The following is a 57223-nucleotide window of genomic DNA, read 5'->3' on the forward strand; positions in this document are numbered from 1 at the left end:
CGACCACGGGCTCGGCGGGATCTGGGCCATGGCATGGCTCTATTCGGCGGGCATTCTGCTGATCGGCCGCCCGCTCCTCCTTTCTCAGGTGACTCAGGTGACTCAGGCGGCGCGGTCCTCGACGCGGTCACCAGGTGGCGCGCACCTGGCGGATGATCCGCCGGCGCAGCCGCACTCTGCGGCTGCCGTCCCGGTGCAGGGTCAGTCGGTCCAGCTCCCAGTGTCCGTACTCGGCATGGTCGGTGAGCAGACGCGTCGTCTCCGAGCGGGAGACCCCGCGCGGCACGTACACGTCGACAAATTCGTATTCCGGCATCGCATCTATTGTGCGGGCAACGGCCCGGTACGGATAGCGTCTGCTCTATGTCTGATGCTGCGCAGCCCACGGTTGCCGAGGTACGTGCCGCCGCCGAGGCGGTCAAAGCCGCGCTGGACCGTCACCTCGAGGCGGTCGAAGCCCGCACGGGAGAGGATGATCCGGCCGTTTACAGCGCCTTCAACGCGCTGGCAGCGGCCGCCGAGGTGTACGACGAGAGGCTCTACGACCGGTACGACGAGGTCACCCCCTTCGAGATCCCGGCGGCGGACGACTCGCTGCCGCCCTACGCGGGCCCCGATGAGCCCCATGCGCTGAGTGTGCTGATCCGCCGGGACTACGCGGTGGTGGAGCCGCAGCGGCTGCTGACCCAGGCGCAGCGGATCGTCGATCTCGACCCGGACGCGGACAGCGGCAGCGGCGTCGCCGCGGTCGTCGGCAGCAGCGTGCACGCCGCTCTCGGCGTGCTGTTCGGGGAGTACGAACCCGATGAGGTGGCCTCCCGGCACAAGGAGTTCGGCTTGGAGGAAGGCGACTCCACGCTCTGGGTCTCGGCGGTGGACGAGTTGCCCGAGCCGGGGGAGTGGCTGGACGCGCCCTTCGACCAGGCGGATCCGCAGCAGATCGTGTGCCGCTTCGATGTCAGTGCCGTCTTCGACGACGAAGAGTTGTTCGACGACGAGAGCGACGAGACCGATGACGGCGACGAAGCAGGCGGCGAACCGACGGACGAGCGGCACTGACCCGGTGCGGTGAACGGCGGCCGGGGCCTGCGCCCCGGCCGCCGCGGTCTCCGAAGCCACCGGCGCCGGTTGATGTCCTGCTATGCGGCCGTCGGCCGTAGCAGCGTCCGCAGCCGGCTGGTGCGCTCCTGTGCGGGAACTTCCGCCACCGCGCGGGGCAACGCATGGTCGACGCCGTGCACCACCGACAGATGCCGCTCGGCGCGGCTGAACGCGGTGTACACCCAGGGACGGCTCAGACCCCGCGCCGCATCGCCCGGCAGCACCACCACGACCGCCGGCCAGCGCAGCCCGGCCGCCTGGTGCGCGGTGAGCGCCCAGGCGTGCCGCACCGCCGACGCCACCCGGTCCTTCGGTACCAGGACGGGCGTGCCCGAACAGTCCAGCCGCAACCCTTCGGCGTCCGCCGATACGACCGTGCCGGGCAGCGTTCGGCCCGGTGCGGGGGCGTAGCCGACCCGGTCGCCGGGGTCGAAGCCGCCGAAGCGTCCCGGGCCCGGGTTGAGCCGTTCCTTGAGCGCCGCGTTGAGTGCGCGGGTGCCCGCCGCACCGCCATGGCCCGGGGTGATGACCTGGGTGTCGTCCGTCGGCACGCCGATGGCCCTGGGCACGGAGTCGGCGACCAGCTGGACGGTACGGTGCACCGCCTCCCCGGGGTCCCGCACCGGGACGATCACCACCTCCCGGCCGGGTGCTTCGACCTGGCTCAGCTCGCCGATGCCGATACCGGAGACCAGCTCACCGATCGGCCCCGGGTCGGGGGTGCGGGAGGCGACCTGGGGACACATGCGAGCAGCCAGTACGTCGGCGAACACCTGCCCGGCGCCCGCCGAACCGAGTACGCCGGGATCTCCGGCCAGGACGAGACGGCTGCCGTCGGCCAGCGATTCGACGAGGTTCGCGGCGCTCTCGACGTCCAGCTGCGGGGCGTCGAGGACGGCGAGCAGATCGAGGGCGAGCGCCCCCTCACCGTCCCTCCCGGGGCCCTCCGAACCGGCGAGCAGCCCGGCGACCGTGACGGCGGCCGAGGCGTCGTCCAGCGCGGCGGCCAGCCTGCGCCGGCCGTCGGGGGTGTGGGCCGCCGCGTAGGCGCGCAGGCCGAGGGCACGGGCCGCAACCACCAGCGCCACCGGCTCGGCGCGTGCCGCTTCACCGCCGGTGTGGGCGACCAGACCGTGGCCGGCCACCGAGCGGATGAGCTCGGCGGAGGAAGGGGATCCGGCCCCCGCGGCTGCGGACTCCCAGTCGAGCTCCTCGCCGGTGAGCGAACCGGCGTTGGCCAGCCGACCGAGTCCGTCGGCCAGGCTCTCCTCGGCGAGGGCATATCGGTCGAGGCCCAGCAGTACCCGTACCGGCTGTGCCGGCTCCGCTCCGTCCTCTGCATCGTCGGCCGTGGTGCCGCGTGCCGCAGGCTGATCCGGGGTGTCCTCCAGCGTGTCCTGGAAGACCAGCACCACGCCCTCGGCGATCGCGCTCTGCAGCGCTTCGTCGGGGTCCGGTACGGCGTGTTCGGCGAGCGCCGCACGCACCATGGCCGCGTCCAGCGCGGTGTGGCCTCGGAGGGCGGCCCGCTCCAGCAGCCAGCCGACCAGGGCAGCCGCGCGCCGTTCGTCGCCGGGGCCGCACTCCGGGCCGAGCAGCGCACGCGCAAAGCTGTCGGCCTGCTCGGGCGCGACGCCCGGCACGGCAAGCAGCTGCCACGGGTCCTCGCGCAGCGCATCGGCGGCCTGCTCACCGAGTGCTTCGGCGGCCCGCGCGGCCAGCGCCTCCGGCGCGCCGCCCCGGGCGAGTACGGCCCGCACGGCCGCCACGGCCTCCGGGCCGGCTGCCGTGACGGCGGCCCCCGGTGCCACCGCGCCGGTCGGTCGCACCGGGGCGGTGGGTGCGGGGCGGCGCGGCTCGGGCGCGGGAGGCGGGAAGTGCGCGGTGGGAGGCCGGTCACCGCTCTCCACCGCGCGGACCGCGGCAAGGAGATCGGCGGCCCGGCCGCTCAGCTTGGCGCCTGCGTCGATCGGCCCGTCCTTCTCGGCCTTGCGCTGCTCGATCCGGGCCGCCAGCTCACGCTGCGCCGCCAGCTCGGCCTCCGCCTCGGACACGGCGGCCGCCCCTGAGCCGTCGGCCTTGTCCTGGCTCTCTTCGGCGGGGCTCTCCTCGCCGCCGTCCTCGGAGCTCTCCATGACGTCATCACCCTCCGGCGTCTCGGAACCGGTCCCTGGCGGGGCTTCAATCCCGGTCGTGGCGCCGGCCCCGGTCGTGGCGCCGGTCACCGCGGTCTCGGCCTCGGTGCCTGTCTCGGTGCCGGCCTCGTTGCGGGGCTCGGCGGCGACGCGGTCCGTACTCACAGCTCGGTCCAGTCCTGGTCGGGATAACGGTGTACGGGCTCCGACACGTCGTCGAGCGCCCGGCAGATCTCGTCAGGAAGACTAAGCGTCTCCACTGACAACGCCGCCGCGAGCTGCTGCGCCGTGCGCGCGCCGACGATCGGCGCGACCACCCCCGGCCGGTCCCGGACCCAGGCGAGCGCCACTTCCAGGGGCGTGGTGGCCAGCCCGTCGGCCGCTATGGCGACCGCGTCGACGATGCGGCTCGCCGCCTCGTCGAGATAGGGCGCGACGAAGGGCGCCAGTTGCTCCGAGGCGCCACGCGAATCGGCGGGGGTCGCGTGCCGGTACTTGCCGGTGAGTACCCCGCGCCCCAGCGGGGACGAGGGCAGCAGCCCGACCCCCAGGTCCACGGCGGCCGGCAGCACCTCCCGTTCGACGCCGCGCTGCAGCAGCGAGTACTCCATCTGGGTGCTGGCCAGCCGGGTCCGTACCCCGGGCGCCGCCAGCTGCCAGGTCGCCGCCTTGGCCAGCTGCCAGCCGGAGAAGTTGGACAGACCCGCGTAACGCGCCCGGCCACTGGTGACCGCGATGTCGAGCGTCTGGAGCGTCTCGTCCAGCGGTGTCCGCGGATCGAAGGCGTGCACCTGCCACAGATCGACGTAGTCGGTCCCGAGCCGCTCCAGCGAGGCGTCCAGCGCGGCCAGCAGGTGGCCCCGTGAACCGTCGAAGCGGCGGTACGGGTCCGGCACGCTGCCCGCCTTGGTCGCGATGACCAGCTCGCGGCGCGGCACCAGCCGTTCGCAGAGCTGCCCGATGAGATATTCGGCGTCCCCGTCGCTGTACACGTCCGCTGTGTCGACGAGGGTGCCGCCCGCCTCCCAGAAGGTCTTCAGCAGGTCGGCGGCGTCCTGCTCATCGGTCCCCCTGCCCCAGGTGAGGGTGCCGAGCCCGATCCGGGATACGCGCAGGCCCGTACGGCCGAGATGCCTCTGCTCCATGGCCGCTGAGATTACTGGTCGCAGGCGCACACAGGGGGCGTCCGGGGGCAACGCGCCACTGACGGATCCCGCTCCCGCGCGCTAGAGTCCCCGGAACAGGACGTTACTGATCAGTAAGGGAGCGGTCATGCGGCTCGGAATCAACCTCGGCTACTGGGGCGCCGGGATGGACGGCGACAACCTCGCCGTCGCCCAGGAGGCGGACCGGCTCGGCTACGACGTCTGCTGGGCGGCCGAGGCCTACGGCTCCGACGGTCCCACCGTGCTGTCCTGGGTGGCCGCCAAGACCGAGAACATCGACGTGGGTTCCGCGATCTTCCAGATTCCGGCCCGCGCGCCCGCGATGACCGCGATGACGGCCGCCACCCTCGACTCGCTCTCCGGCGGCCGTTTCCGCCTGGGACTCGGCGTGTCCGGACCGCAGGTCTCGGAGGGCTGGTACGGGGTCAAGTTCGACAAGCCGCTGTCCCGCACCCGGGAGTACGTCGAGATCGTCCGCAAGGCGATGTCACGCGAGCGTCTCTCGTACGAGGGCGAGCACTGGACGCTTCCGCTGCCCGACGGGCCGGGCAAGCCGATCAAGCTCACCGTGCACCCGCAGCGCGAGCACATTCCGCTCTACGTCGCCGCCATCGGCCCCAAGAACCTGGAGCAGACCGGCGAGATCGCCGACGGGGCCCTGTTGATCTTCCCGTCCGCAGAACACCTCGAGGACACCGCTCTGCGCCACATCCGGGCGGGACGGGAGAAGGCGGGCAGGACGCTGGAGGGCTTCGACGTGTGCCCGACGGTGCCGCTGGCGCTCGGCGACGACAAGGACGTGAGCGCCCTCGCCGACACCTTCCGTCCCTACACCGCGCTCTACGTCGGCGGCATGGGCAGCCGCAAGCAGAACTTCTACAACCGCCTTGCGCAGCGCATGGGTTACGAAAAGGAAGCCGCCGAGATCCAGGACAGGTATCTGGCCGGCGACAAGCAGGGCGCGGCCGCCGCCGTGCCGCATCAGCTCATCGACAGGACCACGCTGCTCGGCTCGGTGGACCGCATCGCCGACCGGATGCAGGCCTATGCGGCCGTCGGGGTCACGACGCTGACGCTGGCTCCCGCGGGCTTCACCCTCGACGAGCGGCTAGCCGCGCTGCGGGCTGGAACGGACGCCCTGGAGCGGGCCGGTCTGGCCTAGAAGAGGATCAGGCGGGCCCGGGCACACGCCCGGACCCGCCTGATCGTGGTCTGCGGCCGTGGTGGGGGCTCGGGGGGTCATCCCCGCCACGGCCGTCGCCCTGAACAACGCCTCACCGGCACGTCGGTTACGCGCGGCGGCCGACCGGTCCGCGGCTCACCGGGCCGTCAGAGCCAGCCGCGCCGTTTGAACTGCCGGTAGAGGCCAAAGACGATCCCGGCCATCACCGCGATGACCACCGGATAGGACCAGGTCCAGGTCAACTCCGGCATGTGCTGGAAGTTCATCCCGTAGATGCCCGCCACCATGGTCGGCACGGCGGCCATGGCCGCCCAGGCGGAGATCTTGCGCATATCGTCGTTCTGCCGGACGCCCATCTGCGCGAGGTGCGCGGAGAGGATGTCGGACAACAGCCTGTCCAGACCCTCGACCTGCTCGTTGGCGCGCGTGAGGTGGTCGCTGACGTCCCGGAAGAACGGCCGGGAGCGTTCCTGCACGAAAGGCAGCCCGGACCCCGCCAGCCGCTCCATGGGGGCCGCCAGCGGCCCGGTCGCGCGACGGAACTCGAGGACCTGCCGTTTGAACGTGTAGATCCGCGAAGCGGTGTTCTTCGTGTCACCGCCACTGGGCGCGAAGACCTCGGTCTCCAGCTCTTCCAGGTCCGTCTGCAGTTCGGCGGCCACGTCCATGTAGTGGTCCACGACAGCATCGCTCACCGCGTACAGAATGGCTGTCGGACCGTGCTTGAGCACGTCCTGCTCCTCCTCGAGCCGCTCGCGCACGGCGGCCAGCGGCGCGCCCGCACCGTGCCGCACGGTCACCACGAACGAGTCCCCGATGAAGACCATCAACTCGTCGGTGGTCACGGTGTCGCTCCGCGGTTCGTACATCACCGGTTTCAGCACGATGAAGAGCGAATCGTCGTACACCTCGAGCTTCGGCCGCTGGTGGGCCCGGAGCGAATCCTCCACCGCCAGGGCGTGCAACCCGAACTCACTGCTGACCAGCTCGAATTCCTTCGCCGACGGTTCGTGCAGTCCGATCCACAGAAAGGCGTCCCCGTGGCCCCGCGCCTCGTCGAGCGCATCGGAGAAGTCCGAGGGTCCTTCGACGCGGCGTCCGTCGCGGTAAATGGCGCAGTCGACAATCACGGCGCGCATTCTTCCCTGATGACGTCCCGGGCGCACATCCAGGGGGCCTTCGACCGCGGTGTCCTACGCTGGCTGCCATGGCCACGTTGATCCTCGTACGACACGGACGCTCCACCGCCAACACCTCCGGGGTGCTCGCGGGCCGGACCCCGGGTGTCTCGCTCGACGAGCGGGGCGCAGCCCAGGCCGCCGCGCTGCCGGACCGGCTGGCCCGGATGGAACTCGCGGCGGCGGTCTCGAGTCCCCTGCAGCGCTGCCAGGAGACGCTGGCGCCGTTGCTGGCGGCCCGCCCCGACGTACCGCTGCACACCGACGACCGGATCAGTGAGTGCGACTACGGTGACTGGTCGGGCCGCAAGCTCGCCGAACTCGCGGACGAGCCGCTGATGACGGTGGTGCAGCAGCATCCCTCCTCGGCCGCCTTTCCCGGTGGCGAGTCGATGCGGGGGATGCAGGCCCGGGCGGTGGACGCGGTACGCGACTGGAACGCCCGGATCGAGGCCGAGCACGGTGAGGACGCGGTCTACGCGATGTGCTCGCACGGCGACATCATCAAGTCGATCGTCGCGGACGCCCTCGGTATGCACCTCGACCTCTTCCAGCGGATTCACGTGGACCCGTGTTCCCTGACGGTGATCCGCTACACCCGGCTCCGCCCCTTCCTCGTACGCCTCGGCGACACCGGCGAACTGACTTCGCCCGCGCCGCGCGAGAGCGCTTCGGGAACGGACGCGGCAGTCGGCGGTGGCGCGGGCGCACCGTGATCGATCGGCGCAGTAGGGTGGGCTGGCTGTAACCAGGACCACCCGCGATCCGGTTCACCCTCTACCGGTCCGTTCCACACCGGTCCATCCCGCAGTCGAACCCTTATGGAGATCAGGACGTGTCCCGTCAGGTGTACTTCTACGACCCGCCGGACCGCTTCGTTGCCGGTACGGTCGGGCTGCCTGGGCGTCGTACGTTCTTCCTGCAGGCCTCGTCCGGGCCACGGGTCACCAGCGTGGCTCTGGAGAAGACCCAGGTGGCCGCGCTGGCCGAGCGCATCGACGAACTGCTCGACGAGGTCGTGCGCAGGACCGGGGGCAACTCCCCGGTCCCGGCGGTCGCCCCGCCCGAGGCGGGCGACACCGCACCGCTGGAGGCCCCCGTCGACGAGGAGTTCCGCGTCGGCACCATGGCGCTGGCCTGGGACGGCGACGAACAGCGCATGATCATCGAGGCACAGGCCCTGGTCGAGTTGGAGGCCGAGAACGACGAGGACCTGGCGGAGGCCGAGGAACGGCTCCTCCAGGACGACGAGAACGGCCCGCCGATGCTCCGCGTGCGGCTGACCGGGGCCCAGGCCCGGGCGTTCGCCAAGCGAGCGCTCGACGTCGTCAACGCGGGGCGCCCGCCGTGCCCGCTCTGCAGCCTGCCGCTCGACCCGGAGGGACACGTATGTCCGCGCCAGAACGGATACCGCCGCGGAGCGTGACCGCCACCGAGCTCCTGACCAGGGGCGAGTTGACGGTGCGCGGCCGGGTGCGCGAGGCGTCGAACGCCGTGCTGTACTGCTCGGTCTCCTACGAGGGCGAGGAGGCGGCCTGCGTGTACAAACCGGTCGCCGGGGAGCGGCCGCTCTGGGATTTCCCCGACGGCACGCTGGCCCAGCGCGAGGTGGCCGCGTACGAGATCTCCGAGGCGATGGGCTGGAGTCTGATCCCGCCGACCGTGCTGCGTGACGGGCCGTACGGCGAGGGCATGTGCCAACTGTGGATCGAGTCCGATGCGGAGCCGTCGCTGCTGGCTCTCGTCGAGGAGGAGGAGCCCGGCGAGGGATGGAAGGCCATCACCTTCGCCGAGGTGGGGGAGGGGCGCACCGCGCTGCTGGTGCACGCGGACGACGCCCGGTTGCGCCGGCTGGCGGTGCTGGACGCGGTGATCAACAACGCCGACCGCAAGGGCGGACATCTGCTGCCGACCGGCGAGGGACGGCTGTACGGCATCGACCACGGGGTCACCTTCAACACCGACGGCAAGCTCCGCACCCTGCTGTGGGGCTGGGCCGGGGAGCCGCTGACGGCCGAGGCCGGCGAAGTGCTGGCCCGGCTCGCGGGCGACCTGGCGCCGGGCACCGTACTCGCCGCTCGTCTTGCCGAGCTCATCACGTCGGCCGAGCTGGAGGCGCTGCGGGCGCGGGTCGCGGCGCTGCGGACGAGCGGACGCCACCCGGAGCCGAGCGGGGAGTGGCCGGCCATCCCCTGGCCGCCGGTCTGATCGGCTTCCGGGAACCGGCCCCCCGCACAGGGGTCCCAGCCGCGCAAGACCGCCTGAATCAGCCAATGCCCCGTCCGGTTGGTCTCCGGAACTGACGTCCGGTTACGCTCATGACATGCATGCCTGGCCCGCTTCTGAGGTTCCCGCCCTGCCCGGTGAGGGCGCCGACCTCCAGATCCACGACACCGCGACCGGCGGTCGGATCACCCTGCACCCCGGTCCCGTCGCCCGCATCTATGTCTGCGGCATCACGCCGTACGACGCGACCCACATCGGTCACGCGGCGACCTACAACGCGTTCGACCTCGTGCAGCGCGTGTGGCTCGACACCAAGCGGCAGGTTCACTACGTCCAGAACGTCACCGATGTGGACGATCCACTCCTGGAGCGGGCGGTCCGCGACGGTGAGGACTGGACCGAGCTCGCGGAGCGCGAGACGGCCCTCTTCCGGGAGGACATGACCGCCCTGCGGATGCTCCCGCCGAAGCACTACATCGGCGCCGTCGAAGCGATACCCGGCATCGTGCCGCTCGTCGAGCGGCTCCGGGACTGCGGCGCGGCGTACGAGCTCGAGGGCGATGTGTACTTCTCCGTGGAGAGCGACGCGCACTTCGGTGAGGTCTCCCGTCTCGATGCCGAGACGATGCGGCTGCTCTCCGCCGAGCGGGGCGGCGACCCCGAGCGCCCCGGCAAGAAGAACCCGCTCGACCCGATGCTCTGGATGGCCGCCCGGGAGGGCGAGCCGAGCTGGGACGGCGGCACGCTGGGCCGCGGCAGGCCCGGCTGGCACATCGAGTGTGTGGCCATCGCGCTCGATCATCTCGGGATGGGCTTCGACGTGCAGGGCGGCGGATCCGACCTCGCCTTCCCGCACCACGAGATGGGCGCCTCGCACGCCCAGGCACTGACCGGCGAGTTTCCCTTCGCCCAGGTCTATGTGCACGCCGGAATGGTCGCCCTGGACGGCGAGAAGATGTCCAAGTCCAAGGGCAATCTGGTCTTCGTCTCGAAGCTGCGTCAGGACGGTGTCGACCCGGCCGCCATCCGGCTGGCGCTGCTCGCGCACCACTACCGTGCCGACTGGGAGTGGACGGATCAGGTGCTCCAGGACGCCGTCGAGCGGCTCGGGCGCTGGCGTGCGGCCGTCTCGCGTCCCGACGGGCCGTCCGCGGACGCGCTCGTCCAGGAGATCAGGGCCGCGCTCGCCGACGACCTCGACGCACCGGCCGCGCTCCGCGCCGTCGACCGGTGGGCCGCTCTCCAGCAGTCCGAAGGCGGTACCGAGGAAGGCGCGCCCGGCCTCGTGTCGCGGGCCGCCGACGCTCTGCTCGGGGTGGCGCTCTGACGGCGCGGTAGCGCGCCGTCGATACGGGACGGGGAGAGAGGCACCACCTTTCTCCCCGTCCCGTATCGACTTCCGGCTCACTCCTCGGAGGGTCTCTCCGGGCCGTCCTCGTCGTCCGGTGACCCCCCGGCATCGCCACCGCCGCCGGAATCGGCGTCGGGTCGCTGGGGTTTCGGCGGTCTGGCCCTGCCACCGGGCCCGCCGAGCCCGCCGGCGGTGTCCCGCCGGTAACTCCCGCTGTCGCCGCTCTCCGTGGCGTGCCCGCCGGTCTGCTGCCCACCCGGGCCCGGGCTCCCGTCACGCCGCCGCAGGTACCGCTCGAACTCCCGGGCGATGGCCTCGCCGGACGCCTCGGGGAGCTCCGCGGTGTCGCGTGCCTCCTCGAGCGTCTGGACGTACTCGGCCACTTCGCTGTCCTCGGAGGCCAGTTGGTCCACGCCCACCTGCCAGGCCCGTGCGTCCTCGGGCAGTTCGCCCAGCGGGATACGCAGGTCGAGCAGATCCTCCAGACGGTTCAGCAGCGCCAGCGTCGCTTTCGGATTGGGTGGCTGCGACACGTAGTGCGGCACCGCGGCCCACAGGCTCACCGCGGGGACGCCCGCATGGGTGCACGCCTCCTGAAGGATGCCGACGATGCCGGTCGGCCCCTCGTACCTGGTCTCCTCGAGATCCATGGTCCGCGCCAGGTCGGCGTCCGAGGTGACTCCGCTCACCGGGACGGGCCGGGTGTGCGGCGTGTCGCCGAGCAGCGCGCCCAGCACCACCACCATCTCGACGCCGAGCTCATGGGCGAAGCCGAGGATCTCGTTGCAGAACGACCGCCAGCGCATGGACGGCTCGATGCCGCGGACCAGCACGAGATCACGGGGCTTGTCGCCGCCGACCCGGACCACCGACAGCCGGGTGGTGGGCCAAGTGACCTTGCGTACCCCGGCCTCCAGGAACACCGTCGGCCGGTTGACCTGGAAGTCGTAGTAGTCCTCGGCGTCGAGCGCCGCGAACACCTCGCCCTTCCATTCCCGGTCCAAATGGGCGACCGCGGTGGAGGCAGCGTCGCCGGCGTCGTTCCAGCCCTCGAACGCCGCCACCATGACCGGGTCGATCAGCTCGGGAACCCCCTCGAGCTCGATCACCCAGTGCCTCCTTCCGAAGTTCTTCACGTACGTACCAACCTTACGGCTTCCGCGGGGCCCGGCCGCAGCCCCCGTGCAGCACCGATCGGCTCCCTCGACCCGCGCGGCAGTGCAGTCAGCCTGCCCCAACGGCGCCGAATCATCCGAGCTGTACAGATGATTTTCCGTCCCGGCTCTGGACGTTCGGCCGGCCGACGGTCTATACATCGGATGACCGCGTAAAGGTCCGATGTTCTTCGAGGAGTGTGCATGCGCCCGACCGTCACGGGGTTCGAGGTCCACGACATCCGGTTCCCCACCTCGGAACAACTGGACGGCTCGGACGCCATGAACCCGGACCCCGACTACTCCGCGGCCTACGTGGTGATCGACACCGACGCGCCGAGCGTCGCGGGCCACGGCTTCTGCTTCACCATCGGCCGGGGCAACGACGTCACCGCCGCCGCCATCGAGGCGCTGCGACCCTATGTGGTGGGCCGGCCCGCCCCGCTCGCCGCAGCGGAACTCGCCGAGTTGCACCGCGATCTCACCCACGACTCGCAGCTGCGCTGGCTCGGCCCCGAGAAGGGGGTGATGCACATGGCGGCGGGCGCGGTCGTCAACGCCGCCTGGGACCTCGCCGCGACCGCCGCAGGCCTGCCGGTATGGGAGTTCCTGGCCGGCATGTCACCCGAGGAGCTGGTCTCGCTCGTCGACTTCCGCTATCTCACGGACGCGCTCACCCCGGACGAGGCCCTCGCCATCCTGCGGGCCGCCGAACCCGGCCGCGCCGAACGGGCCGCGCTGCTCCGTGCCGACGGCTACCCGGCGTACACCACGTCTCCCGGCTGGCTCGGCTACTCGGACGAGAAGCTGGTCCGGCTGTCCCAGGAGGCCGTCGCCGCGGGGTTCGGCCAGATCAAACTCAAGGTCGGCGCCGACCTCGACGACGACGTCCGGCGCATGAAGCTCGCCCGGGCGGCCGTCGGGCCCGGCATCCGTATCGCGGTCGACGCCAACCAGCGCTGGGACATACCCGACGCGCTGCGCTGGATGGCTGCCCTTGCCCCCTACGAACCGCACTGGATCGAGGAGCCGACCAGCCCGGACGACATCCTCGGCCACGCGGCCGTGCGTGCCGGGCAGCCGGTGCCGGTGGCCACCGGGGAGCACGTCGCCAACCGTGTCGTCTTCAAGCAGCTGTTGCAGGCCGGCGCCGTCGACTTCGTGCAGATCGACGCGGCCCGGGTGGCCGGCGTCAACGAGAATCTGGCGATCCTGCTGCTCGCTGCCAAGTACGGCGTCCCGGTCTGCCCGCATGCCGGCGGGGTCGGCCTGTGCGAACTGGTCCAACACCTCGCGATGTTCGACTTCGTGGCGGTTTCGGGCAGTTGGGACGACCGGGTGATCGAATATGTCGACCATCTCCACGAACACTTCGTGGACCCCGCGGTGATCGCCGGGGGACGCTATACCGCGCCGAGCGCTCCCGGGTTCTCCGCCCGTATGCACCCCGGCTCGATCGCCGCACACCGCTACCCCGACGGGCCCGTCTGGCAGGCCCGCCGTACCACCGAGGAGGTCAACGCGTGACCGCTGTACGCGACTTCGAAGGTCTCGCCGCGCTTGTCACCGGAGGTGCCTCCGGCATCGGAGCGGCCATCGCCACCGAACTGTCCGCACGCGGCGCGCGGGTGGCCGTCATCGACCGCGAGACCGCAGGAGCGCCCGCGGGCATCCTCGCTCTGAAGGCCGACGTCACCGACGACGCCGCGATACGGGACGCGGTGGCCGCGGCCGCCGCCGAGTTCGGTGCGCTGCACACCGTGGTGTCCAACGCCGGGATCGGCGCGATCGGCACGGTGGCCGACAACCCGGACGAGGAGTGGCGGCGCGTCCTGGACATCAACGTCCTCGGCATGGTCCGCACCGCCCGGCACGCGCTGCCGCATCTGCGACGGGCCGCGAGCGAGCGGCCCGGCTGCGTGTCGGTCACCCACACCTGCTCCATCGCCGCGACCGCGGGACTCCCGCAGCGCGCCCTCTACAGCGCGAGCAAGGGCGCGGTCCTGTCGCTGACCCTGGCGATGGCCGCCGACCACGTCCGCGAAGGGATCCGGGTCAACTGCGTCAACCCGGGCACCGCCGACACCCCCTGGGTCGGACGCCTGCTGGGACAGGCCGACGACCCGGCGGCCGAGCGTGCGGCCCTCAACGCCCGCCAGCCCACCGGACGACTGGTCACCGCGGAAGAGGTGGCGGCGGCCGTCGTCTACCTCGCGAGTCCCGCAGCGGCCGCCGTCACCGGGACGGCGCTCGCGGTCGACGGCGGCATGCAGGGCCTGCGGCTGCGCCCGGCCGCCGACTGAAATCCGTACGGCCGTACCCGGCCGGCAACAGCATGAAGCGCCACTCGAACAAGGACGGGAAACCAATGAGAGTGCGTACGACGAGTGCGGCGGCCTGTGCCGTACTGCTGGCGGTGGCCGCCCTCGCGGGCTGCAACCGCGACACGGGCAGCGGATCGGGGGACCAGAAGGTCGGCATCGACCTGCCGCGCAGCGACAGCGACTTCTGGAACTCCTACCAGCAGTACATCAAGAAGGGCGTGGACGCCGGGGAGGTCAAGGCACTGCCGCTGACCAACTCGCAGAACGACATCGGCAAGCTCGTCGCCGACGTCCAGACGTTCAGCGACCAGGGCGCGAAGGCCGTCGTCATGGCCCCGCAGGACACCGGCGCCATCGCCTCGACGCTGCAGAACCTGAACAAGAAGAAGATACCGGTCATCAGCGTCGACACCCGGCCCGACAAGGGCCAGGTGTACATGGTGGTGCGGGCGGACAATCGGGCGTACGGCGAGAAGGCCTGCCAGTACCTCGGCGAGCAGCTGAAGGGCCAGGGCAAGGTCGTCGAGTTCCAGGGCGATCTGTCCTCGATCAACGGGCGTGACCGCTCGGAGGCGTTCAAGGCCTGCATGACCAAGAGCTTCCCGAAGATCAAGGTCTTCGAGCTGGCCACCGACTGGAAGGGTGACGTCGCATCGGCCAAGCTGCAGTCCACGCTGGCCGCCCACCCGGACATCAACGGCATCTACATGCAGGCGGGCGGCGTCTTCCTGCAGCCCACCCTGGCGCTGCTCGAGCAGAAGAAGCTGCTGAAGCCGGCCGGTACCAAGGGCCACATCACCATCATCTCCAACGACGGAATCCCCGAGGAGTTCGACGCCATCAAGGCCGGGAAGATCGACGCGACGATTTCCCAGCCCGCCGATCTGTACGCCAAGTACGCGCTGTACTACGCGAAGGCGGCGCTCGACGGCAAGACGTTCCAGCCCGGCGCCACCGATCACGATTCCACCATCATCAAGATCCCGAACGGCTTCGAGGACCAGCTCCCCGCGCCGCTCGTCACCAAGGCGAACGTCAACGATCCGAAGCTGTGGGCCAACCAGCTGGAGAAGAAGAACTAGCCATGCCGGACGCACCTGCTGTTCCTGACGCATCCGCCGAACCCGGCGCACCGGCCGTTCACGCGGAGGGCATCGTCAAGCGCTTCGGTCCGACCGTCGCGCTCGACGATGTCCGCCTCACGGTCGAGCCCGGCGAGTCGCACGCCCTCGTCGGGCGCAACGGCGCGGGCAAGTCGACGCTGGTCGGTGTCATCACCGGACTGCACAGACCCGACGCGGGCCGGGTCGCTTTCAGCGGCCGGCCGGCGCCCGCTTTCGGAGACACCACGGCCTGGCAGTCGAGGGTCGCCTGCGTCTACCAGAAATCCATGGTCGTTCCCGACCTCACGGTCGCCGAGAACCTCTTCCTCAACAACTTCGACCCGGTCGGCTCGGGCGGCCGCTGGATCGGCTGGAGCCGGCTGCGCAAACGGGCCGAGGCACTGCTCGCCGAGTACGGGGTGGACGTCGATCCCCGTATGCGGGCGAAGGACCTCACCGTGGAGCAGGTGCAGTTCGTGGAGATTGCCCGCGCGCTCTCCTTCGGCGCCCGGCTGATCATCCTGGACGAGCCGACCGCCCAGCTCGACGCGCGTGGCATCCAGAGCCTGTTCACCAAGCTCCGTGCACTGCAGAGCCAGGGCGTGGCCTTCCTCTTCATCTCGCACCATCTCCAGGAGGTGTACGAACTCTGCTCCGCGGTCACCGTCTACCGGGACGCCCACCATGTGCTCACCGCTCCGGTCGCCGAGCTGGGCAAGGCCGACCTGGTGTCGGCCATGACCGGTGACTCGAGCACCGGCGCCTCGTCCTGGCACGCGGTCGCCGACCGGGCCCGCGGCACCGGCGGCGTACCCGGTGCGGCCGAGCCCCTGCTGCGTACCCGGGGGCTCGCGCTGGAGGGGGAGTTCGAGCCGCTGGACCTCGAGGTCCGGTCCGGCGAGGTGCTCGGCGTCGCCGGGGCGGCGGCCAGCGGGAACACCGCACTGGGCGAGACCCTCGTCGGCATGCGGAAGGCGACCGGCGGACGGGTGGAGGTGCGGGGCCGCGGCGTTCGCGCGGGCAGCGTTCCGCACGCGCTCGGCGCCGGTATCGGCTACATCCCCGAGGACCGCCACCGCCAGGGACTCGTTCCGGAGCGCAGCATCGCCGAGAACGCCACGTTGACCGTCGCCGACCAGCTCGGGCCCTGGGGGACCGTACTGCCCTCCCGGACCAGGGAGTTCGCCCGGTCCATGATCGCGTCGCTGGACATCAAGACCACCGGCCCCGACCAGCGGGTCACCGGTCTTTCCGGCGGCAACCAGCAGAAGGTCGTGGTCGCCCGGGCGCTCGCCCGAAAGCCCAGCACGCTGGTGGCGGTACGGCCGACGGCCGGGGTGGACGTCAAATCCAAGGACTCCCTCCTGGGCGTGGTGCGCCGGGTCGCCGACGAGGGCAATGCCGCGGTGATCATCTCCGATGAACTCGACGACCTGCGGGTGTGCGACCGGGTGGTCGTGCTCTTCCACGGGCGGGTGGTCGCCGCATACGACAGCGGGTGGGCGGACGGGGAACTGGTCGCCGCCATGGAAGGTGTGGGGGAACGGGCATGACCGACACGATCGGGCCGCTGACGGCCGACGGGACGACGGCACAGGCCGGTCCGCTGCGGGGCAGGCTGGCGTTGATCCGCTGGAGCGACTTCTCGCTCGTGCCGGTGATCCTGGTGCTGATGGTGATCGGGTTCATCGTCTCGCCGGTGTTTCTCACCTCGGACAACCTGATCAGCGTCATCCAGCAGTCCTCCGAGCTGAGTCTGCTCGTGCTGGGTCAGGCGCTGATCCTGATCTGCGGGCGGATGGACCTGTCCCTCGAGTCGACGATCGGCATCGCACCGGTCATCGCGATGTGGCTGGTGCTGCCCTCGCACGGCGGCCGCTTCGACGGCCTGGGGCTGTTGCCGGCCTGGATGGCGATCCCGGCCTGCCTGCTGGTCGGCATCCTCATCGGCGCCGTCAACGGCTTTCTGATGCTCAAGCTGCGGGTCAACGGCTTCATCGCCACGCTGGGCATGCTGACGATGCTGCGGGGACTCCAGATCGGCATCACCGAGGGCAAGTCGATCATCGAGGTGCCGTCCTCCTTCAGCTACCTGGGCAGGGCCTCCTGGCTGGGCGCCCCGGCCGCCGTCTGGATCTGCCTGGCACTCTTCGCCATCGGCGGCGCGGCGCTGGCCTGGCTGCGTCACGGACGCGCGCTGTACGCGATCGGCGGCAACCCGGAGGCGGCGCGGGCGGCCGGTATCAGGGTGGACCGGATCACCTGGATCGTGCTGGCCGTCGGCGGGCTGCTGGCCGCGTTCGCCGGGGTGCTCTACACCGGGCACTACGGTTCAGTGGCCGCCAACCAGGGCAACGGCTGGATCTTCCAGGTCTTCGCCGCCGCCGTGATCGGCGGTATCAGCCTGAAGGGCGGCCGCGGCACCCTCTTCGGCGCACTCACCGGCGTACTCACCCTTCAGCTGGTCGTCAATGTGATGACCCTCGGCGGTGTTCCGGCGCTGTGGAACCAGTTCCTCAACGGCGCGATCATCATCGTCGCGCTGGTCATCTCGCGCTTCGCCAGCGGCGAGAAGCAGGACTGAGCAGCACGCTGATGCGGCAGCCCGTCACAGCGTCGTCCGCAGCCACTGCTCGACGCTCGCGATGTGCACCGTCGCCCAGGACCGGGCCGCCTCGGCGTCCCGGTCCCCGAGCGCGGTCAGGATGGCGCGGTGCTCGTGCAGCGTGCGGCTGACCGCGTCCTCCTGGGTCAGCCCGCGCCACACCCGCGCCCGGGTGGTCGGTCCCGAGAGGCTGTCGAGCAGCGAGCAGAGCACCGAATTGCCCGAACTCTGCACAATGCCCCGGTGGAACTCCAGGTCGCAGGCGACCAGTTCCTCCACCGACGGCTGCTCGCCCAGGGCGTCCAGCTGGGCCGTCAGCGTGTCCAGCTCCTCCTTGCCGATCCGGTGCGCGGCCATCGCGGTCGCCGCCGGTTCCAGAATGCGCCGGACCGCCAGGAATTCCAGCACCGTGTCGTCGCGGTGGAAGTCCACCACGAAGCTCATCGCCTCCAGCAGCAGTTGCGGGTCGAGGCTGGTCACATAGGTGCCGTCGCCCTGCCGTACGTCGAGGATCCGGATCAGCGACAGCGCCCGCACCGCCTCCCGCAGCGAATTGCGGGACAGCCCGAGATCGGCTGCCAGCTCACTCTCCTTGGGCAGCCGGTCCCCCGGTCCGAGCGCACCGGAGACGATCATTTCCTTGATCTTCTCGATGGCCTCATCGGTCACAGCCATGGGAACCTCGCCTCAACAGACATCCGATGTATCTGCTCCGATTATGGGGCCTGGGAGGGGGCTCGTGCACAGGGGTCCGTGGATCCGCCGGTTATTTGAGGGCTAAGGTTTCCTCGTACGGACCGTGGGAGCGGCGACAGCGAGGGTGTGGCGGATGACGGGGAAGAAGGCGGCGGGAGCTCAGCAGGATGCCGTCGCGTCGATCATCGAGGACTGGGCGAGAGAGCGTCCCGATCTCGATACCTCGCCGCTGGAGGTGCTGGCCCGGCTGCACCGCACCTTTCTGCACTACAGCACCCGGCTCACCGGGGCGATCGACCGGCACGGACTCTCGGTCGCCGGCTTCGACGTGCTGACCGCGCTGCGCCGGGCCGGTGCGCCGTACCGGCTCACCGCGGGGCAGCTCGCCGACTCCGGCCTGGTCTCGTCGGCCGGAGTGACGCTGCGGATGGACCGGCTGGAGAAGGACGGCCTGATCGTCCGCGAACGGGACGCCGGCGACCGGCGGGTGGTGTACTCGCGGCTCACCGACGCCGGACTCGCCAAGGTGGACGAGGTGTTCGCCGAGCATCTCGACAACGAGCGCCGGATGCTCGGCGGCCTCACCCCCGCCGAATCGCGCCAGATCGCGCGCCTGCTCTCCAAGCTCGAACGGTCCATCACGGACTCCGACTGACCGGATGCGGCCAGCAGAACGCTCAGGCCGCCGGCCCGGCGGCCGGTGCGGCGGCCTGAGCTTCGGCCTCCGCGCGGTACATCCGGCGCAGCCGGACCACGCCCAGGTCGTGCTGGTACAGATTCTCCCGCTGATCGGCGTCCGCGGGCATCGCCTCCAGCATGACCCGGTCCTGCTCCAGCACCTCCCAGTGGCGCTTCTCGATCAGCGTCCGGTAGAGGAAGCGCCAGCTGTCCCGCTGCCAGCCCTGGACTTTGCGGTAACGCCAGAAGAAGACCCCCGTACGGTTCTCGTCCACCGGGCAGACCATGCCGACGATGCCGAACGGGCCGCCGGGGCCGGCCGACGGCGGGTACGGGATGGAGAGGTCCACCCAGTCGACACCGGTGCGGCACAGCTCCACCCAGTCGAAGTTGACACCCCGCTGGTCGGTCTTCTCGAAGAAGTAGCCGCGGCCGGTCTCCCGGATACGGAACTTGGCGGTGGTGTCCCCGTCGTACATGGTGTGCGAGTCGTGGTGCAGGAACGCGCCGTGCATGGGGTCGAGCAGATTCTCCACCGCGTAGCGCCAGGGACCGTTCCACTCGGCGTAGCAGAGGATCGCGTCCGTGTCCGGATCGGTGAGCGGCTCGGGCAGTGTCAGCTCGGCCGGGTCGGGGTGCTGCTCGTCGCCGAAGTACGCGAGGATCGCCCCGCCCACCTCCCGTACGGGCAGGCTGCGCACCAGCTTCTTGCCCTCCAGGTTGCAGCCGGGCAGGCCGGGGACGGCGGAGACGGTGCCGTCCGGTTCGACCTCGACGCCGTGATACCAGCAGGCGACCCGGTCGCCGAGGTGCTTGCCCAGCGAGAGGGGCGCGCCGCGGTGCGGGCAGCGGTCGGCGAGCATGCTGAGGGTGGAGTCCGAGCGGCGGAAGAGCAGCCACTGCTCACCGAGCACGGTGACCTTGCGCATGGCGCCCGGTGCCACGAAGTGCGAGGGCACGACGGGGTGCCACTGGTTGCGCAGCCCGGTCGCGTAGATGTGGTCAGCGGTCAGAGTGGTCATGTCACGCTCCCAGGCGGTGGATCTCGGTACGGAAGGACTCCTCGGTCCACGGGGTGCCGTCGGGGGAGCGCACCTGTCGTGCGTTCAGTCCCCTGACGACGTCGGCCAGTCCGTGGCCGTCCTTGGTGAAGACCTCTTCGAGCGTCGATGCGAGCTGGTACTCGTAGGGGGTCGGCTCATGCGTACGTGACTGATGCACGTCCAGGTAGGGCCAGTCGGTGGTCACGGTGCCTCCAGTTGGTTCACGGACAGCTGGTTCACAGATCGAGGACGAGACGGCCGGACGCACAGCGCGAGACGCAGATCATCATGGTCGCGTTGGAGCTGTGTTCGGCCTCGCTGAGGACGTAGTCGCGGTGGTCGGGTACGCCGTCGAGCACCCGGGTCTCGCAGGTGCCGCAGATGCCGTCCCGGCAGGAGCTGCCGACACCGATGCCCGCGGCCTCGACGGCAGCCAGGACAGAAGTGCCGCCGTCGACGGTGACGGTCACTCCGGAGGCGCGGCACTCGACTTCGAAGGCCGCGTCGTCGCCGGTGTGCTCGGTGACCGGGGCCGCGAACCGCTCCACCCGCAGCAGCTCGGCCGGGCAGGCCGCCTCCACGGCGGCGAGCAGCGGCTCGGGCCCGCAGCAGTACACCAGGGTGCCGGGCGCCGCATCGGCCAGCGCCTGCGCGAGGTCGATGTGACCCAGCTCGTCCTGCGGGTGGAACGTCACCTCACCGCCGGTGAGCGCGGCCAGCTCGGACCCGAAGGCCATCGAGGCGCGGGTCCGGCCGCCGTGCACCAGGGTGTAGGGCGTGCCGCGCCGGTCGGCCTCCCGGGCCATCGCCAGGATCGGGGTGATCCCGATTCCGCCGGCAATGAAGACGTAGCGCGCGGCGTCCACCAGGGCGAAGTGGTTCCGGGGTCCCACGACGGTGACCGTCCGGCCCGGCCGCAGCTCGGTGTGCACGTAGCGTGAGCCGCCCCGGGACGACGGCTCGTTGAGTACCGCGATCCGGTACCGGCTCACGTCCTGCGGATCTCCGCACAGGGAGTACTGCCGGGTCCGTCCGCCCACCTCCACATCGAGATGGGCACCCGGCTCCCAGCCGGGCAGCGGCTTGCCGTCCGGGTGGACCAGCTCGACCGAGAGGACCCCTTCGGCCTCCCAGGTCATGGTGCGTACAAGAAGTTCGAGCCTGAGCTCTCGGGGCGCGTCCATGGCGGCCTCCCTACGCGGTGGGGATCTTGACGGGTGGGGTGAACGGGCTCTTCATCGGGCCGAGCTCCGCGAGGTCGACCTCGACCAGCACGGGCCCGCCGGAGGCGATGGCGTGGTCCAGGACGGGCTGTGCGTGCTCCGGCGCCGCGATCCGCGCGTACGGCAGACCGCAGGCACCCGCCAGCTGCTCGAAGTCGGGAGTGGCGAGGTCCACCCCGGAGCGGCGATCGCTGTGGCGGTCCTGCATGTTGCGGAGCACGCCGTAGCCCCCGTCGTTGAAGACGATGAGGGTCAGCGCGGGCCGCTCCTGGGCGAGTGTGAGGAGTTCGCCGAGGTGCACCGCGAGGCCGCCGTCGCCGGCGATCACCACGGTCGGCGCACCGGGGCGGGCGATGGCGGCTCCGATGCCCATGCCGAGGCCCTGCCCGATGCCGCCACCACGCGGGAAGACGTTGTCCTTCGCGTCGTACATCTCCAGCAGCCGGTTGCCCCAACTGCTCGACGCGATGGTCACATCGCGGGCCACCACCGCCGCGCGGGGCAGCGCCGCCCGGATCGCCTCGCAGATCGCCGCCTGCGGTCCGATGGCCTCGCGCTGATCGGCCCGCACCGCCTCGCGTACCGAGGTGACCCGCCCGGTCCAGCCCGGCTCGGCCGCCACGGCGTGCGGCAGCAGGGCGTCCAGCACGTCGGGTGCGTGGCCGTGCAGGGCGTGCCGCGCCGGATAGACCCGGCCCGGCGCGGCGGCGTCGATGTCGATCTGGATGTGGGCCTCGGGGAGGGCCAGAGCGTAGTCGGCCGTCTCGTTGGAGCGGAAGTGCGTGCCGATCGTCAGCAGGACGTCCGCTTCGGCCAGCAGGGCGCGCCCCGCCTCGGTGGTGGCGAAGTTCCCGATGACCTGCGGGTGGTCCTCGGGTACCGCGCCGCGCCCGGAATTCGACGTCAGCAGGCCACCGCCGGTTGCCGCGAGCAGAGCGCTCAGCTGCTGACCGGAGCCGGTCGCTCCACCGCCCGCCCAGATCAGCGGGCGCCGGGCTGAGGCCAGCAGCGCGGCCGCGCCGGCCAGCTCACCGGCGTCGGGCACCGGGTGCACGGGCCGTGTCGCCCGGGCGCCGGTGTCGGTCTGCGCCGCGTACTGCAGGTCGACGGGCCACTCCACGCTGCCGGGGCCGCCCGGCGCGGCGAGTGCCGCCTGTGCGGCCTCGCGCAGGATTCGCCCGGCGTCCTCGGTGGAGGTCACCGTCGCGGCGTACTTCGACACCGCACGCAGCATGGCGAGCTGGTCCTTGGTCTCATGGATGAAACCGCGCCCGCTGCCGAGGAACGCGCTCTCGATCTGCCCCGTGACATGCAGCACGGCGGTGCCCGAGCTGAGGGACTCGACCAGCGAGCCTGCCGCGTTGCCCGCGCCGGTACCCGTCGAAGTGAGCGCACAGCCGAGGGAGCCGCGAGCCCGTCCGTAGGCGTCCGCGGCGTTGACCGCGGTGGCCTCGTGGCGTACGGGTACGAACCGCAACTCCCGGTCGACGGCCTCGACCAGCGGCAGATTGTGCACGCTGACGATGCCGAACACGGTGTCGATGCCGAGTTCGCGCAGGACGGCGACGAGGAGATCGCCTCCGGTGGTGTATCGCATGGTGGGTCTCCTCAGAGAATGGAGCGGCCGACGCCGCCGCAGACGTCGATGCTGGTGCCGGTGATGTACGAGGCGCGGGGTGAGAGCAGGGCGACCACCGCGTAGGCGACCTCCTCGGCGCGGCCGAGCCTGCCGAGCGCGACCCCACGGTCGGCCGCGAGTGCCGCCTGCCACTGCTCGTAGGACAACGCACTGCCGGACGCGGCATGGCGGCGGGTCCACTGCCCGGTGTCGACGAGCCCCAGGCAGACCGAGTTGACGCGGATCCCGTCCCCGGCCAGTTCCTGGGACAGCGACTTGGAGAGGTTCAGAATCCCGGCGCGTGCCGCGCTGGTGGTGATCAGCCGGGGTTCCGGCTGCTTGGCGAGAACGGCGTTGACGTTGACGACGGACGCGACCGGAGACGCGCGGAGGTGATCGAGTCCCGCGTGCAGCGGGTTGAGTACGCCGGCGAACTTCAGCTCCAGTTCGTCCCGCCAGTCCTCGGCGTTCGACTCGGCGAAGTTCTTCATCCGCGACTGCCCGGCGTTGTTGACGAGTCCGTCCAGAGCGCCGAAGTGCTCGGCGGTCCTGGCCGTGAAGCGACGCACCGCGTCGGCGTCCCGGACGTCGCAGACGCCGGTCAGCAGCCGGTCGGGGCCGGCGCCCAGGCCGGCGGCCGCCCGGGCGAGCCGGTCCGCGTCCCGGCCGCAGGTGGCGACCCGGGCGCCTTCTTCGATGAGGGCGCGGACCGTGGCCAGGCCGACGCCCGAGCTGCCGCCGGTGACCAGTACGGTGCGGTCGGCGAGGCCGAGATCCATATCGGTTGCTCCGTGGTTCAGTTCATGGTGAAGCCGCCGTTGACGGCGATCACCTGTCCGGTGAGATAACGGGACTCATCGCTCAGCAGGAACGCGACGAGACCCAGAAGGTCGTCGGGCTGCTGGGGGCGCGAGATGGCCCGGTTGCTGCGGTACAGCTCATGCCGCTCGGCGGGTACGGACTCGGTCGCCTCTCCTTCGGTGATCCCGGGTGCCACCGCGTTCACGGTGATGCCCCGGTCGCCGAGTTCACGGGCCATGGCCCGGGTGAGGGCGATCACGGCGCCCTTCGACGTCACGTAGTGGGCGAGCCGCACCGAGCCGTAGAGGGCGGCGTCCGAGGCGACATGGACGATGCGTCCGCCGCCGCCGTGGGCCAGCAGCTGGGGCAGCAGCGCCCGGGAGACGAGCCAGGGCGAGCGGGCGTTCACCACCATGAGGCGGTCCCACTCGGCCACCGTGATGTCCTGGAACTCCTTGCCGCCCACGCCGTTGGCGAGTGCCGCGTTGTTCACGAGTCCGTGCAGCGGACCGAGCTCCGCGACCCGCGCCGCCAGGGTGTCGACCGAGCCGGGGTCGGCCACGTCACAGCCCACGAAGTGGGCGTCGATGCCCTCCTGGCGCAGCTCGCCGACGGCCGACTCGCCGCGCGTCCGGTCCACTTCGGCGACCACCACCCGGAATCCGTCGGCGCCCGCCCGGCGGGCCATGGCCAGTCCCAGGCCACGGCCGGCGCCGGTGATGACGACAGTGCGCATCAGTCGCGGGTCACGCCGTGCATCGGCGAGTGCTCGGGGTAGGTCGGGACCTGCGGCTTCCGGGTGCCGATCACCACGCAGAACAGCGCGTCGGTGTCGCCCTCGTTCTTCAGCGAACGGGCCACCCCGGCCGGCACCACGATCATGTCGCGGTAGCCGAGGGTGCGGTACTCCGACTCGTTGTCACCGCGGTGGATGCCGACGCGGACCTTCCCCTCCAGGACGAAGAACGCCTCCTCGACATCGTGGTGGGTGTGCTCGGGGCCCTCGGCCCCGGGCGGCAGCAGCATGTTGGAGAAGGTGAAGCCACCGGACGGCAGGATCCGGTTGTCGCCGTCGTGGTTGCCGGTGGCGCCGGAGCCGACGTAGCGGATCTGGGCGCGGCGGTACTGGTCACCGGCCTTCGTCTGGAAGGCGAGGGTGTCCCAGTCGGGCTCCCGGGAGTCCTTCGTCGCGATCAGTGCGTCGGTGTACCGGGCGAGGTCCCCGCCGTTGTCGTACTCGGTGGTGCTGACAGGCATGACGTGCTCCTTCTGTTGCGGAAGTTACTCAGGGATCTGAGCGGTGATACGGAGGTGGGAGAGCACCCAGGCGTTGAAGGCCCCGGGCTGCTCCTGGTTGGCCAGGTGACCGGCGTTCCTGACGACCACGTAGGCGGACTTGTGGAGGGATCCCGCGATGGTCTGGCTCGCCTCGATGCCGGTGACCGTGTCCTGGTCGCCGCAGAGCACGAGCGCGGGGGCGGTGACATCGGCGAGCTCCGCCCGGAGATCGGCCGATGCCATCGCCTCGGCCGCCCAGCCGTAACCGGGCAGTCTGACGGCGCCGGCCATGGTGTCGACGACGCGCTGGACCAGTTCGGCCGGTGCCCCGGGGGAGACCAGCCGGTGACCGCGCCGTTCGGCGAAAGCACGGGGGCCGGACTCGGCCAGTTCCGCAGCCCGTTGCCGCATGGCCGCGGCCTTCGCCGGATCCGTTCCGGAACCCGGGCTGGAGTCGGCGATGATCAGTGAGTCGACGAGCTCCGGGTGGCGGGCGGCGAGGCGCAGGGCGATCACGCCACCCCAGGACACGCCCAGCACATGCGCCCGGCCCCCGCGCTCCTCGATGAGCGCCGCGGCGGCGTCCGCGTAGTCGTCCAGGGTCAACGGACCCGCCGGGTCGGCGGACCGGGCGTAACCCGGTGCGTCCCAGGCGAGAACCCGGACGTAGGCCGACAGTTCGGCGAACTGCGGGGCGAACGCGGCGGACGACGAGCCGATGCCGTGCAGGCAGAGCAGCAGGGGTCCGTCCGTGCCCGCCTGCTCCACATGCACTGCGGCGGTCACAGAATCTGCCCCGGCCGGCCGGCGATGGCCCCGAGGCTGCGCAGCACCGCGTGCGGCACGACCTGGCTGGTGGCCGGATTCGACGGGTCGGGCCGATGGGCGACCTCGAAGCGGTAGCTGCCGTGCGGTCCGGCCGCTTCGATCAGATGGCGGGTGCGGTGCGCATCCGGGTCGGCGACCACCCTGACCCGTACCGCGTCCAGGTCCCCGATCGCCAGGGCCACCGAGGCGGCCACATTGGTCGACTTGGGGAACTTCACCGGGACGTCGCGCGCGGTGCCCGACATGACCTCGACCGGCCCGGTCGCCGACCGCAGCCTGGCCAGCAGCGCCTCGTCCATCCAGGGCTGCTCCAGGGTGGCGGGCAGCTTGGTGGTGGTGAGCCGTACGTCGGTCAGCGTCCCGAGACCGCGGACGGCCTGCAGCAGGTCCAGCCCGCCGACGGCGCCCGAGGTGAAGTACACCCGGCCGGGCCCCGCGCCGAGCAGCCGCTTGGCCAGGTCCTCGTCGGTGAGGGCTCCGGTCGAGGCGATCAGCAGGTCGGTGCCGGAGGTCAGAATGCGCTCGGCCCACTCCCGGACCACCCCCTGGCCGGCCGCTTCGACGATCAGGTCGCAGCGCTCCAGCGCCTCCTCGAAGGTCAGCTGCGGGGCCGGGGCCTCGCCGATCGACCGGTTGTCCACGATGCAGACCAACTCGGCGCCGTCGACGGCGCCTTCGGCCAGCGCGCCGCCCACCACCCGGCCGATCGCTCCCCAGCCGACGAGTCCCACCTTGCGGGTCATGCCACAACCTCCTGTGATGCGTGCGAAACGGGGGTGTCGACGGGAGCCGGTCCGGGGACGGCCGCCGGGCTGCCCGAGCCACCGCCGAGCGGCCCCGGATCGGGAGCGCCCGCCATGTGACTGCGGATCTCCGCGGACGGCGGCCCGGCCGTACCCCACAGGTCGGAAAGCTCCGGCACCCGCCGCCACACCCGCGCTATCCAGGCGTCCTCGACGATCTGGGCGACCTCGGACGTGTACTCGCACACCAGCCCCGAGGGGTCGGTGAAGTACGAGAAGGTGTTGTCACCGGGGCCGTGCCGGCCGGGGCCCCACTGCGGGGTGATGCCGTGATGACGCAGCCGGCCGAGGCCCCGCATGAAGTGGTCGACCGAAGTCATCTCGTAGGCCACGTGGTTCAGAGAGGTCCACTCGGCCTGGTTGAAGGCGATGCAGTGGTGATCGGAGTTGCAGCGCAGGAACGCCATCTGGTGCTCCGACCAGTCGGAGACCCGCAGGCCCAGCACATCGCAGTAGAAGGCGACGGCGGAGTCGATGTCCGTGGTGTTCAGCACGGCGTGCGTGACACCGACCGGCACCGAACCGTCCCGCCCACGGGGCGCGACCGCTTCGGTCTGCGCACTGATCTCGATCAGCCGGTGCTCGGGGTCGGCGAAACGCAGCCCGTAACCGCCACCCACCTGGTGCAGCGGCCCCGGTCCCGCGACCGGCGTGATGCCCCGGGCCAGCAGCCGCCGGGCGGCCTCGTCGACCTCGGCCGGCGTCGCGACGGCGAAGGAGATCCTGCCGAGACCGGTGCGCTCCGCGCGGGTCAGCTGCAGGACGTGGTGCTCGGTGCCGGTGCCGCGCAGCCAGCGTGCACCGGGCTCGGACTCCACACTCTCCAGGCCCCAGACCTCCTGGTAGAAGTCGGTGGCCTCGGCGAAGGCGGGGGTGAACAGCTCGACGCAGCGAAGGGAACGCAGCCGGGCGATGGGTGGTCGGTTCACGGGTACTTCTCCAGACGGGTCAGTTGGCCCAGGGCAGCGGGGCGTCCGATGTGCCCCAGTACAGGGACTTCTGGCGCTGGTAGGCGCGCATGCCGTCGCGGCCCTTCTCCCGGCCGAGTCCACTGTCCTTGAGGCCGCCGAACGGCGTGGCGATGCTGAACTGCTTGTAGGTGTTGATCCAGACGGTGCCCGCGTCGACGCGGCGCGCGATCCGCCAGGCGGCCCGGTGGTCACGCGTCCAGATGCCGCAGGCCAGCCCGTAGACCGAGTCGTTGGCCATCCGGACGAGGTCCTCCTCGTCGTCGAAGGGCAGGGCGACGAGGACCGGGCCGAATATCTCCTCCTGGCAGGTGCGGGACGCGTTGTCGAGGCCGTCCAGGACGGTCGGCAGGTAGTAGGCACCGTCGCGGTAGGCCTCGCCCTCGGGAGCCGATCCTCCGCACAGCACCCGTGCCCCCTCGCTACGCGCCAGGTCGACGTATCCGGCGACGGTGTCCCGGTGCCGGTGGTGCACCAGCGGTGCCACCTGGGTGTCGGGTGACGTACCGGGGCCGACCCGCAGCTTCCGTACCCGAGCGACGAGTTCGCCGACGAAGGCGTCGTAACGCTCACGGGCCACGAAGAGCCGTGAACCCGCGATGCAGGACTGGCCGCTGGACGAGAAGACGCCGAACATCACTCCGGCCAGGGCCTGTTCGATGTCCGCGTCGGCGAGCACGATCGTGGGCGATTTGCCGCCGAGTTCCAGCGACACCGGCATCGTCTTGTCCGCGGCGGCGTGCGCGATGGTGCGCCCGGTGGCGGTGCCGCCGGTGAAGGTCACCTTGCCGACGCACGGGTGGCGCACGATGGCGTCGCCCACCACGCTGCCGCGTCCGGGCAGCACCGAGAGCAGTCCGGGGGGCAGGCCCAGTTCCGCCAGCGCGCGGGTGACCAGCCGGCCCAGCGCCAGCGACACCAGCGGGGTCCACTCGGCCGGTTTGAGCAGTACCGCGTTGCCGGCGGCGAGCGCGGGGGCCAGCTTCTGAGCGTCGCTGGCCACCGGCGAGTTCCACGGGTTGATCGCACCGACCACGCCCACCGGCTCGAAGACGCTCATGGTGAGGTAGTCGCCGCGCGAGGGGGTGATCGACTCCTCGGCGGTCTCCAGCGCGGCCGCCGTGTAGCGGAAGGTGCCCGCCGCACTGGCCACCAGGGCACGGGTCTCGGTGAGCGCCTTGCCGGTGTCGGCGGTCTGGAGCGCGGCCAGCTGTTCTGCCGTCTCCTCGATCAGATCGGCGATCCGGTGCAGCAGCCGGGCGCGCCGGTGCGGGAGCAGGGAGCGCCAGCCGGGGTCGGCAGCCGCGCGGGCCGCGCCTTCGGCCGCTTCGGCGACCTCCTCGACGGTGACCGCGTGCACGGTGGCGATGGCCAGACCGGTCGCCGGGTCGACGGTCTCGACCGGGGCACCGGCGCCACGCCGCCAACTGCCCGCGACAAGTGCTTCGTCGGGCACATCCGCGGCAGGGAACGAGAGCATGCGAGACCTCCTGACTGAGCCGGGACGAATGGATACCTGAGTAGGTGCTTGAAATCTAAGGGCTTAACTATTTGGGCGCAAGCCCCCAAGGTTTGATGATTTCCCTGCGGAGACCCTTGACGGGCTCGGGTGAGTAAGGGATACAACTTAAGCGCTAAGAAACTTTGTCCTAACGCGCTTCATTGTCCGGGTGTCGTCAGACCCCTGCGGGACATCGCGTACCCCCACGCCATCGCCTCGCCACACAGTTGCGGAGTCGGAGGACCCTGCATGACGATCGACGTTTCCCCGGACCCTGCCGTCCGGGCGGCTGTGGCCGCCCGCTTCGAACGGCTTCCGCTGTGCCGCTGGCATGTCACCGTCCGCCTCATCGTGGGCGCCGTCACCTTCTTCGAAGCCTTCGACCAGCTTCTGATCGCCTACGCCCTGCCCGATCTGCGCCACGAGTGGCACCTGACCACGTCGGCCAGCACGCTGCTGCTCACCGTCGGCTCGGTCGGCATGCTGGTCGGCGCGCTGCTCTCGGGCCGGCTGGCCGACCGGATCGGCCGGGTGAAGGTCATCGCACTGTGCGTCGCGCTGTCGAGCCTGGCCAATCTGGTGCTGGCCGTCACCTCATCGCCCGACTCCTTCATGGCGGTGCGCTTCGTCCAGGGGCTCGCCATCGGCGGCGAGGTCCCGGTGGCCGCCACCTTCATCGCGGAGATCACCCGCAGTCACCAGCGTGGCCGCTTCGTCCTGCTGTACGAACTGGTCTTTCCCGCCGGACTCACCGTGGGCGCACTCGTCGCCGCCTGGGTGGTGCCGCTGCTCGGCTGGCGCTGGATGTACGTCATCGCCGCCGTGCCCGGCGTGCTCTGCGTCCTGGTACAGCGCGCGGTACCCGAATCGCCGCGCTGGCTGGCCGAACACGGCAGGACCGAGGAGGCGGCCCGCGTGATGTCGGAGATCGAGGCCGCGGTCGAGCGGGTCACCGGCAAACCGCTGCCACCGGTCCCCGCCGCCCTGGCCGCTGACCCCGGCCCCCTGCCGGGGACCGCGCCCGGGCAGGCCACCAGCGGTCTGCGGGGCCTGTTCAGCGGCCGCTACCGCCGCCGCACCCTGGTGGTCGGCGCCCTCTGGTTCACCGGCTACTTCGTCAACTACGGCATCACCTCGTGGCTGCCGACCATCTACCGCAACCGCTACGACCTGTCGCTCTCCGACGCACTGCTCTACTCGACCGTGACGTCCTGCGCCGGGCTCATCGGCTGTCTGGCGGTGGCGCTGACCGTGGACCGCGCCGGACGCAGGCGCGTCATCACCCTCTCTCTCGCCGGGTCCGCGGTGATGCTGCTGGTGCTCGCCTGCCTCGGGGCGCACACACCGGTACAGGTGCTGGTGTGGACGTCCCTCGCCGCGGTCTTCCTCTTCGGCTCCAACATCTGCCTCTACCTCTACACGCCGGAACTCTTCCCGACCCGGATGCGGGCCCTGGGCAGCAGCGTCGGCGGCGCGCTGAACCGCCTCGGGGTCATCCTCGGCCCGATCGTGGTCGGCATGGTGTACGCGGGCGGCCGTGTCTCGCCGGTGTTCGTGGTGCTCGGCGCGGTGGCCGTGGTCGGCGCGGTCGTCGCGGCGATCGGCGCGGACGAGACGGCCGGCCGACGGCTCGAAGAGGTCTCGCCCTGACCGGAACCGGTGCCGGACGCAGGTGCGGGGCGGCTCCCCTGGGGAAGCCGCCCCGCACCTGCGTCGCGCTCGTACGGTCTCAGCGGCTGCCGAGCACGTCCTCGACTCCGGCCCTTACCTCGTCCGTCGCCAGTCCGCGGATGGTCAGCGTGGTACGGCGGCGCAGCACGTCGTCCGCCGTCTCGGCCCACTCGTGGTCCCGGGCGTAGACGACCTGCGCCCAGATCTCCGGGGCGTCCGGGTGGATCCGGGCCGCCAGCGCCGGGTCCGCCGCGGCGAGCCGGGCGATGTCGAAGGAGAGCGAGCCGTAGTGCGTGGCCAGATGGCGTGCGGTGTCCGCGGCCATCCGCGGACCCGGCGTGCCACCGTCGACCAGGAGCCGGTGCGCGACCGCGTTCGGGTTGGCGATACCGGGCAGCGGCTGCTTCTTCGGCAGGTGCGAGAGCGGCTCCATGTCCTCGCCGAGCGGGTGGCCGGGCAACTCGGCGAGCTTGCTCATCACGGTCCGGCCGATGTGCCGGAAGGTCGTCCACTTGCCGCCGGCCACCGACAGCATCCCGCCGCGTCCCTCGGTGACGACCGTCTCCCGCTTGGCCTTCGAGGTGTCACCCGGGCCGCCGGGCAGCACCCGCAGACCCGCGAACGAGTAGGTGATCAGGTCACGCGACAACTGCTGGTCGCGGACCGAGAAGGCGGCCTCGTCCAGGATCTGGGCGATGTCCTTCTCGGTGACCCGTACGTCCGCCGGGTCACCCTCGTACTCCTCGTCGGTCGTACCGAGCAGCAGCTGGTCCTCCCAGGGGAGGGCGAAGGTGATCCGGTACTTGTCGATCGGCGTGGCCAGCGCGGCCCGCCAGGGCGAAGTGCGCTTGAGCACCAGGTGCGCGCCCTTGGACAGACGGATGGACGGCGCCGCTTCCGGGTCCTCCAGCTTGCGCAGGTGATCCACCCACGGCCCGGTCGCATTGAGCACCAGCCGGGCGCTGACCCCGAACTCAGCTCCGTCCAGGCCGTCCGCCAGCTCCGCACCGGTCACCCTGCCGTGCGTGAAGCGCAGCCCGGTCACCTTCGCGTGGTTGAGCACCGTGGCGCCGGACTCGACGGCCGCGCGCACCGTCATCAGAGCCATCCGCGCGTCGTTCATCTGGTCGTCGCCGTAGACGGCGACGGCCTTCAGGTTGTCGGTACGCAGCTCGGGTACGTCCTGGCGGGCCCGGGACGGCGATATGACATGGCCGACGCCGTCTCCGAAGGCGGAGAGCGCCGAGTAGGCGAAGACGCCGGCGCCGAGCTTGGCGGCGCCGTGCGGGCCGCCCTTGTACACCGGCAGGTAGAAGGTCAAGGGATTGGCCAGGTGCGGCGCGACGTCCCGGGAGACCGCACGGCGCTCGAAGTGGTTCTCGGCGACCAGCTTCACCGCGCCCGTCTGGAGGTAACGCAGGCCGCCGTGGAGCAGCTTGGAGGAAGCGGACGAAGTGGCGCCGGCGAAGTCGCCGGCGTCCACCAGGGCCACCCGCAGCCCGGACTGCGCGGCATGCCAGGCGGTGGAGATGCCCAGGATGCCGCCGCCGATCACCAGGAGGTCGTACGTCGCCGTGGAGAGCTGCTCCCGAGTCTCGGCGCGGCTCACTGCCTTGAAGGACGACACCTCGGAAGGCGAGGCGGTGGAGCCGGAGGCCGGGTGCGTCCCGATGGCCGGGACGCTCTGCAGGGTGGTCATGTGTGTTACTCCTCGTCGTCGAGCCAGCTCATGGTCCGCTGGACGGCCTTGAGCCAGTTCTTGTACTCGCGGTCGCGGATGTCCGCGTCCATGTGCGGTGTCCACTCGGCGGCCCGGCGCCAGTTGGCGCGCAACGCGTCGGTGTCCGGCCAGAAGCCGACGGCGAGTCCGGCGGCGTAGGCGGCGCCGAGGCAGGTCGTCTCGGCCACCATGGGCCGCACCACCGGTGCGTCCAGGAAGTCGGAGAGGGTCTGCATCAGCAGGTTGTTGGAGGTCATTCCGCCGTCGACCTTGAGCGCGGTCAGTTCGACACCGGAGTCCTTGGTCATCGCGTCACTGATCTCGCGGGTCTGCCAGGCCGTCGCCTCGAGCACGGCCCGGGCGATGTGCGCCTTGGTGACGTAGCGCGTCAGGCCGGCGATCACGCCGCGCGCGTCCGGCCGCCAGTAGGGGGCGAACAGACCGGAGAAGGCCGGCACGAAGTACGCGCCGCCGTTGTCCTCGACGGAGGACGCCAGGGTCTCCACCTCGGCCGCGCTGTTGATGATCCCCATCTGGTCGCGCAGCCACTGGACGAGCGAGCCGGTGACGGCGATCGACCCTTCCAGGGCGTACACCGGCTTCTGGTCGCCGATCCGGTAACCGACCGTGGTGAGCAGGCCGTTGTACGAATTGACGGGGGTGTCGCCGGTGTTCATCAGCATGAAGGTGCCGGTGCCGTAGGTGGACTTGGCCTCACCCTCGGAGAAACAGGTCTGGCCGAACAGCGCCGCCTGCTGGTCACCGAGCGCGGAGGCGACCGGCACACCGGCCAGGCGGCCGCCCGCGGCCGTGCCGTACACCTCGGCGGAGGAGCGGATCTCCGGCAGCACGGCGGCCGGAATACCGATGGAGGCGAGGATCTTCTCGTCCCACTCCATCCGGTGCAGGTTCATCAGCAGCGTGCGGGAGGCGTTGGTGACGTCGGTGACATGGACACCGCCGTTCACGCCGCCGGTGAGGTTCCAGATGACCCAGGAGTCCATGGTGCCGAAGAGGATGTCACCGGCCTCGGCGCGCTCGCGCAGGCCGTCGACGTTGTCCAGCAGCCAGCGAATCTTCGGGCCGGCGAAATACGAGGCCAGCGGCAGGCCGGTCTCCCGGCGGAAGCGGTCCTGCCCGACGTTGCGGCCCAGCTCGCGGCAGAGGGCGTCGGTGCGGGTGTCCTGCCAGACGAGGGCGTTGTGGACGGGCTCACCGGTGTTCTTGTCCCAGAGCAGAGTGGTCTCGCGCTGGTTGGTGATGCCGATCGCCTTGACGTCGTCGGCGGTGATACCGGCCTTCTCGACGGCGCCGTCCACGACCTCCTGGACGTTGGTCCAGATCTCGGCCGCGTCGTGCTCGACCCACCCCGGCTTCGGGAAGATCTGCTCGTGTTCCTTCTGGTCGACCGCGACGATCCGGCCGTCCTTGTCGAAGACGATGCAGCGGCTGGACGTGGTGCCCTGGTCGATGGCCGCGATGAACGGCCCGGTGATGTGAGCGTCAGTGGTCACGGTGTGCTCCGAATTCCGAGGGGGAGTGGTCGTCGGTACCGGGTACTCGGCGGGGGCTCATGCGAAGGCGAGATTGTAGAGCCCACCTGCCAGCGCGCCCCCGACCAGCGGGCCGGCGATCGGTATCCACGCGTAGCTCCAGTCCGAGCCGCCCTTGTTGGGCAGCGGCAGCAGGGCGTGGACGATGCGCGGGCCGAGGTCGCGCACCGGGTTGATGGCGTAACCGGTCGGCCCACCGAGGGACAGGCCGATCGAGACGACGACCAGTGCGGTGATCAGCGCGCCGACGGCGCCCAGGCCGTCGCCCTCGTTGTTCAGGCCCTGCGTGAGGATCGCCAGGACCAGCACGAAAGTGCCGATGATCTCGGTGGTCAGGTTCTGTACGACGTTACGGATCTCCGGCGCGGTGAAGAACACCCCACCGACCGGACCCGGGTTCGAGGTCCGCTTCTGCTTGACGAGACCCGGATTGGCCGAATGCTGCTCGACTATTTCCGGGTCGGTCAGGTGAGCCTGGAAGTGGCCGTAGTACGCGGCCCAGACCAGCACCGCGCCGATCATCGCGCCGAACAGCTCGGAGACGAGGTACAGCGGCACGTCGCTCCACTTGGTCCCGCCCTCGATGGCGAGACCGATGGTGACGGCCGGATTGAGCTGCGCGCCGGAGACGCCGCCCGCGATGTAGGCGGCGGTCAGCACGGCGAACCCCCAGCCGAACGTGATGGCGAGCCATCCCGCGTCCTTGGCCTTGGAGTACTTGAGTGTGATGGCGGCGCACACACCGCCGCCGAGCAGTACGAGCATGGCGGTGCCGATGGTCTCGCCGATGAAGATGTCGGAGCTGGACACCCGCGACTCCTTTGTCCTTCGTCCAGGGGAAGCCGGACACCGGTTTCCTCCGGTTGTCCGCGCCCTCAGGTGAGGGCGTAACCGGCCCTTGGGCGCTGTCACACCCTAACGCTAAATTCCGGTAGGTGTTCGACAATGCCGACCGATGAACGGCAGTTTTGTCTCACGGTCAAGGAACGTCAAGGGTCTGTGGCGGGAATCTCGGTTACGGTTCGCAACAGCCGGGGCCAGAGGTCGGCCGGCGGCGAGCGGGTCAGAAGCGGCTTGCGCCCAGGTCGCGCGAGACGGAACGGGCACAGTCCCGTACCGCGGCGACCAACTCGGTGCGCAGCTCGCCGTCCCGGCAGACCCGCTCGACCGCCCCGGTGACGGCGACGGCACCGACCGGCATCCTGCGCCGGTCGTGGATGGGGGCGGCCACCGAGGCCACGCCCTCCCAGGTCTCCTCGACATCCGCGGCCCAGCCGCGCGCCCTGGTCAGGTCGAGCACCGACTCGAACGCCTCGGGTTCACAGACGGTGCGCGCGGTGAAGGTCTTGCGCTCGGTCTCCAGCACCTCGCTGTGCGCCACCGGATCGAACGCCGAGAGCACTTTGCCCAGGGCGCTGGAATGCAGCGGCTGCATGGCGCCGACCTCCAGCACCTGGCGGCTGTCGTCCGGCCGGAAGACGTGGTGGACGATCAGTACGCCGTGCTGGTGCAGGACGCCCAGATAGACGCTCTCACCACTGGAGCGGGCCAGGTCGTCGGTCCAGACGAGCGCGCGGGCCCGCAGCTCGTGCACGTCGAGGTAGCTGTTGCCCAGCCGCAGCAGCTCGGCCCCCAGCTGATAGCGGCCGGAAGCCGGATCCTGTTCGACGAAACCCTCGTGCTGCAGGGTGCGGAGGATGCCGTGGGCGGTGCCCTTGGCCAGGTCGAGCGAGGAGGCGATGTCGGAAAGACCGAGCCGGCGCTCGCCGCCCGCGAGCAGCCGCAGCATCGCGGCCGCCCGTTCCAGGGACTGAATGTTCTTAGCCATCGCCGGCCACCCTCCACGCTGTTCGACAATGCTGAACACTATCGGCCGATGCCGACCAGTGTCACCCGGAGTGTCGACCGCGGACACCCGGAGGGACTTCTCTGCCCGGGTCTCCGGCCCCGTCCGCCCCGTGGGACGCCGCGCCGCCAGGACGCTGTCCCCGTTACCCTGGCCGGGTGCGCCATCCTGCCGGACGGTGCAAAGCCGACAGCCGTCGCATCCCAGGGAGTACATTCCATGGCCTCGTCGCCGACCCCTTCCCCTGACAGCCGGACCAGGGCGGACGCCCTCCGTGAGGCGCTCGCCAGCCGTGTGGTGGTGGCCGACGGCGCCATGGGCACCATGCTCCAGGCGCAGGATCCCACCCTCGATGACTTCCAGAACCTCGAGGGCTGCAACGAGATCCTCAATGTGACCAGGCCGGACATCGTCCGCTCGGTCCATCAGGAGTACTTCGCGGTCGGCGTCGACTGCGTGGAGACGAACACCTTCGGCGCGAATCTCGCGGCCCTGGGGGAGTACGACATTCCCGAGCGGGTCTTCGAGCTCTCCGAGTCCGGCGCGCGGATCGCCCGGGAGGTGGCCGACGAGTTCACCGCGTCGACCGGACAGCAGCGCTGGGTGCTGGGCTCGATGGGCCCGGGCACCAAGCTGCCGACGCTGGGGCACGCCCCGTTCGACAAGCTACGGGACGCCTACCAGCAGAACGCCGAAGGAATGATCGCGGGCGGTGCCGACGCGCTGCTCGTCGAGACCACCCAGGACCTGCTGCAGACCAAGGCGTCCGTCATCGGCGCCCGCCGTGCCCTGGAGGCCACCGGCGTGAACCTTCCGGTGATCTGCTCGGTCACCGTGGAGACCACCGGCACCATGCTGCTCGGCTCGGAGATCGGCGCCGCGCTCACCGCCCTCGAGCCGCTGGGCATCGACATGATCGGTCTGAACTGCGCGACCGGTCCCGCCGAGATGAGTGAGCATCTGCGCTATCTCGCCCGGCACTCCCGGATCCCGATCTCCTGCATGCCCAATGCGGGCCTTCCGGTGCTGGGCAAGGACGGCGCTCACTACCCGCTCTCGCCGGAGCAGCTGGCGGACGCCCAGGAGACCTTCGTCCGCGAGTACGGCCTGTCTCTGGTGGGCGGCTGCTGCGGTACGACGCCCGAGCACCTGCGCCAGGTGGTCGAGCGGGTCCGGGGCGCCGCCCCCACCGTGCGCGAGCCGCGCCCCGAGCCGGGCGCCGCGTCGCTCTACCAGACGGTGCCGTTCCGCCAGGACACCTCGTATCTGGCGATCGGCGAGCGGACCAACGCCAACGGATCCAAGAAGTTCCGCGAGGCCATGCTGGAAGGCCGGTGGGACGACTGCGTGGAGATGGCCCGCGACCAGATCCGCGAGGGCGCACACCTGCTCGACCTCTGCGTCGACTACGTCGGCCGGGACGGGGTGGCCGACATGGCGGAACTGGCCGGCCGCTTCGCGACCGCCTCCACCCTGCCGATCGTGCTGGACTCCACCGAACTGCCCGTACTGCGGGCCGGTCTGGAGAAGCTCGGCGGCCGGGCCGTCCTCAACTCGGTCAACTACGAGGACGGCGACGGACCCGAGTCGCGCTTCGTCAAGGTGACCCGGCTGGCGGTCGAGCACGGCGCCGCGCTGATCGCGCTGACCATCGACGAGCAGGGCCAGGCCCGTACCGTCGAGCACAAGGTCGCCATCGCCGAGCGTCTCATCGAGGACCTCACCGGCAACTGGGGCATCCACGAGTCGGACATCCTGATCGACACCCTGACCTTCACCATCTGCACCGGGCAGGAGGAGTCGCGGGGTGACGGAGCCGCCACCATCGGCGCCATCCGGGAGCTCAAGAAGCGCCACCCCGACGTGCAGACCACGCTGGGCCTCTCCAACATCTCCTTCGGGCTCAACCCGGCCGCCCGCGTCGTGCTCAACTCCGTCTTCCTCGACGAGTGCGTCAAGGCCGGTCTCGACTCGGCGATCGTGCACGCCAGCAAGATCCTGCCGATCGCCCGCCTGGAGGAGGAGCAGGTCAAGGTCGCCCTCGACCTGATCTACGACCGCCGTGCCGAGGGCTACGACCCGCTGCAGCGGCTCATGGAGCTCTTCGAGGGCGTGAACATGAAGTCGATGAAGGAGGGCAGGGCCGAGGAGCTGCTCGCTCTTCCGCTCGACGAGCGCCTCCAGCGCCGGATCATCGACGGCGAGCGGAACGGCCTCGAGGCCGATCTCGACGAGGCGTTGCAGACCACGCCCGCACTCGACATCGTCAACGAGACCTTGCTGGCCGGGATGAAGGTCGTCGGCGAGCTGTTCGGCTCCGGCCAGATGCAGCTGCCGTTCGTGCTCCAGTCCGCCGAGGTGATGAAGACCGCGGTGGCCTATCTGGAACCGCACATGGAGAAGACCGACGACGACGGCAAGGGCACCATCGTGCTGGCCACCGTCCGCGGCGACGTCCACGACATCGGCAAGAACCTGGTCGACATCATCCTGTCCAACAACGGCTACAACGTGGTCAATCTGGGCATCAAGCAGCCCGTCTCGGCGATCCTGGAAGCGGCCGAGGAACACCGGGCCGACGTCATCGGGATGTCCGGCCTGCTGGTGAAGTCGACCGTCATCATGAAGGAGAACCTGGAGGAGCTCAACCAGCGCAAGCTGGCCGCCGACTTCCCGGTGATCCTCGGCGGCGCCGCACTGACCCGGGCGTACGTCGAGCAGGACCTGCACGAGATCTACGAGGGCGAAGTCCGCTACGCCCGCGACGCGTTCGAGGGCCTGCGGCTGATGGACGCGCTGATCGCGGTCAAGCGCGGTGTGCCGGGGGCCGTGCTGCCCGAGCTCAAGCAGCGGCGGGTACCCACCCGGGCCACCGCCGCGGTGCTCGAGGCCGACGAGCCCGAGGGTTCCGTGCGCTCGGACGTCGCCACCGACAACCCGGTCCCCGAGCCGCCGTTCTGGGGGAGCCGGGTCATCAAGGGCATCCCGCTGAAGGAGTACGCGTCCTGGCTGGACGAGGGCGCACTCTTCAAGGGCCAGTGGGGCCTCAAGGAAGCACGCAGGGGTGACGGGCCCAGCTACGAGGAGCTGGTGGAGTCCGAGGGCCGACCGCGGCTGCGCGGCTGGCTGGACCAGCTGCACACGAAGAACATGCTGGAAGCGGCCGTCGTGCACGGCTACTACCCCTGCGTGTCCAAGGGTGACGACCTGATCATCCTCAACGATGACGGCAGCGAGCGGACCCGCTTCACCTTCCCCCGCCAGCGCCGCGGCCGCAGGCTCTGCCTGGCCGACTTCTTCCGCCCCGAGGACTCCGGCGAGACGGACGTGGTCGGCTTCCAGATCGTCACCGTGGGCTCGAAGATCGGCGAGACCACGGCCGAACTGTTCGCGGCCAACGCCTACCGCGACTACCTCGAACTGCACGGCCTGTCCGTGCAGCTGGCGGAGGCTCTGGCCGAGTACTGGCACGCCCGGGTGCGCGCCGAACTGGGCTACGCGGGCGAGGACCCCTCGGACGTGGCGGACATGTTCGCGCTGAAGTACCGCGGCGCGCGCTTCTCGCTCGGCTACGGCGCCTGCCCCGATCTGGAGGACCGGGCGAAGATCGCCGAGCTGCTCGAACCGGAGCGGATCGGGGTGCACCTCTCCGAGGAGTTCCAGCTCCACCCCGAGCAGTCCACCGACGCGATCGTCATCCATCACCCGGAGGCGAAGTACTTCAACGCGCGGTAATCCGCCCGAACGTCGTACACTGGTCGGTCCAGTGCAGGCCGGTCGCTCCCCCCAGCTGGGTGGGCGGCCGGCCTTCTCGTCCCTCCAGGAGGTGTGCCCGGATGACCAGTACGGTCCCTGCGCTCAGTACTCGTATGGCCGAAGGCTCCGCCCTGCAGGCCGTCCTTCTCGACATGGACGGCACGCTGGTGGACACCGAGGGATTCTGGTGGGACGCCGAGGTGGAAGCCTTCGCGAGCCTGGGCCATCGGCTCGACGAACGCTGGCGCGACGTCGTGGTGGGCGGCCCGATGACCCGCAGTGCGGGCTACCTCATCGAGGCGACCGGCGCGGACATCACGCTGCCGGAGCTGACCGTGCTGCTCAACGACCGGTTCGAGGCCCGGATCGCGCGCGGAGTGCCGCTGATGCCCGGGGCCCTCCGGCTGCTCACCGAACTGGCCGCCCATCAGGTGCCCACCGCCCTGGTCTCCGCCTCGCACCGGCGCATCATCGACCGCGTACTGGCATCGCTCGGCCCGGAGAACTTCGCGTTGACGGTGGCCGGCGACGAAGTCGCGCGTACCAAACCGCACCCCGAGCCGTATCTGGTCGCCGCGGCGGGGCTGGGAGCGGACCCGACGCGCTGTGCGGTCGTCGAGGACACCGCGACCGGTGTGGCGGCCGCAGAGGCCGCCGGCTGCCATGTGGTGGCGGTGCCGTCCGTGGCACCGATCGCGCCGGTGGACGGCCGGGTGGTCGTCGCATCACTCGAACAAGTCGATCTCGGCTTTCTCCGGAAGCTGGTCAACGGAATGCGCTGATGCGTATACCGAGCGTGTTTCTTTGACGGTGGAGTGAACTACCCTCCGTCAATTGTGTCCGTTTCGTGAGCGCGGCGAGTGCGAATTATGCTCCACGAAAGTCGACGCAGCGTGACCTTTATCACCTGACGGGGCGTCGACATGGGCGGATCTGCGTGCTGGGCGGGGCGTTCCGATGGCGGGAGACGCACCATGTGTCCCGTTTGGTGAGGCAGTGTGCGAATCTCCGCCGTGCTCGGATATCAACGCTCTGCTATCCGTGAAGATGCTGTGTATGGGCCTGAAGTCGCCGCCGGTCCAGCTTTCCTGACGTTCCGCACTAATCTCATCCGAGAACTTCGCCGCACACTTCCGGTTCCCCGGCGCCAACCATGCCGCCGTGGACTGCGGACCGATCGCTCCGTACCCGGCCGATCGCGCCGCCCCGGTGGGGGAGATCCCCTGCTCGTCAGTGCTTGCGGAGGGGCGGCAGCGGCGGAGTTTCCGTACACCGCTGTAACCCAGTGCCGGATGAGGAGAACGTCCAGAATGAACCGCAAGACCTTGGTACTGCCGGCCGTGGTGGGCCTGCTGGCTCCGGTACTCGCCGCTTGTGGCGCTACGGACAGCGGCAACAGCGGCGGCAAGGCCATCGTCGTGGGTGTGACGGACACCTTCGTGTCCGGCAAGGATGCTCCGGCCCCCTTCGACCCTGCGTACACCTATGACTCCGGTGCCTGGAACATCCTGCGCCCCGCCCTGCAGTCGCTGCTGCAGATTCCCCGCGGCGGCGGCCAGCCGGTGCCGGACGCCGCCACCGACTGCCGGTTCACCGACACCGAGAACGAGAGCTACCGCTGCAAGCTGCGCAGCGGGCTCGAGTTCTCCAACGGCGACAAGCTGACGGCCTCCGATGTGAAGTACTCCCTGGACCGCGTCTCCCGCATCCACGACAGCAACGGCCCGGCCGGTCTGTTCGACAACATCGACACCATCGAGACGGTGAGCGGCACCGAACTGGTCTTCCATCTCAAGACGCCGGATGCCACCTTCCCGTACAAGCTGGCAACCCCGGCCGCGGGCATCGTGGAGAAGGGAACCTACGCACCGAACCGGCTGCGCAAGGGCTTCGCGGTGGACGGCTCCGGCCCGTACACCCTGAAGACGGTCGTCAAGAACGACCGCCTCGAGAAGGCGGTATTCACCAAGAACCCCCGCTACAAGGGGGTGTTGCAGCTGCAGAACGACAAGGTCGAGATCCGTTCGTTCACCGATGCCGCCGCGATGGGCAAGGCGCTGAAGTCCGGCGAGATCGACATGATGACCCGCACCCTGTCGCCGTCGCAGATCAAGGAACTCTCCGCCGGTTCGACGCAGAACATCAATTTCATCGAGAGCCCCGGCCTGGGAATCCGCTACCTCGGCTTCAACACCGATGACCCCTCGGTGAAGAACAAGGCGGTCCGCCAGGCGATGTCCGCGCTCGTCGACCGCGGTCAGATCGCGAGCGAGGTGTACGGCGCCACGGCCGAGCCGCTCTACTCGCTGATCCCCTCCGGTATGGCCGGACACACCAACTCGTTCTTCGACAAGTACGGCAACCCCAGCAAGACCGAGGCGGCCAAGATCCTGCACAACGCCGGGATCAACGACAAGGTGCGGTTGACCCTGCACTACACGAACGACCACTACGGACCCGAGACGGCAAAGGAATTCGCACTGCTCAAGCAGCAGCTGAACGCCTCCGGGTTGTTCGACGTCAAGATCCAGGGCACCCCGTGGGCGACGTTCCGTCCCGCCGAGCTGCACGGTGACTACGCGGTCTACGGTCTTGGCTGGTTCCCGGACTTCCCCGACTCGGACAACTTCATCGCGCCGTTCCTCGGCAAGGGCAACTTCCTCAACACCCCCTACGCGAACAACGCCATCCGCACCAAGTACATCCCCGATTCCCGGCGTGCCGCGGACCGTACGGCGGCAACCGCACCCTTCCAGAAGATCCAGGACATCGTGGCCGATGATGTCCCTGTACTGCCGCTCTGGCAGGGTAAGCAGTATGTCGCCGCGCGTGATGACCTGACCGGTGCGGAATGGGCTCTCAGCAGCTCGTCCGCCCTGCAGATCTGGGAGCTGGGCCGGGGCGTCAGCTGATATTGGCCACGGATTATGTGAGGCACCTGCGTGAAGATACGTCGTAACCAGTCGCTGCCGGTCCTGCTCGTCGGAGGACTGACCGCCGGGCTGCTCAGTGGCTGCGGCACGCAGGGCGACGCCGGAGGCACCGGAAAGCCGGTGGTCATGGGGATGTCCGACGAGATCCAGGCCACCGACCCGGCATCCGGATACGACCCCGGATCATGGCTGCTGTTCAACAACGTCTTCCAGTCCCTGATGAGCTTCCCCAAGGGCAGTTCGACCCCGCAGCCCGAGGCGGCCAAGGAGTGCGGCTTCGAGGCCGGGGGATCGACGACGTACCGCTGCACGCTGCGCAGCGGGCTCACGTTCAGCAACGGCGACAGTCTCACCTCACGGGATGTCAAGTTCTCCTTCGACCGGGTGCTGAAGATCAATGACGAGCTGGGGCCTGGGCCGCTGCTCTCCTCGATCAAGACGGTGGACGCGCCGGACGCCAGGACGGTCGTCTTCCATCTGAAGTTCCCCGACGCCACCTTTCCCAGCAAGATCGCCTCGGGCGCCGGCTCCATCGTGGATCACCGGCAGTACAAGATGGACAAACTGCGCACGGACGGCAAGGCGGTCGGCTCCGGCGTCTACAAGCTGGACTCGTACGACAAGAAGCAGGCGGTCTTCTCGGTCAACACCCGCTACCGGGGCACCGCGAAGGTCCAGAACTCCGGCATGACCATGAAGCTCTTCCACAACGACCAGAAGGCGCTGGGAGCGGCGCTCAAGAGGGGCGACATCGACCTCGCCTACCGCGGTCTGACGGCCAAGGACATCGAGACCATCCAGGACTCGGTCAGCGGCGACAACGGGATCGACGTCATCGAGGGCTCCAGCGCCGAAGTGCAGCACCTGGTCTTCAACATGAAGGACCCGGTCGTCGGCAAGCTCCCGGTGCGCAAGGCGATCGCCTACCTCGTCAACCGCAACGCGCTGGTCACCAACGTCTACCGGTCCACGGCCGAGCCGCTGTACTCCATCGTGCCCGCCGGGATCGCGGCCCACCGCACCGCGTTCTTCGACATGTACGGCGACAGCCCCAAGCCCGCCAAGGCCGCTCAGGTGCTGCGCGCCGCCGGCATCACCGGCAAGGTGAAGCTGACCCTCTGGTCCACGCCCAGTCGTTACGGGCCCGCCACCGACGAGGAGTTCAAGGCCATCGCCGGGCAGCTCAATGCCAGCGGGCTCTTCGACGCCACGGTGAAGTCCGTGCCCTACGGGCAGTACGAGAAGGGGATCGCGGCCGGGAAGTACGGCGTCTATGTGAAGGGCTGGGTCCCCGACTACCCGGACCCCGACAACTTCACCGCGCCGTTCTTCGGCAAGGGCAACGTGCTGGACAACAACTACGACAACAAGACGATCATCGACCATCTCATCCCGGCCGAGTCCTCAGCGACCGACCGGACCACCACGGCCGATGACTTCAGCGAGCTGCAGGACATCGTGGCGACCGACCTGCCGATCATTCCGCTGTGGCAGGGCAAGCAGTACGCGGTGGCACACGACGACATCACGGGGCTCGAGTGGACGCTCGACGCTTCGACGGTCTTCCGCTTCTGGGAGATCAGCAAACACTGAGCCGACCCGGCGCGCCCTCGCCCCTCCGCCCCTACGGCTGGGCGCCGGGGCGCACCAGGCCGCTCTCGTACGCGTACACCGCGGCCTGCACACGGTCGCGCAGCCCCAGCTTCGTCAGCACATGGCCGACATGCGTCTTGACGGTGGTCTCGCTGACGAAGAGGTCGGCCGCGATCTCCGCGTTGGAGAGTCCCCGGGCGACCAGCTTGAGCACCTCGACCTCGCGCTCGGTCAGCGTGTGCAGCGTGTTGGGCACCGGGTCCTCGCCGGACGGCAGGTGGTCCGCGTACTTGTCGAGGAGCCGGCGGGTGATGCTCGGGGCCAGCATCGCCTCGCCGCCCGCGACCACCCGGATCGCCTGGACCAGCTCATTGGCCGGCGCGTCCTTCAGCAGGAAACCGCTCGCCCCGGCGCGCAGCGCCTCCACCACGTATTCGTCCAGGTCGAAGGTGGTCAGCACCAGCACCTTCGCCGGCCCGTCGCGGCCGGGTCCGGTGATCCGACGGGTCGCCTCGACGCCGTCCATCCTGGGCATCCGGATGTCCATCAGCACGACATCGGGCTGCAGGGCGCGGACCTGGTCGAGGGCCTGCAGACCGTCCCCGGCCTCACCGACCACCGCGAGGTCCTGCTCGGCCTCCAGGATCATCCGGAAGCCGGTGCGCAGCAGCGGCTGGTCGTCGACCAGTAGGACGCGGATCGCCACAGGAACTCCTTCGATAGACCCGCCCCATTCTGCCCTGCACGCCCGGCGGCGAAGCCGCGGGCTCAGGCCGGGTCGTCCACGCGGGTGACGCCGAGCGGGTACACCGGCGGGGTGCCGCCGAATTCCGGGCAGAACGCCTGGTGGTCGCACCAGCCGCACAGCTTGGTGGGGCGGGGCTGCCAGTCGCCCGTTTCGGTGGCCTTCTTGATCGCCTCCCACAGCGCGAGCAACTTGCGCTCGACCCGCAGCAGGTCGGCTTCCAGCGGGTCGTAGGTCACCACCTCGCCGTTTCCCAGATACACCAGCTGGAGCCGGCGCGGCACGATCCCCTTCAGCCGCCACACCACCAGGGCGTAGAACTTCATCTGGAACAGCGCACCCTCGGCGTACTGCGGTCGGGGTGCCTTGCCCGTCTTGTAGTCGACGATCCGCACCTCGCCGGTCGGCGCCACATCCACCCGGTCGATGATGCCGCGCAGCCGCAGCCCCGACTCCAGCTCGGTCTCGACGAACAGCTCCCGCTCCGCGGGCTCGAGCCGGGTCGGATCCTCGAGCGTGAACCACCGCTCGACCAGCCGCTCGGCCTCCGCGAGCCACTGGGCGAGCTGCTCGCCTCCCGCATCCTCCGCGAAGAGACCGGCGAGCTCGGGCTTCGACGCGAGCAGCCGGTCCCATTGGCCCGGAATCAACGCTCTGGCCCGCGGAGCGGTCCTTTCCACGGCCGGATCGTCGAACATCCGCTCCAGCACCGCATGGACCAGGGTGCCCCGGGTGGCCGCCGCGCTGGGCTTCTCCGGCAGCTTGTCGATCACCCGGAACCGGTACAGCAGCGGACACTGCATGAAGTCGCTCGCCCGTGACGGCGAGAGTGAAGTGGGCTGCTGGGCGGTAGTCATGACAAGACCCTACGACCCGCCACCGACATCGTTCCGCATACCATCGACGGCAGAGTCCCCCACGGGCGGGGAACGCTTCCTGAGGATACGAAGGGACATCGTGAACGAGAGCGGCGACGGCGGGCGTCCGCGGTCCGGCACGGAGAAGGCCGATCCCGGCTCCGCGCCCGAGGACGGCAAGCCGCAGCGCCGGGACGCACCGGGCGGCGGCATCCTGATGGGCCGCCCCTTCGGGGTGCCGGTCTACGTCGCCCCCAGCTGGTTCCTGGTGGCCGCGCTCATCACCTGGGTCTTCGGCGGCCAGCTGGACCGGGTGCTGCCCGAACTCGGCAACCTGCGCTACCTGGTCTCTCTCTTCTTCGCCGTCGCCTTCTACGCGTCCGTACTGGTCCATGAGCTGGCCCACACGGTCGCCGCGCTGCGGTTCAAGCTCCCGGTGCGCCGTATCCAGCTGCAGTTCTTCGGTGGCGTCTCGGAGATCGAGAAGGAGTCCGAGACCCCCGGTCGGGAGTTCGTCCTCGCGTTCGTCGGACCGTTGCTCTCGCTGGTGCTCTCCGGTGTCTTCTACCTCGCGATGAAGACCGTCGAGCCGGGCACCGTCCCCGGTGTGCTGCTCGCCGGACTGATGATCTCCAACCTCATCGTCGCCGTCTTCAACCTGCTCCCCGGGCTGCCGCTGGACGGCGGCCGGATGCTGCGGGCGGTGGTCTGGAAGATCACCGGCAAGCCGATGAGCGGCACCATCGCCGCGGCCTGGTTCGGCCGGGCGCTCGCCGTCACCGTCCTGATCGGCCTCCCGCTGCTCACCCACACCGGCTCCAACGCCGACGTCGGCGGCATGGAGACGGTGATGGACGCGCTGCTGGCCGCGATCCTCGCCGCGATCATCTGGACCGGTGCGGGCAACAGCCTGCGGATGGCCCGGCTGCGCGAACACCTCCCCGACCTCCGGGCCCGGACGCTCACCCGGCGCGCTGTCCCGGTGGAGAGCACCACGCCGCTCTCCGAGGCGCTGCGCCGCGCCAACGAGGCGGGGGCGCGCGCCCTGGTGGTCGTCGACAGCCACGGTGACCCCACCGCGCTGGTCAGAGAGGCGGCCATCGTCGGTGTGCCGGAGCACCGTCGTCCGTGGGTCGCCGTCAGCGGACTCGCCCAGGAACTCACCGAAAGCATGAAGGTCCCGGCCGAGCTGGCCGGTGAGGCTCTCCTCGACACGCTGCGGGCCAGCCCGGCCACCGAGTACCTGGTGGTGGAGGAGACCGGCGAGATCTACGGCGTGCTCTCCACCAGCGACGTCGAACGGGCATTCGTGCAGGCGATGGCGCGCCCCGGTTCCTGAGGCCGGTAGGCTGCTCACATGTCCGAACCGACCGGTGCCGCCCGCCGACGTGGGCCCTTCAAAGTCGGGGACCAGGTACAGCTCACCGACCCGAAGGGTCGCCACTACACCTTCACCCTCGAAGCGGGAAAGAACTTCCACACCCATAAGGGTTCTTTTCCGCACGACGAGCTGATCGGTGCTCCCGAGGGCAGCGTTGTCCGCACCACGGGGAACGTCGCCTACCTCGCCCTGCGCCCCCTGCTCCCCGACTTCGTCCTGTCCATGCCCCGCGGCGCAGCCGTGGTCTACCCCAAGGACGCCGGCCAGATCCTGGCCTTCGGTGACATCTTCCCCGGCGCGCGCGTCGTCGAGGCGGGGGTGGGCTCCGGCGCGCTCAGCAGCTTCCTGCTGCGTGCCATCGGCGAACAGGGCATGCTGCACTCGTACGAGCGCCGCGCCGACTTCGCCGAGATCGCCACCCAGAACGTCGAGCGCTACTTCGGCGGGCCGCACCCCGCCTGGCAGCTCACAGTGGGTGATCTCCAGGACAACCTGTCGGACACTGATGTCGACCGCGTGATCCTGGACATGCTCGCCCCGTGGGAATGCCTGGAAGCCGTCTCCAAGGCCCTCGTACCCGGCGGTATCCTCTGCTGCTACGTGGCCACCACCACCCAGCTCTCGCGCACCGTGGAGTCCCTCCGGGAGATCGGCTGCTTCGCCGAGCCACAGCCCTGGGAATCGATGATCCGCAACTGGCACGTGGAGGGCCTGGCCGTCCGGCCCGACCACCGCATGATCGGCCACACCGGCTTCCTGGTCACCGCCCGCCGCCTGGCGGACGGGGTGGAACCCCCGATGCGCCGCCGTCGCCCCTCCAAGGGCGCGTACGGCGAGGACTACACGGGCCCCGGAGGACGTACATCGCAGGAAAAGCCCGCCGAGGAGAGCTGATCCGCGACAGCGGCCTCACCCGAGCCCGGCTGCCCCCTGCGGGCCTGCTCTGATACGCCGACAACGCACTGCTGCCGTCACCGAGTTCCCCAGCACATCCGGGAACTCGGTGACGGCATCTTTACGTTGACCATACGGACCCCGGCGTTCCGAACGTGTGTGACGTGTGGCACCATTCTGGCCACCCCCTCCGGAACTGCCCCACAGGAGACCCCCCGCGTGCTGCCCTCCGCGCTCCCGGACCTCCCGGACCTCGCGCACACCCGGACCAGCCCGGTCCAATGGCTGGCGACGGCCACCGCGATGGCCGGCGTCGTCGCTCTGGCGGGCTTTCTCACGCCCGGCCCGGCCACCGCATCGCAGCCCGGCAGAAAACCGGCCACGGTCGCCGCCCCCGACACCGCAGCCGCCGTCTTCCCCTTGAAATGCGGCGGTGTGGGCAGCGTCGTCACCAAGAAGGCGACCGGCGACCTGGACGGCGACGGCCGGCCCGAGACGGTGGCGGTGGTCCGCTGCGACGCGGGCATGGGAACCCCGCCGAGCGGGGTCTACGTCGTCACCCAGCCGCTCACCGAGGGCGGCGCGCCGCGGGTCGTGGCGACTCTCGTCGCACCGGGAAGCGAGCAGACGGTCGGAGCTCTCGCGGTACACGACGGAGCGGTCACCGCGACGCTGCTCGGCTACTCCTCGCCCGAAGTACCGCGCTGGAAACCCGATGTGCGGCAGAAGGCCAAGTGGCGCTGGCAGGGCGGGAAGTTCGTACGCTCGGTGCCGTCCCGGGCGCAGGCGCGCGCCGTGTGAAGCGTCACTCGGCCGCGGGGCCGTAGACCTCCACGCGGTCCGAAACCCGGCGCACATGAATGCAGTCGCCCGGGCATTCCTTGGCCGAGTCCACGACATCCTGCAGCAGTGGCAACGGCACGGGTGTGGTGGCTCCGGTGTCCTGAAGCAGTTCGTCGTCGGCGCTCTTCACGTACGCCAGTCCGTCGATGTCGAGCTCGAAGACCTCGGGCGCGTACTGGGCGCAGATGCCGTCGCCCGTGCAGAGGTCCTGGTCGATCCAGACCTCGAGCACCTGGGCCGCGTCGGTGGGAGCCTCGTCCTGCACGGTCATTTCTCCTGCCGTTTCCTGCGTGGTTGAACCAATTGGAGCCAGCCCTGACGGGTGTTGAACACTTCGACGATACAACCGGCGGCTTTCCGACGCTGCTGGGTGGGTATTCCCTGACGAGAGGGAGTACGCAAGAGTGAAGATCGGACACACTCCGACGTCTTTGTGATCTAGGGGTTTGATTCGCCGATCGCCCAGGTAGGGTCAGGAAGCGTCCAGCTCCCCTTGGAGGAGGTGAGGACCGTGGCAGCCCACGACGACGACATCAACCGCGGCATCCGGCCCGCGCGAGGGTCTGAGGACCCCGCCGGCCAGGTTGCCTATCTCGAGCAGGAAATCGCCGTCCTGCGCCGCAAGCTCGCCGACTCTCCGCGACACACGAGGATTCTCGAAGAGCGGATCGTCGAGCTGCAGACGAATCTGGCAGGCGTGTCCGCACAGAACGAGCGGCTCGCCAACACGCTCCGTGAGGCGCGTGACCAGATCGTGGCTCTCAAGGAGGAGGTCGACCGGCTCGCACAGCCGCCGGCCGGCTTCGGCGTCTTCCTGCAGGCCAATGAGGACGGCACGTGCGACATCTTCACCGGGGGCCGCAAGCTCCGGGTGAATGTGAGTCCCAGCGTCGAGCTCGACGAGCTCAGGCGTGGCCAGGAAGTCATGCTCAACGAAGCGCTCAACGTGGTCGAGGCCATGGAATTCGAGCGTGCCGGGGACATCGTCACCCTCAAGGAAGTCCTCGAGGACGGCGACCGTGCACTGGTGATCGGGCACACCGACGAGGAACGGGTGGTGCGGCTCGCCGAGCCGCTGCTGGACGTCACCATCCGCCCCGGCGACGCCCTGCTGCTCGACCCGAGGTCCGGGTACGTCTATGAGGTGGTGCCGAAGAGCGAGGTCGAGGAGCTCGTTCTCGAAGAGGTCCCGGACATCGACTACAACAAGATCGGCGGTCTGGGCGACCAGATCGAGCTGATCCGTGACGCGGTCGAGCTTCCGTACCTGCACCCCGACCTTTTCAAGGAACACGAACTGCGGCCGCCGAAGGGCATCCTGCTCTACGGTCCGCCGGGCTGCGGCAAGACGCTCATCGCCAAGGCCGTCGCCAACTCCCTTGCCAAGAAGGTCGCCGAGGTGACCGGGCAGCCCGCGGGGAAGAGCTACTTCCTCAACATCAAGGGCCCCGAGCTCCTCAACAAGTACGTCGGTGAGACCGAGCGGCACATCCGCCTGGTCTTCCAGCGTGCGCGGGAGAAGGCGAGCGAGGGTACCCCCGTCATCGTCTTCTTCGACGAGATGGAATCACTCTTCCGCACCCGTGGTTCCGGTGTCAGCTCGGACGTGGAGAACACCATCGTCCCGCAGCTGCTCGCCGAGATCGACGGCGTGGAGGGGCTGGAGAACGTCATCGTCATCGGCGCCTCCAACCGTGAGGACATGATCGACCCCGCGATCCTGCGGCCGGGCCGGCTCGATGTGAAGATCAAGATCGAGCGCCCCGACGCGGAAGCCGCCAAGGACATCTTCGCGAAGTACCTGACGGCCTCCCTGCCGCTGCACACGGACGATCTGGCCGAGCACCGGGACAGCCCGGACTCCACGGTCAGCGCAATGATCCAGTCGGTCGTCGAACGGATGTACACCGAGTCCGAGGAGAACCGCTTCCTCGAGGTCACGTACGCCAACGGCGACAAGGAGGTCCTGTACTTCAAGGACTTCAACTCCGGCGCGATGATCCAGAACATCGTCGACCGGGCCAAGAAGATGGCGATCAAGGACTTCCTCGATCAGGGCCAGAAGGGTCTTCGGGTCTCCCACCTGCTCCAGGCGTGCGTGGACGAGTTCAAGGAGAACGAGGACCTGCCGAACACCACCAACCCGGACGACTGGGCTCGGATCTCCGGCAAGAAGGGCGAGCGGATCGTCTTCATCCGTACCCTTGTCACCGGAAAGCAGGGCGCGGACACCGGACGCTCCATCGACACGGTGGCAAACACCGGTCAGTACCTGTAAAAGACAGGGCGGCTGCGGGGCCCTCGGAGGGTACCCGCAGCCGCCGTGTTTTCCGGCTTCGGCCGCAGGGACAGCAATGCCTGTAATGATCTCCCCACCGGCGCAGCGGCGTTCTAGGCTCTTCGGTAACCACCGAGTCGCGCAGTGCGGAGACGGGCGACCGCGCACGCACCGGAGAACGAAGCGGTACTTGAGCGACGCTTCCGCAAGGGGCGCTGCCGGGCTAGGAGGGCCGCATGACCGTACGGCGAGTAATGGGCATCGAGACGGAGTACGGCATCTCCGTCCCGGGTCACCCGAACGCCAATGCCATGCTCACCTCGTCCCAGATCGTCAACGCCTACGCGTCGGCGATGCACCGGGCGCGGCGGGCCCGCTGGGATTTCGAGGAGGAGAATCCGCTGCGGGACGCGCGGGGCTTCGACCTCGCCCGCGAAACCGCGGACAGCAGCCAGCTGACCGACGAGGACATCGGCCTGGCCAATGTCATCCTGACCAACGGTGCGCGTCTCTACGTCGACCACGCCCACCCCGAGTACAGCTCGCCCGAGGTCACCAATCCGCGCGATGCCGTCCTCTGGGACAAGGCCGGCGAACGCATCATGGCCGAGGCGGCGGAGCTGGCCGCCCGGGTTCCCGGTGCCCAGCCGATCCATCTGTACAAGAACAACACGGACAACAAGGGCGCCTCGTACGGCACGCACGAGAACTACCTGATGAAGCGGGCGACCCCGTTCTCGGACATCGTGCGTCATCTGACGCCGTTCTTCGTCTCGCGACAGGTGGTCATCGGCGCCGGACGGGTCGGGATCGGTCAGGACGGCCACGAGCACGGCTTCCAGATCAGCCAGCGGGCGGACTACTTCGAGGTCGAGGTCGGCCTGGAGACCACCCTCAAGCGGCCGATCATCAATACCCGCGACGAACCGCACTCCGACGCCGAGAAGTACCGCAGACTGCATGTGATCATCGGTGACGCCAATCTCTCGGAGATCTCGACCTATCTCAAGCTCGGCACCACGTCCCTGGTGCTGGCGATGATCGAGGACGGCTTCATCAACGTGGACCTGGCCGTCGACCAGCCGGTGCGCACTCTGCACCAGGTCTCGCACGACCCGACGCTGCGCCAGTTGGTCACGCTGCGTAACGGTCGGACACTCACTGCGGTGCAACTCCAGATGGAGTACTTCGAGCTGGCCAGGAAGTACGTCGAGGAGCGCTACGGGGTGGACGCGGACGAGCAGACCAAGGACGTGCTGGGCCGCTGGGAAGACGTGCTGAACCGCCTGGAGACCGACCCGATGAGTCTCTCGGGCGAGCTCGACTGGGTCACCAAGCGGGAAATCCTGGAGGGCTACCGCCGTCGGGACAACGTCAACTGGGACGCGGCCAGGCTGCACCTGGTGGATCTGCAGTACGCGGACGTCAGGCCCGACAAGGGGCTGTACAACCGTCTGGTGGCCCGCGGGAAGATGAAGCGCCTCCTGGACGAGCCCGCGGTCACCGGCGCCCGTACGAACCCTCCAGAGGACACCAGGGCCTATTTCCGCGGCCGCTGCCTCGAGCAGTACGCCGACGACGTCGCCGCGGCGTCCTGGGACTCGGTGATCTTCGATCTGCCGGGGCGGGACACCCTTCAGCGGGTGCCCACCCTGGAACCGCTGCGCGGGACCCGCAACCACGTCAAGGAGCTCCTGGACCGGTGCCGCACGGCCGAGGACCTGGTCCGGGTGCTCGGCGGCGGCTGAAAGGCCCGCGACGTGGGAATCATCCAGGTGGGTTCCGGACGTTGACGGAAGTACCAGGCCAATGTCGGAGCACGCTTGTAGGGTCGGATCAAGCGGCTCTGATCAAGGTCTGATCAGTTACATCGAACCGAGCGGGGTGAGGTAGATGGCGACCAAGGACACCGGCGGCGGACAGCAGAAGGCGACGCGCAACACCGAGGGGACCGAGGAGCAGGCGCCCGAGGCGCAGGGCTCGGAGGACCTGAAGGAGCGCCAGGAGAAGCTGAGCGACGACGTCGACGACGTCCTCGACGAGATCGACGACGTCCTCGAGTCCAACGCCGAGGACTTCGTGCGGTCCTTTGTCCAAAAGGGCGGCGAGTAACGCGTGTTCTCCTCTGCCGGTGCTGTCGGCGAAAGCCGATGGCACCGGCGCGGATGACCGGCGCGGGCGCGGGTAAGGTCCGTGAACAGATCACAAGATCGGCCCGGCCTTTCAGAAGCGGGCCGCCGCCTATCCGGAAGGAAACGCGTGGAAGCCAACCCTCGTAGCACCGGGCGTCTGCCGGCCGCCTTCCTGACGCCGGGCTCGTCCTCCTTCATGGACTTCCTGTCCGACCACGCGCCGGAGATCCTGCCGGGCAGCCGCGCGCTGCCGCCGGTGCAGGGCGCGTTCGAGGCGCCGCACGGGACGACCATCGTGGCCGCGACCTTCGCCGGCGGGGTGGTCCTCGCCGGCGACCGTCGCGCGACCATGGGCAACATGATCGCCCAGCGCGACATCGAGAAGGTCTTCCCGGCCGATGAGTACTCGGCCGTCGGGATCGCGGGCACCGCCGGCCTGGCGGTGGAGATGGTCAAGCTCTTCCAGCTGGAGCTGGAGCACTTCGAGAAGGTGGAGGGCGCCACCCTCTCCCTGGAGGGCAAGGCCAATCGGCTCTCCACCATGATCCGCGGTAATCTCGCCATGGCCATGCAGGGGCTCGCCGTCGTGCCGCTGTTCGCCGGTTATGACGTGGACCGGGAGAAGGGCCGGATTTTCTCCTACGACGTCACGGGCGGGCGCTCCGAGGAGGTCGGCTACGCATCGACGGGCTCCGGCTCCATCTTCGCCCGGGGCTCGATGAAGAAGCTCTACCGCGACGACCTGACGGAGCAGCAGGCCGTCACCCTGGTCGTGCAGGCGCTGTACGACGCTGCCGACGACGACTCGGCGACCGGCGGCCCCGACGTGGCCCGTCGCATTTATCCGATCGTCACCGTCATCACCGATGAGGGCTTCCGCAGGCTGACCGAGGCGGAGGGCTCCGAGCTCGCCCGTTCGATCCTGGAGCGGCGCCTCGAGCAGCCCGACGGCCCCCGCGCCCCGCTGCTCTGAGGTCTTCCGATGCACTCGTCACTGACAGAAAGGGACGGATAGCCGGTGTCGACGCCGTTCTATGTCTCACCCCAGCAGGCCATGGCCGACCGGGCGGAATACGCCCGGAAGGGCATCGCCCGTGGTCGCAGCCTGGTTGTGCTGCAGTATGCCGACGGCATCGTGTTCGTCGGCGAGAACCCGTCCCGTGCGCTGCACAAGTTCAGCGAGATCTACGACCGGATCGGCTTCGCGGCCGCCGGTAAGTACAACGAATACGAGAATCTGCGGATCGGCGGAGTGCGCTACGCGGATCTCCGCGGGTACACCTATGACCGCGACGATGTGACGGCCCGTGGTCTGGCCAACGTCTACGCGCAGACGCTGGGCACGATCTTCTCCAGTGCGGCCGAGAAGCCGTACGAGGTGGAGCTGGTCGTCGCCGAGGTGGGCGCCGAGCCGGACGGCGACCAGATCTACCGGCTGCCGCACGACGGATCCATCGTGGACGAGCACGGTTCGGTCGCGGTCGGTGGCAACTCCGAGACGATCAGTTCCTTCCTCGACCAGCAGCACCGGGAGGGAATGACGCTGGCGGAGGCGCTGAAACTGGCCGTACAGGCCCTGTCGCGCGACACCAACGGAGGCGAGCGGGAGATCCCGGCCGAGCGGCTGGAGGTGGCGGTGCTGGACCGTACACGGCCGCAGAAGCGCAAGTTCAAGCGCATCGTGGGCCGTCAGCTGTCCCGACTGCTCGCGGCCGACGACGCAGCGGTCACCAAGACGGACGCGCCCTCCGACGAGGAAGAGGAGGAGTAGCCACCACCGGCTCTTCGCCCGGCGCCCCGGCCCGCTCCCGCGGCCCGGGGCGCCGTTGTTCCCGCACCGGCGGGTCTCAGCCGGCCGGCGGTGGCGCCGTCGACCCGCGGACCAGCAGGCCGACCGGGAGGTCGCCGCCGGCCGGCTGCCGCCCGTCGAGTACGGCCAGCAGCGCCGTCATACCGCGCCGCCCGATCTCCTCGGCGGGCAGTGCCACCGTGGTGAGTTCGGGCTCGATGGCGGTGGCCAGCGCGAGGTCGTCGAAACCGGTGACGGACAGATCCTCCGGCACCCGCAGCCCGAGCCGCCTGGCCGCCTTGCAGGCACCGGCGGCCAAAATGTCGTCGTCGCAGATCACCGCGGTCGGCCGGGGCCCCGGTCCGCCCAGCGCCCGTTCCGCGGCCCGTCGTGCGGCGTCGACCTCCAGCGCGGCGGTGACCGTCCTGACCTCCGCTGCGTGCAGCGCCGTTCGCAGTGCGTCGGCGCGTACGTCGAAGGTCCAGGAGTCGATCGACGGGGCGAGATGCACGAAGCGGCGATGACCGAGGGCGAGCAGATGGGCCGTCACCTGACGCATGCCGTCGGCGATGTCCAGATTCACGTGCGCGGCGGCCCCGGACTGCGCCGGGTCGCTGTCCAGCATCACCAGTGGCAGGTCGGAGCCCCGGATGGCGGCCAGCGCACCGACGGCCATCGAGGAGGCGATGACGCCGTCCAGGGCGGTGCGTGCGGAGGCGAACGGGTCTCTGGCCGGTCCCACGCCGTCGGGGGACGGATAGAGAACCACCCCGAAGTCGTGTTCCGCCGCGGCCGCCGCCGCGCCGGTGTAGACGCGGGCGAAGAACTCGGTGGTGAGCGCGGGGACCACCAGCAGCACCGTACGCGTGCTGCCGAGACGCAGATTGCGGGCCGCGAGATTGGGGCGATAGCCCAGCTGCCGGGCCGCCTCGCGCACCAGTTCGGCGGTGCGCTCGGAGACCCTGCCGCGCCACTTGTCACCGAGCACCAGGGAGACGCTGGCCTGCGAGACACCGGCCGCGCGTGCGACATCGCGACTGGTCGGGCGGGTCGGTGCGGTCTGCTCCGGGCTTGTCGCCCGGGGATCGGGGCGGGCACCTGCTCGGGCGTTCACTCGGTCCTCCACTCGGCCGGCCACCGTCCCCGGCCGACGTGCGGCCGTCTGGACCTCCGGTCTGCGCTCATGGTACGTATAACCCCGGACGTTATACGTAACACCCGAACGCGTCGGAACCACGTCGAAGACATCCGGCGCGCCGGGCAGAGAGGGGCGGACATGGCCGCGGGCTACGCGGAACTCCTCGGCACCCGGCACGTCACCCGGTTGCTGTCCGGCACCCTGGTCGGCCGCCTGCCGAACGCGACCGCGGCGATCGCCGTGGTGCTCTTCGTCCGGGCGCAGGACGGCAGCTACTCACTGGCCGGGCTGCTCTCCGCCGTCTACGGCCTGGCCACCGCGGTCGGCCAGCCGCTGCTCGGCCGGGCCGTGGACCTGTACGGACAGCCGCGGGTGATGCTGCCTTCGGCGGTGATCTCGGCGCTCGGCATGGTGCTGTTCGCCGCGGTCGGTATCGATCCGGTCGGGCTCGCGGTGGCCGCCATGCTGGTGGCCGGGCTCTTCACCCCGCCGCTCGAGGGCGCCCTGCGCGCCCTGTGGCCCAGTGTGCTCAAGCGGGAGGACCGGGTGCACGCCGCCTATGCGATGGACGCGGTGGCGCAGGAAGTGATGTTCACCATCGGTCCGCTGCTCGTCACCCTGGCGGTGTCGCTCTGGTCCGAGGCGACCGCCCTGGTGGCGGTCAACACACTCGGCGTGCTGGGTGCGCTCTCCGTCGTCCTGTCGGAGCCCTCCCGCAGCTGGCGCTCGGCACCGCGCGAAGCCCACTGGCTGGGTGCGCTGCGCTCCAGCGGCCTGCTCGCCCTACTCGGAGCGTTTTTCTTCGTCGGCCTGGCCCTCGGCTCCATCACGGTGGCCGCGGTCGCCTACGCCGACGACCACGGTGGCGACGCGGTCTACGGCGTACTGATGGCCGCCATCGGCCTGGGCGCGCTTGCCGGCGGGCTGGCATACGGCGCGCGGCAGTGGCCGGGGACGGCGGAGCAGCGGCTGCGGGTCGTCGTCGGATGCCTCGCACTGGGCTATCTGCCGCTGCTCCTGGTGCCCGGAGCGACCGCCATGACGGTCCTGATGACGCTGGCCGGCGTGTCGCTCGCGCCGGCCATCGCCTGCGCCTTCATCGTCGTCGACCGGCACGCGCCGCGCGGCACG

At 69.9% G+C, this 57223-nt stretch carries 51 protein-coding genes (1 of these 51 cut by a window edge); 26 read left to right on the forward strand and 25 right to left on the reverse strand.

The annotated features are described in order from the left end of the window. Window positions 1–127 precede the first annotated feature (127 nt). Window positions 128–316 carry a DUF5703 family protein gene (locus AB0436_RS24380; protein ID WP_365854162.1) on the reverse strand — a complete coding sequence of 63 codons (189 nt, stop codon included), beginning with the start codon at window positions 314–316 and terminating at the stop codon, window positions 128–130. A 47-nt stretch (window positions 317–363) separates the two neighbouring features. Here AB0436_RS24380 and AB0436_RS24385 point away from each other — a divergent pair, with 47 nt between their 5' ends. Beyond that, window positions 364–1059, forward strand: a complete 696-nt coding sequence (locus tag AB0436_RS24385; RefSeq protein WP_366470052.1) for a hypothetical protein — start codon at window positions 364–366, stop codon at window positions 1057–1059. An 80-nt stretch (window positions 1060–1139) separates the two neighbouring features. Here the strand turns inward: AB0436_RS24385 and AB0436_RS24390 are convergent, their stop codons facing one another. Together AB0436_RS24390 and AB0436_RS24395 are read right to left on the reverse strand one after the other, a co-directional pair. Next, a complete protein-coding gene (locus tag AB0436_RS24390; RefSeq protein WP_366470303.1) occupies window positions 1140–3236 on the reverse strand; it encodes an ATP-dependent RecD-like DNA helicase in 2097 nt (698 codons plus the stop codon). 161 nt (window positions 3237–3397) lie between these two features. Further along, window positions 3398–4381 (reverse strand): aldo/keto reductase, encoded by a 984-nt coding sequence (locus tag AB0436_RS24395; protein ID WP_366470054.1) that lies wholly within the window; start codon window positions 4379–4381, stop codon window positions 3398–3400. A gap of 127 nt (window positions 4382–4508) precedes the next feature. On the opposite strand from AB0436_RS24395, the gene AB0436_RS24400 reads away from it, so the two are divergent. After that, complete coding sequence (locus tag AB0436_RS24400) at window positions 4509–5564, forward strand: LLM class F420-dependent oxidoreductase (RefSeq protein ID WP_366470055.1); 1056 nt, start codon at window positions 4509–4511, stop codon at window positions 5562–5564. Between the two features lie 167 nt (window positions 5565–5731). Here AB0436_RS24400 and corA read toward each other — a convergent pair whose 3' ends face one another. Then, window positions 5732–6724: a magnesium/cobalt transporter CorA gene (gene corA, locus AB0436_RS24405; protein WP_366470056.1), complete on the reverse strand. Its 993-nt coding sequence runs from the start codon at window positions 6722–6724 to the stop codon at window positions 5732–5734. Between the two features lie 68 nt (window positions 6725–6792). Here corA and AB0436_RS24410 point away from each other — a divergent pair, with 68 nt between their 5' ends. The 4 genes from AB0436_RS24410 (at window position 6793) to mshC (ending at window position 10316) form a co-directional block, all read left to right on the forward strand. Then, complete coding sequence (locus AB0436_RS24410) at window positions 6793–7479, forward strand: histidine phosphatase family protein (RefSeq protein WP_366470057.1); 687 nt, start codon at window positions 6793–6795, stop codon at window positions 7477–7479. A gap of 119 nt (window positions 7480–7598) precedes the next feature. Then, on the forward strand, window positions 7599–8189 hold the full coding sequence (locus tag AB0436_RS24415) for a DUF3090 domain-containing protein (protein ID WP_365854176.1): 591 nt from the start codon (window positions 7599–7601) through the stop codon (window positions 8187–8189). Continuing rightward, window positions 8153–8971, forward strand: a complete 819-nt coding sequence (locus AB0436_RS24420; protein ID WP_366470058.1) for an SCO1664 family protein — start codon at window positions 8153–8155, stop codon at window positions 8969–8971. Before AB0436_RS24415 ends, AB0436_RS24420 begins: the two co-directional genes overlap by 37 nt. 115 nt (window positions 8972–9086) lie before the next feature. Then, window positions 9087–10316, forward strand: a complete 1230-nt coding sequence (gene mshC / locus AB0436_RS24425; RefSeq protein WP_366470059.1) for a cysteine--1-D-myo-inosityl 2-amino-2-deoxy-alpha-D-glucopyranoside ligase — start codon at window positions 9087–9089, stop codon at window positions 10314–10316. Window positions 10317–10393: 77 nt separating this feature from the next. Here mshC and AB0436_RS24430 read toward each other — a convergent pair whose 3' ends face one another. Continuing rightward, entirely contained in the window at window positions 10394–11449 is a 1056-nt protein-coding gene (locus AB0436_RS24430) for a PAC2 family protein (RefSeq protein WP_366470060.1), read from the reverse strand. A gap of 249 nt (window positions 11450–11698) precedes the next feature. On the opposite strand from AB0436_RS24430, the gene AB0436_RS24435 reads away from it, so the two are divergent. The 5 genes from AB0436_RS24435 to AB0436_RS24455 all read left to right on the forward strand — a co-directional run bounded on the left by AB0436_RS24435 (window position 11699) and on the right by AB0436_RS24455 (window position 17505). Continuing rightward, window positions 11699–13021, forward strand: coding sequence for an enolase C-terminal domain-like protein (locus AB0436_RS24435; protein ID WP_366470061.1), 1323 nt, complete (start codon window positions 11699–11701; stop codon window positions 13019–13021). Continuing rightward, window positions 13018–13797, forward strand: a complete 780-nt coding sequence (locus AB0436_RS24440; protein WP_366470062.1) for an SDR family oxidoreductase — start codon at window positions 13018–13020, stop codon at window positions 13795–13797. Before AB0436_RS24435 ends, AB0436_RS24440 begins: the two co-directional genes overlap by 4 nt. A gap of 65 nt (window positions 13798–13862) precedes the next feature. Further along, window positions 13863–14900 carry a sugar ABC transporter substrate-binding protein gene (locus AB0436_RS24445; RefSeq protein ID WP_366470063.1) on the forward strand — a complete coding sequence of 346 codons (1038 nt, stop codon included), beginning with the start codon at window positions 13863–13865 and terminating at the stop codon, window positions 14898–14900. 2 nt (window positions 14901–14902) lie between these two features. Beyond that, window positions 14903–16474: a sugar ABC transporter ATP-binding protein gene (locus AB0436_RS24450; RefSeq protein ID WP_366470064.1), complete on the forward strand. Its 1572-nt coding sequence runs from the start codon at window positions 14903–14905 to the stop codon at window positions 16472–16474. Then, window positions 16471–17505 carry an ABC transporter permease gene (locus tag AB0436_RS24455; protein WP_366470065.1) on the forward strand — a complete coding sequence of 345 codons (1035 nt, stop codon included), beginning with the start codon at window positions 16471–16473 and terminating at the stop codon, window positions 17503–17505. The genes AB0436_RS24450 and AB0436_RS24455 overlap by 4 nt, the downstream gene beginning before the upstream one ends. A gap of 24 nt (window positions 17506–17529) precedes the next feature. Here AB0436_RS24455 and AB0436_RS24460 read toward each other — a convergent pair whose 3' ends face one another. Continuing rightward, the gene (locus tag AB0436_RS24460; protein WP_366470066.1) at window positions 17530–18201 is read right to left on the reverse strand and encodes a FadR/GntR family transcriptional regulator; all 672 of its coding nucleotides are present in this window, start codon (window positions 18199–18201) and stop codon (window positions 17530–17532) included. A gap of 154 nt (window positions 18202–18355) precedes the next feature. On the opposite strand from AB0436_RS24460, the gene AB0436_RS24465 reads away from it, so the two are divergent. Next, on the forward strand, window positions 18356–18877 hold the full coding sequence (locus AB0436_RS24465) for a MarR family transcriptional regulator (RefSeq protein ID WP_366470067.1): 522 nt from the start codon (window positions 18356–18358) through the stop codon (window positions 18875–18877). 22 nt (window positions 18878–18899) lie between these two features. Here the strand turns inward: AB0436_RS24465 and AB0436_RS24470 are convergent, their stop codons facing one another. From AB0436_RS24470 to AB0436_RS24520, 11 genes are read right to left on the reverse strand one after another with little or no spacing between them, the layout of a single operon-like run. Beyond that, window positions 18900–19922, reverse strand: a complete 1023-nt coding sequence (locus AB0436_RS24470) for an aromatic ring-hydroxylating dioxygenase subunit alpha (protein WP_366470068.1) — start codon at window positions 19920–19922, stop codon at window positions 18900–18902. 1 nt (window position 19923) lies between these two features. Further along, window positions 19924–20148 carry a recombinase-like helix-turn-helix domain-containing protein gene (locus AB0436_RS24475; RefSeq protein WP_366470069.1) on the reverse strand — a complete coding sequence of 75 codons (225 nt, stop codon included), beginning with the start codon at window positions 20146–20148 and terminating at the stop codon, window positions 19924–19926. A gap of 31 nt (window positions 20149–20179) precedes the next feature. Next, window positions 20180–21127, reverse strand: a complete 948-nt coding sequence (locus AB0436_RS24480; RefSeq protein WP_366470070.1) for a PDR/VanB family oxidoreductase — start codon at window positions 21125–21127, stop codon at window positions 20180–20182. A gap of 10 nt (window positions 21128–21137) precedes the next feature. Further along, the gene (locus tag AB0436_RS24485) at window positions 21138–22763 is read right to left on the reverse strand and encodes a thiamine pyrophosphate-binding protein (RefSeq protein ID WP_366470071.1); all 1626 of its coding nucleotides are present in this window, start codon (window positions 22761–22763) and stop codon (window positions 21138–21140) included. Window positions 22764–22774: 11 nt separating this feature from the next. Then, on the reverse strand, window positions 22775–23563 hold the full coding sequence (locus AB0436_RS24490; RefSeq protein WP_366470072.1) for an SDR family oxidoreductase: 789 nt from the start codon (window positions 23561–23563) through the stop codon (window positions 22775–22777). Between the two features lie 17 nt (window positions 23564–23580). Beyond that, window positions 23581–24321, reverse strand: a complete 741-nt coding sequence (locus AB0436_RS24495; RefSeq protein WP_366470073.1) for a 3-oxoacyl-ACP reductase family protein — start codon at window positions 24319–24321, stop codon at window positions 23581–23583. Then, entirely contained in the window at window positions 24321–24842 is a 522-nt protein-coding gene (locus AB0436_RS24500; protein WP_366470074.1) for a cupin domain-containing protein, read from the reverse strand. The genes AB0436_RS24495 and AB0436_RS24500 overlap by 1 nt, the downstream gene beginning before the upstream one ends. 24 nt (window positions 24843–24866) lie before the next feature. Continuing rightward, window positions 24867–25649: an alpha/beta fold hydrolase gene (locus AB0436_RS24505; RefSeq protein ID WP_366470075.1), complete on the reverse strand. Its 783-nt coding sequence runs from the start codon at window positions 25647–25649 to the stop codon at window positions 24867–24869. Continuing rightward, window positions 25646–26434 (reverse strand): aspartate dehydrogenase domain-containing protein, encoded by a 789-nt coding sequence (locus tag AB0436_RS24510; protein WP_366470076.1) that lies wholly within the window; start codon window positions 26432–26434, stop codon window positions 25646–25648. The genes AB0436_RS24505 and AB0436_RS24510 overlap by 4 nt, the downstream gene beginning before the upstream one ends. Next, a complete protein-coding gene (locus AB0436_RS24515) occupies window positions 26431–27423 on the reverse strand; it encodes a VOC family protein (protein WP_366470077.1) in 993 nt (330 codons plus the stop codon). Before AB0436_RS24515 ends, AB0436_RS24510 begins: the two co-directional genes overlap by 4 nt. A 19-nt stretch (window positions 27424–27442) precedes the next feature. Then, window positions 27443–28942 carry an aldehyde dehydrogenase gene (locus AB0436_RS24520; RefSeq protein ID WP_366470078.1) on the reverse strand — a complete coding sequence of 500 codons (1500 nt, stop codon included), beginning with the start codon at window positions 28940–28942 and terminating at the stop codon, window positions 27443–27445. Window positions 28943–29212: 270 nt separating this feature from the next. Between AB0436_RS24520 and AB0436_RS24525 the strand changes: the two genes are divergently transcribed. Then, on the forward strand, window positions 29213–30613 hold the full coding sequence (locus AB0436_RS24525; protein ID WP_366470079.1) for an MFS transporter: 1401 nt from the start codon (window positions 29213–29215) through the stop codon (window positions 30611–30613). 79 nt (window positions 30614–30692) lie between these two features. On the opposite strand, the gene AB0436_RS24530 is transcribed toward AB0436_RS24525, so the two are convergent. The 4 genes from AB0436_RS24530 to AB0436_RS24545 form a co-directional block, all read right to left on the reverse strand. Continuing rightward, on the reverse strand, window positions 30693–32333 hold the full coding sequence (locus AB0436_RS24530; protein WP_366470080.1) for a glycerol-3-phosphate dehydrogenase/oxidase: 1641 nt from the start codon (window positions 32331–32333) through the stop codon (window positions 30693–30695). Window positions 32334–32338: 5 nt separating this feature from the next. Beyond that, on the reverse strand, window positions 32339–33868 hold the full coding sequence (gene glpK, locus AB0436_RS24535) for a glycerol kinase GlpK (RefSeq protein ID WP_366470081.1): 1530 nt from the start codon (window positions 33866–33868) through the stop codon (window positions 32339–32341). 57 nt (window positions 33869–33925) lie between these two features. Continuing rightward, window positions 33926–34717 carry an MIP/aquaporin family protein gene (locus AB0436_RS24540; RefSeq protein WP_366470082.1) on the reverse strand — a complete coding sequence of 264 codons (792 nt, stop codon included), beginning with the start codon at window positions 34715–34717 and terminating at the stop codon, window positions 33926–33928. A gap of 253 nt (window positions 34718–34970) precedes the next feature. Further along, window positions 34971–35735, reverse strand: coding sequence for an IclR family transcriptional regulator (locus AB0436_RS24545; RefSeq protein WP_366470083.1), 765 nt, complete (start codon window positions 35733–35735; stop codon window positions 34971–34973). Between the two features lie 237 nt (window positions 35736–35972). On the opposite strand from AB0436_RS24545, the gene metH reads away from it, so the two are divergent. The 4 genes from metH to AB0436_RS24565 all read left to right on the forward strand — a co-directional run bounded on the left by metH (window position 35973) and on the right by AB0436_RS24565 (window position 44035). Beyond that, window positions 35973–39488, forward strand: coding sequence for a methionine synthase (gene metH / locus AB0436_RS24550; protein ID WP_366470084.1), 3516 nt, complete (start codon window positions 35973–35975; stop codon window positions 39486–39488). A 101-nt stretch (window positions 39489–39589) separates the two neighbouring features. After that, entirely contained in the window at window positions 39590–40291 is a 702-nt protein-coding gene (locus AB0436_RS24555; protein ID WP_366470086.1) for an HAD family phosphatase, read from the forward strand. A gap of 528 nt (window positions 40292–40819) precedes the next feature. Then, window positions 40820–42421: an ABC transporter substrate-binding protein gene (locus AB0436_RS24560; RefSeq protein ID WP_366470087.1), complete on the forward strand. Its 1602-nt coding sequence runs from the start codon at window positions 40820–40822 to the stop codon at window positions 42419–42421. 30 nt (window positions 42422–42451) lie between these two features. Beyond that, window positions 42452–44035, forward strand: a complete 1584-nt coding sequence (locus tag AB0436_RS24565) for an ABC transporter substrate-binding protein (RefSeq protein ID WP_366470089.1) — start codon at window positions 42452–42454, stop codon at window positions 44033–44035. 31 nt (window positions 44036–44066) lie between these two features. On the opposite strand, the gene AB0436_RS24570 is transcribed toward AB0436_RS24565, so the two are convergent. Together AB0436_RS24570 and AB0436_RS24575 are read right to left on the reverse strand one after the other, a co-directional pair. Then, window positions 44067–44741, reverse strand: coding sequence for a response regulator transcription factor (locus AB0436_RS24570; RefSeq protein WP_366470090.1), 675 nt, complete (start codon window positions 44739–44741; stop codon window positions 44067–44069). Window positions 44742–44803: 62 nt separating this feature from the next. Then, window positions 44804–45637 (reverse strand): RecB family exonuclease, encoded by an 834-nt coding sequence (locus AB0436_RS24575; RefSeq protein WP_366470091.1) that lies wholly within the window; start codon window positions 45635–45637, stop codon window positions 44804–44806. Window positions 45638–45737: 100 nt separating this feature from the next. On the opposite strand from AB0436_RS24575, the gene AB0436_RS24580 reads away from it, so the two are divergent. From AB0436_RS24580 to AB0436_RS24590, 3 genes are all read left to right on the forward strand, one after another. Continuing rightward, on the forward strand, window positions 45738–46976 hold the full coding sequence (locus AB0436_RS24580) for a site-2 protease family protein (RefSeq protein WP_366470092.1): 1239 nt from the start codon (window positions 45738–45740) through the stop codon (window positions 46974–46976). A gap of 18 nt (window positions 46977–46994) precedes the next feature. Then, a complete protein-coding gene (locus AB0436_RS24585; RefSeq protein ID WP_366470093.1) occupies window positions 46995–47912 on the forward strand; it encodes a tRNA (adenine-N1)-methyltransferase in 918 nt (305 codons plus the stop codon). 219 nt (window positions 47913–48131) lie between these two features. Further along, window positions 48132–48713: a hypothetical protein gene (locus tag AB0436_RS24590; RefSeq protein WP_366470094.1), complete on the forward strand. Its 582-nt coding sequence runs from the start codon at window positions 48132–48134 to the stop codon at window positions 48711–48713. 4 nt (window positions 48714–48717) lie between these two features. On the opposite strand, the gene AB0436_RS24595 is transcribed toward AB0436_RS24590, so the two are convergent. Next, window positions 48718–49026, reverse strand: coding sequence for a ferredoxin (locus AB0436_RS24595; protein WP_366470095.1), 309 nt, complete (start codon window positions 49024–49026; stop codon window positions 48718–48720). Window positions 49027–49266: 240 nt separating this feature from the next. Between AB0436_RS24595 and arc the strand changes: the two genes are divergently transcribed. The 5 genes from arc to prcA all read left to right on the forward strand — a co-directional run bounded on the left by arc (window position 49267) and on the right by prcA (window position 54936). Beyond that, on the forward strand, window positions 49267–51033 hold the full coding sequence (arc, locus tag AB0436_RS24600) for a proteasome ATPase (protein WP_366470097.1): 1767 nt from the start codon (window positions 49267–49269) through the stop codon (window positions 51031–51033). Window positions 51034–51269: 236 nt separating this feature from the next. Beyond that, a complete protein-coding gene (gene dop, locus AB0436_RS24605) occupies window positions 51270–52781 on the forward strand; it encodes a depupylase/deamidase Dop (RefSeq protein WP_366470098.1) in 1512 nt (503 codons plus the stop codon). A 145-nt stretch (window positions 52782–52926) separates the two neighbouring features. Next, entirely contained in the window at window positions 52927–53145 is a 219-nt protein-coding gene (locus tag AB0436_RS24610; RefSeq protein ID WP_365854259.1) for a ubiquitin-like protein Pup, read from the forward strand. Between the two features lie 147 nt (window positions 53146–53292). Next, complete coding sequence (prcB, locus tag AB0436_RS24615; protein WP_366470099.1) at window positions 53293–54138, forward strand: proteasome subunit beta; 846 nt, start codon at window positions 53293–53295, stop codon at window positions 54136–54138. 45 nt (window positions 54139–54183) lie between these two features. Next, complete coding sequence (gene prcA, locus AB0436_RS24620; RefSeq protein WP_365854263.1) at window positions 54184–54936, forward strand: proteasome subunit alpha; 753 nt, start codon at window positions 54184–54186, stop codon at window positions 54934–54936. A 76-nt stretch (window positions 54937–55012) separates the two neighbouring features. Here prcA and AB0436_RS24625 read toward each other — a convergent pair whose 3' ends face one another. Beyond that, window positions 55013–56068: a LacI family DNA-binding transcriptional regulator gene (locus AB0436_RS24625; RefSeq protein WP_366470100.1), complete on the reverse strand. Its 1056-nt coding sequence runs from the start codon at window positions 56066–56068 to the stop codon at window positions 55013–55015. A gap of 162 nt (window positions 56069–56230) precedes the next feature. On the opposite strand from AB0436_RS24625, the gene AB0436_RS24630 reads away from it, so the two are divergent. Beyond that, a protein-coding gene (locus AB0436_RS24630; RefSeq protein WP_366470101.1) for an MFS transporter crosses the window boundary here: on the forward strand, window positions 56231–57223 show its 5' portion. Its footprint extends 291 nt past the window's final position; the window shows 993 of its 1284 coding nt (coding positions 1–993); its start codon is at window positions 56231–56233; the stop codon falls past the right edge of the window.

The sequence above is a fragment of the Streptomyces sp. NPDC051322 genome (genome assembly GCF_040689485.1).
Lineage (GTDB): Bacteria > Actinomycetota > Actinomycetes > Streptomycetales > Streptomycetaceae > Streptomyces.

Coding starts and splice junctions, on each gene's coding strand:
- AB0436_RS24380 (WP_365854162.1), bottom strand. CDS start 316: ATGCCGGAATACGAATTTGTCGACGTGTACGTGCCGCGCGGGGTCTCC.
- AB0436_RS24385 (WP_366470052.1), top strand. CDS start 364: ATGTCTGATGCTGCGCAGCCCACGGTTGCCGAGGTACGTGCCGCCGCC.
- AB0436_RS24390 (WP_366470303.1), bottom strand. CDS start 3,236: ATGGAGAGCTCCGAGGACGGCGGCGAGGAGAGCCCCGCCGAAGAGAGC.
- AB0436_RS24395 (WP_366470054.1), bottom strand. CDS start 4,381: ATGGAGCAGAGGCATCTCGGCCGTACGGGCCTGCGCGTATCCCGGATC.
- AB0436_RS24400 (WP_366470055.1), top strand. CDS start 4,509: ATGCGGCTCGGAATCAACCTCGGCTACTGGGGCGCCGGGATGGACGGC.
- corA (WP_366470056.1), bottom strand. CDS start 6,724: ATGCGCGCCGTGATTGTCGACTGCGCCATTTACCGCGACGGACGCCGC.
- AB0436_RS24410 (WP_366470057.1), top strand. CDS start 6,793: ATGGCCACGTTGATCCTCGTACGACACGGACGCTCCACCGCCAACACC.
- AB0436_RS24420 (WP_366470058.1), top strand. CDS start 8,153: ATGTCCGCGCCAGAACGGATACCGCCGCGGAGCGTGACCGCCACCGAG.
- mshC (WP_366470059.1), top strand. CDS start 9,087: ATGCATGCCTGGCCCGCTTCTGAGGTTCCCGCCCTGCCCGGTGAGGGC.
- AB0436_RS24435 (WP_366470061.1), top strand. CDS start 11,699: ATGCGCCCGACCGTCACGGGGTTCGAGGTCCACGACATCCGGTTCCCC.
- AB0436_RS24445 (WP_366470063.1), top strand. CDS start 13,863: ATGAGAGTGCGTACGACGAGTGCGGCGGCCTGTGCCGTACTGCTGGCG.
- AB0436_RS24450 (WP_366470064.1), top strand. CDS start 14,903: ATGCCGGACGCACCTGCTGTTCCTGACGCATCCGCCGAACCCGGCGCA.
- AB0436_RS24455 (WP_366470065.1), top strand. CDS start 16,471: ATGACCGACACGATCGGGCCGCTGACGGCCGACGGGACGACGGCACAG.
- AB0436_RS24460 (WP_366470066.1), bottom strand. CDS start 18,201: ATGGCTGTGACCGATGAGGCCATCGAGAAGATCAAGGAAATGATCGTC.
- AB0436_RS24465 (WP_366470067.1), top strand. CDS start 18,356: ATGACGGGGAAGAAGGCGGCGGGAGCTCAGCAGGATGCCGTCGCGTCG.
- AB0436_RS24470 (WP_366470068.1), bottom strand. CDS start 19,922: ATGACCACTCTGACCGCTGACCACATCTACGCGACCGGGCTGCGCAAC.
- AB0436_RS24480 (WP_366470070.1), bottom strand. CDS start 21,127: ATGGACGCGCCCCGAGAGCTCAGGCTCGAACTTCTTGTACGCACCATG.
- AB0436_RS24485 (WP_366470071.1), bottom strand. CDS start 22,763: ATGCGATACACCACCGGAGGCGATCTCCTCGTCGCCGTCCTGCGCGAA.
- AB0436_RS24490 (WP_366470072.1), bottom strand. CDS start 23,563: ATGGATCTCGGCCTCGCCGACCGCACCGTACTGGTCACCGGCGGCAGC.
- AB0436_RS24495 (WP_366470073.1), bottom strand. CDS start 24,321: ATGCGCACTGTCGTCATCACCGGCGCCGGCCGTGGCCTGGGACTGGCC.
- AB0436_RS24500 (WP_366470074.1), bottom strand. CDS start 24,842: ATGCCTGTCAGCACCACCGAGTACGACAACGGCGGGGACCTCGCCCGG.
- AB0436_RS24510 (WP_366470076.1), bottom strand. CDS start 26,434: ATGACCCGCAAGGTGGGACTCGTCGGCTGGGGAGCGATCGGCCGGGTG.
- AB0436_RS24520 (WP_366470078.1), bottom strand. CDS start 28,942: ATGCTCTCGTTCCCTGCCGCGGATGTGCCCGACGAAGCACTTGTCGCG.
- AB0436_RS24525 (WP_366470079.1), top strand. CDS start 29,213: ATGACGATCGACGTTTCCCCGGACCCTGCCGTCCGGGCGGCTGTGGCC.
- AB0436_RS24530 (WP_366470080.1), bottom strand. CDS start 32,333: ATGACCACCCTGCAGAGCGTCCCGGCCATCGGGACGCACCCGGCCTCC.
- AB0436_RS24545 (WP_366470083.1), bottom strand. CDS start 35,735: ATGGCTAAGAACATTCAGTCCCTGGAACGGGCGGCCGCGATGCTGCGG.
- metH (WP_366470084.1), top strand. CDS start 35,973: ATGGCCTCGTCGCCGACCCCTTCCCCTGACAGCCGGACCAGGGCGGAC.
- AB0436_RS24555 (WP_366470086.1), top strand. CDS start 39,590: ATGACCAGTACGGTCCCTGCGCTCAGTACTCGTATGGCCGAAGGCTCC.
- AB0436_RS24560 (WP_366470087.1), top strand. CDS start 40,820: ATGAACCGCAAGACCTTGGTACTGCCGGCCGTGGTGGGCCTGCTGGCT.
- AB0436_RS24575 (WP_366470091.1), bottom strand. CDS start 45,637: ATGACTACCGCCCAGCAGCCCACTTCACTCTCGCCGTCACGGGCGAGC.
- AB0436_RS24585 (WP_366470093.1), top strand. CDS start 46,995: ATGTCCGAACCGACCGGTGCCGCCCGCCGACGTGGGCCCTTCAAAGTC.
- AB0436_RS24595 (WP_366470095.1), bottom strand. CDS start 49,026: ATGACCGTGCAGGACGAGGCTCCCACCGACGCGGCCCAGGTGCTCGAG.
- dop (WP_366470098.1), top strand. CDS start 51,270: ATGACCGTACGGCGAGTAATGGGCATCGAGACGGAGTACGGCATCTCC.
- AB0436_RS24610 (WP_365854259.1), top strand. CDS start 52,927: ATGGCGACCAAGGACACCGGCGGCGGACAGCAGAAGGCGACGCGCAAC.